This window comes from Ruegeria sp. C8 (assembly GCF_056537565.1).
Map to the genome: position 1 here is coordinate 1 of NZ_JBQFRV010000018.1, position 57,377 is coordinate 57,377.

The 57,377-nt window shown below is 53.3% G+C and carries 54 protein-coding genes and 4 pseudogenes (1 of these 58 running past the window's edge); 39 read left to right on the plus strand and 19 right to left on the minus strand.

From position 1 onward, the window contains the following. Positions 1-274: 274 nt before the first annotated feature. Complete coding sequence (locus ACR0KL_RS19115; protein WP_170681749.1) at positions 275-2,152, minus strand: adenylate/guanylate cyclase domain-containing protein; 1,878 nt, start codon at positions 2,150-2,152, stop codon at positions 275-277. 1,238 nt (positions 2,153-3,390) lie between these two features. Here ACR0KL_RS19115 and ACR0KL_RS19120 point away from each other — a divergent pair. Next, on the plus strand, positions 3,391-3,669 hold the full coding sequence (locus ACR0KL_RS19120; protein ID WP_170474689.1) for a hypothetical protein: 279 nt from the start codon (positions 3,391-3,393) through the stop codon (positions 3,667-3,669). Positions 3,670-3,726: 57 nt separating this feature from the next. Beyond that, positions 3,727-4,434 (plus strand): annotated as a pseudogene (locus ACR0KL_RS19125) (IS6 family transposase). 125 nt (positions 4,435-4,559) lie between these two features. On the opposite strand, the gene ACR0KL_RS19130 reads toward ACR0KL_RS19125, so the two are convergent. Beyond that, positions 4,560-5,306 carry an IclR family transcriptional regulator gene (locus ACR0KL_RS19130; protein WP_170768549.1) on the minus strand — a complete coding sequence of 249 codons (747 nt, stop codon included), beginning with the start codon at positions 5,304-5,306 and terminating at the stop codon, positions 4,560-4,562. Positions 5,307-5,522: 216 nt separating this feature from the next. Between ACR0KL_RS19130 and ACR0KL_RS19135 the strand changes: the two genes are divergently transcribed. From ACR0KL_RS19135 to ACR0KL_RS19190, 12 genes and pseudogenes are all read left to right on the plus strand, one after another. Then, entirely contained in the window at positions 5,523-6,359 is an 837-nt protein-coding gene (locus tag ACR0KL_RS19135) for a cyclase family protein (protein ID WP_425083499.1), read from the plus strand. A gap of 61 nt (positions 6,360-6,420) precedes the next feature. Then, complete coding sequence (locus ACR0KL_RS19140; protein WP_170681660.1) at positions 6,421-6,765, plus strand: cupin domain-containing protein; 345 nt, start codon at positions 6,421-6,423, stop codon at positions 6,763-6,765. Positions 6,766-6,776: 11 nt separating this feature from the next. After that, entirely contained in the window at positions 6,777-7,562 is a 786-nt protein-coding gene (locus tag ACR0KL_RS19145; RefSeq protein WP_170681658.1) for an SDR family oxidoreductase, read from the plus strand. 3 nt (positions 7,563-7,565) lie between these two features. After that, positions 7,566-8,489: a 3-hydroxyacyl-CoA dehydrogenase family protein gene (locus tag ACR0KL_RS19150; protein ID WP_170681656.1), complete on the plus strand. Its 924-nt coding sequence runs from the start codon at positions 7,566-7,568 to the stop codon at positions 8,487-8,489. Between the two features lie 43 nt (positions 8,490-8,532). Next, positions 8,533-9,813 carry an ABC transporter substrate-binding protein gene (locus tag ACR0KL_RS19155; protein ID WP_170681654.1) on the plus strand — a complete coding sequence of 427 codons (1,281 nt, stop codon included), beginning with the start codon at positions 8,533-8,535 and terminating at the stop codon, positions 9,811-9,813. 50 nt (positions 9,814-9,863) lie between these two features. Then, complete coding sequence (locus ACR0KL_RS19160) at positions 9,864-10,592, plus strand: ABC transporter ATP-binding protein (protein WP_480777396.1); 729 nt, start codon at positions 9,864-9,866, stop codon at positions 10,590-10,592. Next, complete coding sequence (locus ACR0KL_RS19165; RefSeq protein ID WP_170681650.1) at positions 10,585-11,292, plus strand: branched-chain amino acid ABC transporter ATP-binding protein; 708 nt, start codon at positions 10,585-10,587, stop codon at positions 11,290-11,292. The genes ACR0KL_RS19160 and ACR0KL_RS19165 overlap by 8 nt, the downstream gene beginning before the upstream one ends. Before the next feature lies 1 nt (position 11,293). Next, on the plus strand, positions 11,294-12,157 hold the full coding sequence (locus ACR0KL_RS19170) for a branched-chain amino acid ABC transporter permease (protein ID WP_480777397.1): 864 nt from the start codon (positions 11,294-11,296) through the stop codon (positions 12,155-12,157). Beyond that, positions 12,154-13,182 carry a branched-chain amino acid ABC transporter permease gene (locus ACR0KL_RS19175; RefSeq protein ID WP_480777398.1) on the plus strand — a complete coding sequence of 343 codons (1,029 nt, stop codon included), beginning with the start codon at positions 12,154-12,156 and terminating at the stop codon, positions 13,180-13,182. The genes ACR0KL_RS19170 and ACR0KL_RS19175 overlap by 4 nt, the downstream gene beginning before the upstream one ends. A gap of 4 nt (positions 13,183-13,186) precedes the next feature. Continuing rightward, a complete protein-coding gene (kce, locus tag ACR0KL_RS19180) occupies positions 13,187-14,125 on the plus strand; it encodes a 3,5-dioxohexanoate:acetyl-CoA acetone transferase (RefSeq protein WP_170681643.1) in 939 nt (312 codons plus the stop codon). A 73-nt stretch (positions 14,126-14,198) separates the two neighbouring features. Beyond that, positions 14,199-15,143, plus strand: coding sequence for a YHYH protein (locus tag ACR0KL_RS19185; RefSeq protein ID WP_170681641.1), 945 nt, complete (start codon positions 14,199-14,201; stop codon positions 15,141-15,143). 100 nt (positions 15,144-15,243) lie between these two features. After that, a pseudogene (locus ACR0KL_RS19190) lies at positions 15,244-15,950 on the plus strand (IS6 family transposase). Between the two features lie 204 nt (positions 15,951-16,154). On the opposite strand, the gene ACR0KL_RS19195 reads toward ACR0KL_RS19190, so the two are convergent. Continuing rightward, the gene (locus tag ACR0KL_RS19195) at positions 16,155-16,838 is read right to left on the minus strand and encodes a GntR family transcriptional regulator (protein ID WP_170642894.1); all 684 of its coding nucleotides are present in this window, start codon (positions 16,836-16,838) and stop codon (positions 16,155-16,157) included. 304 nt (positions 16,839-17,142) lie between these two features. Here ACR0KL_RS19195 and ACR0KL_RS19200 point away from each other — a divergent pair, with 304 nt between their 5' ends. The 8 genes from ACR0KL_RS19200 to ACR0KL_RS19235 all read left to right on the plus strand — a co-directional run bounded on the left by ACR0KL_RS19200 (position 17,143) and on the right by ACR0KL_RS19235 (position 23,407). After that, complete coding sequence (locus ACR0KL_RS19200) at positions 17,143-18,114, plus strand: TRAP transporter substrate-binding protein (protein WP_170376061.1); 972 nt, start codon at positions 17,143-17,145, stop codon at positions 18,112-18,114. 80 nt (positions 18,115-18,194) lie between these two features. Further along, positions 18,195-18,728, plus strand: a complete 534-nt coding sequence (locus tag ACR0KL_RS19205) for a TRAP transporter small permease (RefSeq protein WP_170474681.1) — start codon at positions 18,195-18,197, stop codon at positions 18,726-18,728. A 2-nt stretch (positions 18,729-18,730) separates the two neighbouring features. After that, positions 18,731-20,017, plus strand: coding sequence for a TRAP transporter large permease (locus ACR0KL_RS19210; RefSeq protein WP_170375920.1), 1,287 nt, complete (start codon positions 18,731-18,733; stop codon positions 20,015-20,017). Positions 20,018-20,035: 18 nt separating this feature from the next. After that, positions 20,036-20,470 (plus strand): heme-binding protein, encoded by a 435-nt coding sequence (locus tag ACR0KL_RS19215; protein ID WP_170474677.1) that lies wholly within the window; start codon positions 20,036-20,038, stop codon positions 20,468-20,470. A 9-nt stretch (positions 20,471-20,479) separates the two neighbouring features. After that, complete coding sequence (locus ACR0KL_RS19220; protein ID WP_480777399.1) at positions 20,480-21,361, plus strand: NAD(P)-dependent oxidoreductase; 882 nt, start codon at positions 20,480-20,482, stop codon at positions 21,359-21,361. A gap of 56 nt (positions 21,362-21,417) precedes the next feature. Further along, positions 21,418-22,161 (plus strand): glucose 1-dehydrogenase, encoded by a 744-nt coding sequence (locus ACR0KL_RS19225; protein WP_170474672.1) that lies wholly within the window; start codon positions 21,418-21,420, stop codon positions 22,159-22,161. A gap of 17 nt (positions 22,162-22,178) precedes the next feature. Then, on the plus strand, positions 22,179-22,490 hold the full coding sequence (locus ACR0KL_RS19230) for a cupin domain-containing protein (RefSeq protein WP_170474669.1): 312 nt from the start codon (positions 22,179-22,181) through the stop codon (positions 22,488-22,490). A 5-nt stretch (positions 22,491-22,495) separates the two neighbouring features. Beyond that, positions 22,496-23,407, plus strand: coding sequence for a sugar kinase (locus ACR0KL_RS19235; protein WP_170474666.1), 912 nt, complete (start codon positions 22,496-22,498; stop codon positions 23,405-23,407). Positions 23,408-23,530: 123 nt separating this feature from the next. Here the strand turns inward: ACR0KL_RS19235 and ACR0KL_RS19240 are convergent, their stop codons facing one another. From ACR0KL_RS19240 to ACR0KL_RS19250, 3 genes are all read right to left on the minus strand, one after another. Beyond that, positions 23,531-23,896 (minus strand): GNAT family N-acetyltransferase, encoded by a 366-nt coding sequence (locus tag ACR0KL_RS19240; protein ID WP_170474663.1) that lies wholly within the window; start codon positions 23,894-23,896, stop codon positions 23,531-23,533. A 402-nt stretch (positions 23,897-24,298) separates the two neighbouring features. Further along, positions 24,299-24,526: a DUF1127 domain-containing protein gene (locus ACR0KL_RS19245; RefSeq protein WP_170642888.1), complete on the minus strand. Its 228-nt coding sequence runs from the start codon at positions 24,524-24,526 to the stop codon at positions 24,299-24,301. Then, complete coding sequence (locus tag ACR0KL_RS19250) at positions 24,516-24,740, minus strand: DUF1127 domain-containing protein (protein ID WP_170375908.1); 225 nt, start codon at positions 24,738-24,740, stop codon at positions 24,516-24,518. Before ACR0KL_RS19250 ends, ACR0KL_RS19245 begins: the two co-directional genes overlap by 11 nt. A gap of 130 nt (positions 24,741-24,870) precedes the next feature. Here ACR0KL_RS19250 and ACR0KL_RS19255 point away from each other — a divergent pair, with 130 nt between their 5' ends. Beyond that, positions 24,871-25,764 (plus strand): LysR family transcriptional regulator, encoded by an 894-nt coding sequence (locus tag ACR0KL_RS19255; protein WP_170662727.1) that lies wholly within the window; start codon positions 24,871-24,873, stop codon positions 25,762-25,764. Between the two features lie 286 nt (positions 25,765-26,050). On the opposite strand, the gene yghX is transcribed toward ACR0KL_RS19255, so the two are convergent. Together yghX and ACR0KL_RS19265 are read right to left on the minus strand one after the other, a co-directional pair. Further along, the gene (gene yghX, locus ACR0KL_RS19260; protein WP_170681639.1) at positions 26,051-26,938 is read right to left on the minus strand and encodes a YghX family hydrolase; all 888 of its coding nucleotides are present in this window, start codon (positions 26,936-26,938) and stop codon (positions 26,051-26,053) included. A gap of 90 nt (positions 26,939-27,028) precedes the next feature. Then, a complete protein-coding gene (locus tag ACR0KL_RS19265; RefSeq protein WP_170681637.1) occupies positions 27,029-28,192 on the minus strand; it encodes an aminotransferase class V-fold PLP-dependent enzyme in 1,164 nt (387 codons plus the stop codon). A 132-nt stretch (positions 28,193-28,324) separates the two neighbouring features. Between ACR0KL_RS19265 and ACR0KL_RS19270 the strand changes: the two genes are divergently transcribed. Further along, a complete protein-coding gene (locus tag ACR0KL_RS19270; RefSeq protein ID WP_480777400.1) occupies positions 28,325-31,201 on the plus strand; it encodes an FAD-binding and (Fe-S)-binding domain-containing protein in 2,877 nt (958 codons plus the stop codon). A gap of 9 nt (positions 31,202-31,210) precedes the next feature. Next, complete coding sequence (locus ACR0KL_RS19275) at positions 31,211-31,888, plus strand: GntR family transcriptional regulator (protein WP_170681633.1); 678 nt, start codon at positions 31,211-31,213, stop codon at positions 31,886-31,888. A 42-nt stretch (positions 31,889-31,930) separates the two neighbouring features. Here the strand turns inward: ACR0KL_RS19275 and ACR0KL_RS19280 are convergent, their stop codons facing one another. From ACR0KL_RS19280 to ACR0KL_RS19300, 5 genes are read right to left on the minus strand one after another with little or no spacing between them, the layout of a single operon-like run. Beyond that, complete coding sequence (locus ACR0KL_RS19280; protein WP_170681631.1) at positions 31,931-33,007, minus strand: Ldh family oxidoreductase; 1,077 nt, start codon at positions 33,005-33,007, stop codon at positions 31,931-31,933. Continuing rightward, entirely contained in the window at positions 32,997-33,869 is an 873-nt protein-coding gene (locus ACR0KL_RS19285) for an ABC transporter permease (protein ID WP_170375895.1), read from the minus strand. Before ACR0KL_RS19285 ends, ACR0KL_RS19280 begins: the two co-directional genes overlap by 11 nt. After that, entirely contained in the window at positions 33,866-34,675 is an 810-nt protein-coding gene (locus ACR0KL_RS19290; RefSeq protein WP_170467807.1) for an ABC transporter ATP-binding protein, read from the minus strand. Before ACR0KL_RS19290 ends, ACR0KL_RS19285 begins: the two co-directional genes overlap by 4 nt. After that, positions 34,672-35,700 (minus strand): ABC transporter substrate-binding protein, encoded by a 1,029-nt coding sequence (locus ACR0KL_RS19295; protein WP_170681627.1) that lies wholly within the window; start codon positions 35,698-35,700, stop codon positions 34,672-34,674. Before ACR0KL_RS19295 ends, ACR0KL_RS19290 begins: the two co-directional genes overlap by 4 nt. Positions 35,701-35,758: 58 nt before the next feature. Beyond that, positions 35,759-36,673, minus strand: coding sequence for a fumarylacetoacetate hydrolase family protein (locus tag ACR0KL_RS19300; protein WP_170681625.1), 915 nt, complete (start codon positions 36,671-36,673; stop codon positions 35,759-35,761). 141 nt (positions 36,674-36,814) lie between these two features. Here ACR0KL_RS19300 and ACR0KL_RS19305 point away from each other — a divergent pair, with 141 nt between their 5' ends. The 4 genes from ACR0KL_RS19305 (at position 36,815) to ACR0KL_RS19320 (ending at position 40,951) form a co-directional block, all read left to right on the plus strand. Continuing rightward, positions 36,815-37,495 carry a FadR/GntR family transcriptional regulator gene (locus ACR0KL_RS19305; protein WP_170467803.1) on the plus strand — a complete coding sequence of 227 codons (681 nt, stop codon included), beginning with the start codon at positions 36,815-36,817 and terminating at the stop codon, positions 37,493-37,495. A 194-nt stretch (positions 37,496-37,689) separates the two neighbouring features. Beyond that, positions 37,690-38,373 (plus strand): fumarylacetoacetate hydrolase family protein, encoded by a 684-nt coding sequence (locus ACR0KL_RS19310; protein WP_170681623.1) that lies wholly within the window; start codon positions 37,690-37,692, stop codon positions 38,371-38,373. 60 nt (positions 38,374-38,433) lie between these two features. Further along, positions 38,434-39,969: an acyl--CoA ligase gene (locus ACR0KL_RS19315; protein ID WP_170681621.1), complete on the plus strand. Its 1,536-nt coding sequence runs from the start codon at positions 38,434-38,436 to the stop codon at positions 39,967-39,969. A gap of 4 nt (positions 39,970-39,973) precedes the next feature. Further along, complete coding sequence (locus tag ACR0KL_RS19320; RefSeq protein ID WP_170681620.1) at positions 39,974-40,951, plus strand: 2-dehydropantoate 2-reductase; 978 nt, start codon at positions 39,974-39,976, stop codon at positions 40,949-40,951. A gap of 132 nt (positions 40,952-41,083) precedes the next feature. Here the strand turns inward: ACR0KL_RS19320 and ACR0KL_RS19325 are convergent. Next, positions 41,084-41,305, minus strand: a pseudogene (locus ACR0KL_RS19325) (IS3 family transposase); the annotation flags it as partial. A 58-nt stretch (positions 41,306-41,363) separates the two neighbouring features. Here ACR0KL_RS19325 and ACR0KL_RS19330 point away from each other — a divergent pair. From ACR0KL_RS19330 to ACR0KL_RS19355, 6 genes and pseudogenes are all read left to right on the plus strand, one after another. Beyond that, positions 41,364-42,071, plus strand: a complete 708-nt coding sequence (locus tag ACR0KL_RS19330) for an IS6 family transposase (RefSeq protein WP_170559768.1) — start codon at positions 41,364-41,366, stop codon at positions 42,069-42,071. Positions 42,072-42,145: 74 nt separating this feature from the next. Then, a pseudogene (terL, locus tag ACR0KL_RS19335) lies at positions 42,146-42,565 on the plus strand (phage terminase large subunit); the annotation flags it as partial. 570 nt (positions 42,566-43,135) lie between these two features. Next, positions 43,136-44,176: an ABC transporter substrate-binding protein gene (locus tag ACR0KL_RS19340; RefSeq protein WP_371415275.1), complete on the plus strand. Its 1,041-nt coding sequence runs from the start codon at positions 43,136-43,138 to the stop codon at positions 44,174-44,176. 90 nt (positions 44,177-44,266) lie between these two features. Next, positions 44,267-46,393 carry an ABC transporter permease gene (locus tag ACR0KL_RS19345; RefSeq protein WP_480555598.1) on the plus strand — a complete coding sequence of 709 codons (2,127 nt, stop codon included), beginning with the start codon at positions 44,267-44,269 and terminating at the stop codon, positions 46,391-46,393. Next, the gene (locus ACR0KL_RS19350; protein ID WP_480777401.1) at positions 46,390-47,463 is read left to right on the plus strand and encodes an ABC transporter ATP-binding protein; all 1,074 of its coding nucleotides are present in this window, start codon (positions 46,390-46,392) and stop codon (positions 47,461-47,463) included. The genes ACR0KL_RS19345 and ACR0KL_RS19350 overlap by 4 nt, the downstream gene beginning before the upstream one ends. Positions 47,464-47,465: 2 nt before the next feature. Further along, entirely contained in the window at positions 47,466-48,032 is a 567-nt protein-coding gene (locus ACR0KL_RS19355; RefSeq protein ID WP_170660750.1) for a histidine phosphatase family protein, read from the plus strand. A gap of 6 nt (positions 48,033-48,038) precedes the next feature. Here ACR0KL_RS19355 and ACR0KL_RS19360 read toward each other — a convergent pair whose 3' ends face one another. Beyond that, positions 48,039-48,806: an inositol monophosphatase family protein gene (locus ACR0KL_RS19360; RefSeq protein WP_480581980.1), complete on the minus strand. Its 768-nt coding sequence runs from the start codon at positions 48,804-48,806 to the stop codon at positions 48,039-48,041. 395 nt (positions 48,807-49,201) lie between these two features. On the opposite strand from ACR0KL_RS19360, the gene ACR0KL_RS19365 reads away from it, so the two are divergent. Continuing rightward, positions 49,202-49,909, plus strand: coding sequence for an IS6 family transposase (locus ACR0KL_RS19365; protein ID WP_170681608.1), 708 nt, complete (start codon positions 49,202-49,204; stop codon positions 49,907-49,909). Between the two features lie 64 nt (positions 49,910-49,973). On the opposite strand, the gene ACR0KL_RS19370 is transcribed toward ACR0KL_RS19365, so the two are convergent. The 4 genes from ACR0KL_RS19370 to ACR0KL_RS19385 all read right to left on the minus strand — a co-directional run bounded on the left by ACR0KL_RS19370 (position 49,974) and on the right by ACR0KL_RS19385 (position 54,068). Then, positions 49,974-50,921 (minus strand): DMT family transporter, encoded by a 948-nt coding sequence (locus ACR0KL_RS19370; protein ID WP_480777402.1) that lies wholly within the window; start codon positions 50,919-50,921, stop codon positions 49,974-49,976. A 288-nt stretch (positions 50,922-51,209) separates the two neighbouring features. Beyond that, positions 51,210-52,475 carry a flavin monoamine oxidase family protein gene (locus tag ACR0KL_RS19375; RefSeq protein ID WP_170463992.1) on the minus strand — a complete coding sequence of 422 codons (1,266 nt, stop codon included), beginning with the start codon at positions 52,473-52,475 and terminating at the stop codon, positions 51,210-51,212. Positions 52,476-52,602: 127 nt separating this feature from the next. Continuing rightward, on the minus strand, positions 52,603-52,866 hold the full coding sequence (locus ACR0KL_RS19380) for a hypothetical protein (protein WP_256367988.1): 264 nt from the start codon (positions 52,864-52,866) through the stop codon (positions 52,603-52,605). After that, positions 52,863-54,068, minus strand: a complete 1,206-nt coding sequence (locus ACR0KL_RS19385) for an aromatic ring-hydroxylating oxygenase subunit alpha (protein ID WP_170352661.1) — start codon at positions 54,066-54,068, stop codon at positions 52,863-52,865. Before ACR0KL_RS19385 ends, ACR0KL_RS19380 begins: the two co-directional genes overlap by 4 nt. Before the next feature lie 468 nt (positions 54,069-54,536). Between ACR0KL_RS19385 and ACR0KL_RS19390 the strand changes: the two genes are divergently transcribed. From ACR0KL_RS19390 to ACR0KL_RS19400, 3 genes are all read left to right on the plus strand, one after another. Next, positions 54,537-55,646, plus strand: a complete 1,110-nt coding sequence (locus ACR0KL_RS19390) for an extracellular solute-binding protein (RefSeq protein WP_170352662.1) — start codon at positions 54,537-54,539, stop codon at positions 55,644-55,646. A gap of 88 nt (positions 55,647-55,734) precedes the next feature. Next, a complete protein-coding gene (locus ACR0KL_RS19395; RefSeq protein WP_170425545.1) occupies positions 55,735-56,877 on the plus strand; it encodes an ABC transporter ATP-binding protein in 1,143 nt (380 codons plus the stop codon). A gap of 50 nt (positions 56,878-56,927) precedes the next feature. Then, positions 56,928-57,377 carry the start of an ABC transporter permease subunit gene (locus tag ACR0KL_RS19400; RefSeq protein ID WP_480554667.1) on the plus strand. The gene runs 459 nt beyond the window's last position, so 450 of the gene's 909 nt are visible here — the first part of the coding sequence; it begins with the start codon at positions 56,928-56,930; its stop codon lies off the right edge, out of view.

The following is a 57,377-nucleotide window of genomic DNA, read 5'->3' on the forward strand; positions in this document are numbered from 1 at the left end:
CCTATCTTCGAGGAATTCTACAAATTCGATGAGGTGTGGCCGCAGAATTCGTTGGAACGTTTGGAGACTGCTTTATCCTGACGGATCAGTCTTTGAAGCTGAATGGCGGCGTTTGTCCGCAAATAGGCGTTTGCAAAGCCCGACGAGCAAGGCCCGTTTTGGGCTGAAAACACTACAAAGCCACAGCCGCAAATCGCAGGATTAAAGTTTGTCGCGATAGTTGTGGGTGTCTGAGTCTGGTAGCGACATCCGCAAAGCAAACTCGAAAAATCGTTCATTCTTTGGTATCAGGCACACCCAATTTTTGCAGATCTTCTACCCACCGATTGAGATACGCCTCACTCTCGAATGGCGCATTCATCGCCTCTTGGATAGTGAATTCGGGATTGGCCGCTAGAAACTCATCGATAATAGTCTGCGCATCACTGGGAAGACCAAGGCGTAAAAGAATTGGCGCGTAGGTGCGTTTCAAGCCGTCGGGTATTTCGTTCATTTGTTCAACGGAAGCCTTTGCATCTTCATACTCCTCGGTGAAGTACTGAGCCCAACCCAGATTCCAAAGATACCAGTCTTGGTGATGTGGGTTCAGCCGGATCGCCAGTTTCATGCGCTCAACGGCTTCAGGCGCCTTGCCGCCATAGACGAGAGGGTCGATGGAATCTGCCAGAACGGATGCCGAATTTGGATTCAGAGCAATTGCTTTGTCGTAAAGCGAAGCAGCCCGCTCAAGGTTACCGCTTTGAGTGGTTGCATTGGCTAAGACCCAATGACCTTTGAAATTGAAGGGTTCCAGTTCAATGGCTTTCCGCGCCATCTCAAACGCGCGCTCCAGTGATTCCTCGCGCGTTAAAGAGTTCGTCCACCCCCAACGATACCCGTTAATATGTGCCCAAGCGTTTTCGACATACGCCCCGGCATAGTTCGGATCGAGAGCAATGGCTTTTGCGCTAAGCTCTTCCGCCCTTATGTTTCCTTCTTTTGTGAAGGTAAACCACTCCTCCTGCGCGCGTTTGCGCAATTCGTAAGCGCCAAGACTATCAGTAGGCTGATGCTTAAGACGGCTGTACTCTGCCAAATCGATATTCGTGGAGAGAAGCGAAGCTATGGTTCGCGTTATCTCATCCTGTACTGAAAATATGTCCTGTAGGTCTCGGTCATAGCTGTCTGCCCAGATATTCTGGCCCGTCGTCGCATCAATGAGTTGGGACGTCACGCGCAAACGCTCACCGGCAATTTGAACGCTCCCCTCAACAATATAGCGAACACCCAATTCTTCTGACACTTTCTGTATATCTGCCGGAGTGTCCTTATATGAAAATGTCGAATTTCGGGCGACTACGAAGAAGTCTGAAAAACGGGACAAGGCGGTCAAGATGTTCTCACTCAGTCCGTCGCTGAGGTAATCTTGGCTTGGGTCGTTGTTGAGATTGTCGAACGCCATGACCGCGATGGAGGGTTTGCCAGACAGGGCTGCGGCTTGTTCATCCGTGTCCGGGGATTGCACCACGGACCAAGGTTGAAGCCATGCCGCGACTACTAACGCCAGTACAATTGCGGTGCAACTAACCGTGGTTAGGCGATTTTTCCAAGGCTTGTTCGTAAGTGGCACGATAGGAGAAACGATGGCTTTCGCCTTTTTATCCATTGCAAGGCAGTAGATGTGAACGGGTTCGGAGATATTCTTGACCTCTCGCATCCCCAAATCTTCGATGGTGAGATCGAGCTTGGTATGGACCTGTTCGAAAACGCTAGCCGACATGTAAATGCCATCCGGGACAGCCAGGCTTTCAATGCGTGCGGCGACATTTACACCATCCCCGTGAATGTCATCCTGATCGACGACAATGTCGCCAACATTGAGACCGATCCGGTATCGCACCTGCGAATCTTGCGGCAGGTCCGCATTAGCGACGCTTACATAGTGTTGCATGTCCAACGCACACCGAACGGCCTCAACTGCACTTGCAAACTCAAGAAGCAAGCCGTCGCCCATCAATTTGACGATGCGCCCATGTCGCGAAGCGACAATTGGTTCAAAAAACTGCTCGCGATGGGATTTGACCCTTGCAAGCGTGCCGGCTTCGTCATTTCGAATAAGACGGCTATAGCCAACCACATCGGCGGCAAGTATCGCTGCTAGACGTCTTTCCAAAGACTGAACTCCCACAGTGGGCACCACGCTAAACGCAAAATTGCTTCTAGGCCAGATGCGCTAACCGAACACACATTTCCAAAAAGAGCGATTGTTAAGTCTAGATAAGGCATCAGCCTTGAAGCTGTGCCTGACTGCGAAGTGCAGTAGCTCATAAAATGTCCGCTTGGGGCTGCGACCCGCCAACCATGCAAACCGCAGAGAACGGCAATACTGAGCCCAAACCGGCAGATTTCTGCACCTATTTCGACTGTCCGCTTCCGGACTGCCGCCCAGGATAAAGAAACAGACTATCTCGATAATGCGGATAACGGCATCAAAGTTGGCCTGACAAAGTGGCAACGCTATTGGAGTGCTTTAGTCAATGCAGAGACCAGCGCGTTCGGATCTTCCTCCATGCGGGGGAGTAGTACTGTTCTCACGACGTCGTTCAATGCCCTATCCGCTCGGGCAGCGGCTGGGTCATCGTGATCGACGAAGACTTCGAATGCTTCAGTGGCGGCTAAGACTGCGCCCGGCACATGCGCCACGCCCTGTAGCAATGCGCTAATGCCCAAATGTTCCACTTGGTTGCTATTAGTAGGGGGGCCGACGAACGCGGGATTGAACCCGTCAACTCCCCAAACCTGGCTCGCGGTTAGGCCTTCGCCCGTTGCATATTGATGGATGTGCGGCACACTAAAGTGGCCGATGTAGCCGTGGCTCCACAGGGGGCGGTGCGTTAAGGGATTGTACCTGCTTGTGCCTGATAACAGAGCTTGCCAGATCAACAGAGTGGCCTGTCCCTCTGTCTTGGCATGGCGTTCACGCTCTGCTCGCGCACTCTCTGGCAGCGTTTCGACATAGTTACGGGAAAGCGGCAGCAGCGCCAAGCGACCCGGATTAGGCGCAGTGCAACCAAGATGGCACAGAACTATTCAGAGGGTTGGTACTTTGCCGATTGCGACGATCTTTTACTCGAGTGAAAACGAGTGGACGCGAAGTACTACAAGGAAGTGTTGTTGCAAGATCTCAGCGTGTAAATGCAAACGTGTTTGTTTCCAATGCGGCAAGGAAAGTTATTGAATGCATCGCAAAACGCTGTTTCGAGAACCGCAGACGAAACGAGCCAATAGTTGTTCCATCGCAAAGTGCCTACTGATTAAGAATAAATAATGTTCGCGTAATCGTTACCAAAGCTTCGAGCACCAAGTCCATTGTACTTCATGTCACTGGGTTAAAAGGGTATTTTAGTAACAATGGTTTATGAAATCGGTGTAGACATGGCGCTCTCGGCCATGAAGGTATCTTCGGTTGTAAGTGAAAGAGATGACCAACTCTACGCAATGGGAGTCTGTGAGGCGATGGGACTTACACCTCGTGAGGCCGCCTTAGTAATTTTGGCTAAAGAGAGTGAATTTGTTAAGCCCAGAGAAACGGAAATATGCATCAAAAAATGGGCACGCGAAGGAAGTCTGAATCCGACAGAACCCGCGGTCGCCAGTGCCCTTTCGAGGCTCGGCTATAACGAGATTTAGGTTCTTGTCAGAAGGGCTTTGCTTGAGCGGGGTGGGGGTGTTGCCTAGCGTCTGGGAATGACCAAACCTGCCTCTTTCAAGTACTTCAAAACCAGTCCCGAGATCATCCGCCTTGCGGTGATGCTGTACATCCGTTTCCCGCTCTCGCTTCGGAATGTCGAAGACTTGTTGCACGAGCGAGGCATCGATGTGAGTCACGAAACTGTTCGGTATTGGTGAAATAGGTTTGGCCCAGTGTTTGCTGCTGAATTCCGAAGAAAGCGTGTTCAGCAGCTGAGCGCATTCTCCAAATGGAAGTGGTACGTGGACTAGCTTTTCGTGAAGTTGAGTGGCAAGAGACACTACCTCTCGCGGGCTGTTTATCACGAAGGCGATGTATTGGAAGCCGTTGTTACCAAACGCCGAAACAATGCTGCAGTACTGAAATTCCTCAAGAAGTAGATGAAATGACACGGTAAAGCGAAAACCGTCGTCACGGATCGCCTCGCATCGTACAAGGCCGCTCTCAGAGAGCTTTGCGCTACCAAAAAACAAAGGACGGGTAGGTGGCTCAACAACGGAGTCGAGAATTCACACCTTCCTTTCCGACGACTCGGACGCGCGATGCAACGTTTCAAACAGATGCGAAGTTTGCAGAAGTTTGCCGCCGTCCATTCCTCAGTATACAACCACTTCAAACAGGAAAAATCGCTGACCCGCAGAGATACATTCAAGCTAACACGCACCGCCGCTCTTGCCGAGTGGCGTCAACTTTGTTCCGAATAGGTACGCAATTTACGCGGCAAACAAAGACTGGTTCGAATTCATCTGACAGCACCTTCGCGTCTATTACAGCCACAAAAGCTTGACCCGTCCCGAGCCTAAATCGAGCCACAGTCGTTTTCATGTATTCAATGGAAGGTTTGATGAATACTTGAGGATGTTTCCAGCAGAGCTCTTTCGATGCTTTCTTTTTGTCGCGCAAATCGCGTCGTTGGCACTGGAATTGAGATCGCGTGCAGGTCTCCGACCCAGTCGACGAAAGAAAACCCGATCGCCGACACGCCGGCGGAATGCTCGTCCAAATCATAGGCAAGGCCCTGTTCGCGGACCGTATTCAGTTCGGAAAGGAACTCATCCAAATTCCTTTGTATACCATTCCGTTCCCATTCGTTTTGAATGAGCTTTGTCGCATCTTCTTCATCGAGTTGAGCGAGACAAGCTTTCCCATTTGCAGTGGTGGTCAGTGGAAAAACCTCGCCCACTTGCGAAACGGTCGTCAACCGATAGACACCTGGGACCTGATCTAAGAAAACCATGCCGATTCCGCGCATGACGGCGAGGTCTGTGGTTTCCCCGGTCTTTTGGGTCAGTTCTGTCAAAAGCAGCCGGCAGTGTTCGACGATGCTGTACTGCGCGGCACCCGCGAGAGCGCTTAGTTCGGGGCCGAGCCTCAAGCCACCTCCATTTGCATCTGCTATGACAAGTTTTTCTTCAGCAAGTGCACTTGTGATTCTCTGTACCGTAGAGCGGGGCAGGTCAACACGCTCGGCGATTTTCCCCAAGCTCATTCCGGATTGGTTTTCTTTTAGAACACGCAAAATAGAGGCTGCTCTGGAAATGACCTGAATGCCACCTTTATCCGGTTTTTCAGACATTTAACCTACCCCATTCTGTCTTGGCATCGTAGCTTTGGATGCCTGGCGATTTTTTAGTGTTGTATCACAATGCGGTGCAAGTCAACCGTATAGTGAGTTTTAAGTTGACCGTAATGCGGTGCGCGTGCATCATCATACGGGACAGGTGGGGAGGCCACCCAGACAACTGAAAAGCGAACACCGCCGCGTTGCCGGCGAACAAAGGAGATATGCCCAATGGTCGAAATCCGCGGCATTGAGTTTCAGTCAAACACCGACAATGACATGGGGCTCGAGTTTTACAACCTTAGCCACAGATACGGGTTCCAGTGCCCGAACTGGCCCTATTTCAAAGACGTCCAAATCGACCGAAAGCACTATATGGCCAAGTCCGGCGTGTTGTCTCAGACGATTACCACAACGATGCATGTGACAACGCACATCGATGCTCCAGCGCATGTCGTTCAGGGAACGCCGTTCATCGACGAAGTTCCGCTGCCGCATTTCTTCGGTTCGGGATTGGTCGTCTCGGTTCCCAAGAAGAAGTGGGAGCAAATCACAGGAGATGATCTGGAGAAGGCTTGCGGGCACGCAATCCGCACGGGCGACGTTCTGATCATCAACACTGGTTGGCATAAGCAGTACGAAGACGGTGACTACTTTGCTTATTGCCCGGGGCTTGTTCCTTCCGCTGCCGAGTGGATGATCGAAAAAGGTGTGAAAGTCGTTGGCCACGACACCCAGGCAAACGATCACCCTCTGGCAACGGCCATTGGCCCGCAGCGTAACGGTCCAATTTTGCCACACCTTGAAAAAGAATATCTTGAATGGTCAGGGGGGACACCGTGGGAGGTTGATTTCCCCGAGTGGGAACCAGTGCACAACATGCTGTTCTCCAAAGGTATTCTCGGTATTGAAAATGTCGGTGGGGATCTGGATGCGGTGACAGGCAAGCGCTGCACATTCGCCTTCTTCCCATGGAATTGGGACCGAGGCGACGGCTGCATCATCCGACTGGTTGCGATGATCGACAAGAACCAGTCCTACCGCATCGAAGCTGGCGAAGAATTCTGAACACTCACGGACCGGTCGCCGGTTCGCCGGCGGCCGCCAATAACCTTGAGCGGAGACGGACATGCATCTGAAGCGCTTTCAAGACGCCCAACCCTACGAAGCACCGAACCATTTTGGGTGTCATGGGCTTCGCTTGCAAGGGTTTGAGGAAGGCGGGCCGACAAATCAGTGGATTGGCTTCAGCCAGTTCCTACCGGGTGGTGGTGCTGGGCCGGACTCCACACCTTTTGAGAAAGTCTACGTCGTCTTGGAGGGTGAGATGACCGTCATCGTTGACGGCACAGAAACCATTCTTGGGCCGATGGATAGTTGCACGATCGTACCGGGCGAAGTGCGCAAAATTGAAAACCGCGCCAACCACACCTGCAAAATGCTGGTGGTCATTCCGTATCCGCCAGAAAGCTGAGGACGAAAAGAATGTCTGATCCACTCAAGATGTTTGACGTAAAAGACAACGTCGCACTGATCACCGGAGCATCCGGCGCGTTTGGCACGGTCGCAGCGCGCGTCTTGGCCGGAGCTGGGTGCAATCTGGTTCTGGCTGCGGGCAATCAGGACGCGCTCAACGAGATCGCCAAAGAGTGCAAGTCGCTTGGTGCGATCGTCGTTGCGGTGAATACGCGCCCGTCCGACGAGGCATCCTGCAGTGCGCTGGTAGAAGAAGCAGTCAATAATTTTGGTAGGCTCGATATTCTCGTTGTCGCGTCCGGTATGAACAAAGTTGCGCCGATCAACGAAATGGCGCCAGAGACCTTCGACGCAGTGATGGACGCCAATGTGAACCAAAGCTGGCTGTTGGCACGCGCGGCGGCGGCGCACATGAAGCAAAGCGAATACGGCAAGATCATTTTCGTCAGTTCCGCGCGCAGCATCCTGGGTCACCCAGCTGGCTACACGGCGTATTGCGCGTCAAAGGCTGCTGTGAATGGGATAACCAAAGCCTTAGGATGTGAGCTAGGTCCAACAGGGATCACCGTCAACGCGATCGCGCCAACGGTATTCCGTTCGCCTTTGACGGCTTGGATGTTCGAAGACACCGACGAAGCGAAGGCAGTGCGTGACGGTTTCCTGACCCGTGTTCCCAAAGGACGACTTGGTGAGCCTGAAGACCTTGCGGGTCCTCTTTTGTTTCTCGCGTCGCGGGCATCTGATTTTTACACCGGGCATATCCTTCATGCCGACGGCGGATACACGGCGGGTTAAAGAATGGCGCGCAAAAAGCAGCAGATAGCGGTAATCGGCGCGGGTCTTATGGGGCACGGTATCGCCCTGACCTTAGCAAAAGCAGGTCAATATGTGGCCATCACAGATCCCGTTGAAGAGGCGCGCGCTACCGTGCCTGACCGCATTCGTGCCAGCATGGCTGCGATGGGGGATGACGAGGTCACAATCACGAAAACCCTCAAGATGATTGAGATTTTTGCGACGACGGAAGGTTCGGTTCGAAACGCCGACGCTGTGTTCGAAGCGGCACCGGAAAAGCTGGAGCTCAAGCAAGCGATTTTTGCTGAGATCGAGGCGCACGCACCAGAGACCTGCATCCTCGCTTCAAATACGTCGGTCATGCCCATCACTCAGATCATGTCTGGATTGCGGCTGAAAAGACGCGCGTTGGGGACGCATTGGTGGAACCCGCCGCATATGATCCCGCTAGTTGAAGTTATCAAGACGGAATGGACAGATCCCAAGATCGCGCAAACCATGTTCGATCTGCTGAAGGACGCAGGAAAAACTCCGGTGATGGTCGAGAAGGACGTGCCCGGTTTTATCGGCAATCGCCTTCAGCATGCGCTGTGGCGCGAAGCGGTCAGTCTGGTGGAAAACGGTATTTGCGATGCGGAAGCCGTTGATACCGTGATCAAGTCCAGCTTTGGGCGGCGATTGGCAGTCCTTGGCCCGTTGGAAAACGCAGATCTGGTTGGTACTGACCTAACACTCGATATCCACGAAAACGTACTACACGATCTTGAGGCGCATAAAGGCCCTTCATCCTACCTCAAGTCGCTTGTCGATGCGGGCAAGCTGGGCATGAAATCAGGCGAAGGTTTCAGGAAATGGGCCGAGGGCGAAGCAGATCAGATTCGCCAACGTGTCGCGAAACATCTGAAAAATCTCGAGAAGACTTTGTAAGATCAATCAAACACTGGCGGGAGGCCGGTGAAGGGAGGACGCAATGACAAAGACTTTTAAGACGGCCACAAGGCGCGGTTTTATTGCCGGGGCTACGGCGGCAATCGCTGCTCCGGCCATCCTCCGGGCAACGCGTGCTTATGCGGCAAACCCGACGCTAAGGATTGGCAATGTCAGCCCGCGTACCGGTCCACTGGCTGGTTTCGCCGAGGCTGATGAATATGTGCTTCAAGCCATTCAGCAGGTCTTTTCGGCCGGGTTGGACAATAACGGAAAGACTTGGAACGTCGAGATCATCTCAAAAGACAGCCAGTCCAACCCCAACCGCGCAGCCGAGGTCGCCGCTGACCTGATCTTGGGCGATGAGGTCGATATCATCGTAGCGGCTTCAACGCCGGACACGGTGAACCCTGTTGCGGATCAGGCAGAGATCAACGAAGTTCCCTGCATCACGACTGATTGCCCTTGGCAGCCCTATTTCTTTGGCCGCAATGGTGTTCCGGGTGAGGGTTTTGAAACGACCTATCACTTCTTCTGGGGTTTGGAAGACGTGATCGCGGCGTTCCTTGATATGTGGGATAAAACGGGTGTCACAAAAACCGTCGGCGGTCTATTCCCCAACGATGCCGACGGTAATGCTTGGGGCGATGCGGAACTGGGCCTGCCTAAACCGCTCGCCGCAGCTGGCTACACGTTGACCGATCCCGGTCGCTATCAGCCTTTGTCCGACGACTTCTCAAACCAGATCGCAGCGTTCAAGGCTGCCGACTGCGAAATCGTCACGGGTAACATGATCCCACCTGATTTCGCTACGTTCTGGAGCCAGGCCGCCCAGCAAGGGTTCAACCCAAAGGTCGTGACCATTGGCAAGGCGCTTCTGTTCCCATCCGTCATTGAATCGCTGGGAGACCGCGGTGACGGGTTGTCGACCGAGGTCTGGTGGTCCCCGCATCATCCGTTCTCGTCCTCACTCACCGGCATTTCCTCGAAAGACCTAGCCGAAGGTTATACCGCAGAGTCCGGTCGCCCCTGGACTCAACCCCTTGGCTTTAAACACGCTCTGTTCGAGGTCGTCGCTGATGTCATCAAACGGGCGGATGATCTGGAAGACCCGTCTTCGATCATTTCGGCAATCACCTCAACCAACCTGAACACAATTGTCGGGCCGGTGAACTGGGGTGATGGGCCGATGAACAACGTCACCAAAACTCCGCTGGTCGGAGGCCAGTGGCAGAAGTCCGGAGACGCCTATGAGCTGCAGATTGTTGCGAACAGCACCGCGCCCGAAGTTCCGATCACGGCCGATATGAAACTGCTGGGCTGACCAGACATTCGGCGCCGATCTTGGTGCCGAACCCTCCATCCGAGAGAAGCATGACGACAATCTTGAGACTCCAAGACCTGAGCAAGGCATTTGGCGCGGTAACTGTCGCCGATGCCATGAGCTATGAGGTCCACAAAGGCGAGGCTCTCGGGGTAATAGGCCCCAACGGCGCTGGCAAAACCTCGATGTTCAATCTGATCACTGGGACGCTCAAATCCAATTCCGGGGTGATAGAATTCAGTGGGCAAAACGTCACCAAATGGAGCGCGGCAAAGCGCAGCCATGCAGGCATCGCGCGTTCTTTTCAGGTCCCGCAGCCGTTTTTGGGCATGACTGTTTTCGAAAACGCGATGATCGCCGCCACGCAATCAGCTGGCATGCACGGACACCAGGCCGAAAACTTTTGTCTGGAGGTTCTGGACCAAACGGAACTGCTGCCCAAGGCAAACGTTCTTGCTGGTAGCCTGACTTTGCTGGAGCGCAAACGCCTGGAACTAACACGTGCGCTTTGCGCCAAGCCCAAACTGCTGTTGCTGGATGAGATTGCAGGTGGTTTGACCGAAGCTGAGTGCAAGTCACTGGTCCAAACCATCAAGGACATCCACGCCGCTGGCGTCACCATCATCTGGATCGAACATGTTGTGCATGCGCTGCTGGCCGTCGTGGATCGTCTGATCGTCATCGACTTTGGCAAAAAAATCGCGGAAGGCGAGCCACAGGCAATTATGGAAAGCGCTGAAGTAAAGGAAATCTATCTGGGGATCGAAGCCGATGCCTGACTCAATTCTTCAGACACGCGGTTTGAACTCCTACTACGGCGATTTCCAAGCGCTCTATGATGTCGAATTGGACGTCGGCGAGGGAGAAGTTCTGGCCATCATTGGTGCGAACGGCGCAGGCAAGACGACCCTGATGCGGTCAATCACCGGGTTGCTGACGAACGGGCGGGATCAGATTCACTACCGTGGTCAGGATATCAGCCGCCTTCGCGCAGACCAAGTTGCAGTACTTGGCCTCGCCATGGTTCCAGAAGGTCGCCAGTTGTTCCCATCGTTGTCAGTCAAGGAAAACCTGATGATCGGGGCTCAAGTTGGTCGCTCAGGCCCTTGGGATCTGAAAGCTGTTTATGATCTGTTTCCGATCCTTGAGGAGCGCAAAGATCAGGCCTCTACATCGCTGTCGGGCGGCCAACAGCAGATGGTCGCCATAGGGCGTGCCCTGATGTCCAATCCAGATCTCATCCTGTTCGACGAAATCAGCCTTGGGCTGGCGCCGATCATCATTAAAGATATCTACGACGCTCTGCCCGGCATCATCGGTGAGGGCATGAGTGCGATCATCGTCGAACAAGACATCACCAAGGCACTGTCGGTCTCTAGCCGGCTCTACTGCCTGCAGGAGGGGCGCGTTTCGCTGGAAAGCGCGTCTGACACCGTTTCGCGCGAAGACATTTCGCGCGCGTATTTCGGGATCGAATAATATGGAATGGCTTAACGCTATCGTGCAGGGAACTTTGCTGGGCGGGCTATACGCGTTGTTTGCCGCAGGTCTTTCGTTGATCTTTGGGGTTATGCGGCTAGTCAATATTGCCCATGGCGATCTAATTGTGTTGGCTGCATATCTTGGGCTGACCGTGACGACCGCGACCGGGATGCACCCGATGGCCGCATTAGTGATTGTCGTTCCCGCTATGGCTCTGATTGGGTATGCCCTTCAACGCGGCCTACTGAACCAAACCCTGGGCGACGATATCCTTCCACCGCTGCTTGTGACCTTCGGGCTGAGTGTAATCATCCAGAACGGGTTGCTGGAGGTCTACACAGCCGACCCGCAAACACTGAATGCTGGTGCTCTGGAAACAGCCAGCGTTGCGGTAGGCGGTGTGACCCTCGGGATCTTGCCGCTGCTGACTTTCGGGATTGCAATCGCCGTGATCTGGGGGCTCCAATGGACCTTTTATCACACTGCTATTGGTCGCGCATTTCGAGCGGTGTCCGACAATCAAGACATTGCCCAGCTCATGGGCCTCAATCGCCGACACATCTTTGGCTTGGCCATGGCGCTGGCCCTCGGCGTGACGGCAATCGCCGGTATTCTGCTTGGCATTCGGACAAGCTTTGATCCCTCGATTGGCGGGGGCCGCCTGATCTTTGGCTTTGAGGCTGTCATTATCGGCGGGCTTGGCAACCTTTGGGGCACTCTCATTGGCGGCGTTATTCTTGGCGTCGCGCAAACCATCGGAGCTAAGATTGATCCGGGCTGGCAAGTACTAGCCGGCCATATTGCCTTCCTTGTTATTCTTGCCGTTCGTCCGAACGGCCTCTTCCCGAGGGTTTCCGGATGAACTTGCAGGACTACAGTGTATCTCGGTCATCAAAAGCAGCGCGCGTTGCAACGATCGTGGCCGCAATCGGTTTGCTTGTTCTGATTGCAGCGCCCTGGTGGGCAGGCCGCGCCGACATGCGCTTGATGGGGGAGCTGTTTCTCTACCTATCCCTTGCCACCCTTTGGAACCTCATGGCGGGCTACGCCGGCCTCGTCTCGGTTGGGCAGCAAGCCTATGTGGGCTTCGGCGGCTATATGCTCTTCGCACTTACGATGCTGGGTGGGCTGAACCCCTTGGTTGCTATTGCAGCAGCGGGAGCGCTAGGGGCTTTGATCTCGATCCCGGTTGCTGTTCTGATCTTCAGGCTTCGGGGCGCATATTTTGCCATTGGCACCTGGGTCATCGCAGAGGTCTTTCGACTGAGCTTCGCGCAAATCTCAGCGCTTGGCGGAGGGTCAGGATCTTCGCTGCCCGTTGCCATCGTGAAATCACTGGCATCCGGGCGCGCGATGCGTGAGGCGCTGAGCTATTGGCTGGCACTCGGGGCCGCCGTGCTGGTTGTGACCGCCGTGTATCTCTTCCTGCGTTCGCGCCAAGGTTTGGCATTGACGGCAATTCGGGACAACGAACTGGCCGCCGGTAGCCTTGGCATCGATATCTGGCGAACGAAGTTCATAGTGTACGTCGTCACGTCGGCATTCACGGCGATGATCGGCGCGCTGATCTTCTTGCAAAAGCTGCGCATATCGCCGGATGCGGCGTTCAGCGTCAATGATTGGACTGCCTTCGTCATCTTCATCGTAGTGATCGGCGGCATCGGTACCATCGAAGGACCGATCATCGGCACACTCGTCTTCTTTGCGCTGCGCGAAACGCTGGCCGACCTAGGAACAACTTACCTGATCGTTCTCGGCGTGGTCGCAATTGTCGTCATGCTCAAGGCGCCAAAAGGCATTTGGGGCGTGATCCGTAGCCGCTATGATCTGCAACTTTTCCCGCTGGGCTATCGCGTAAAGCACACCGGACAATCCAAGGAAAACTGAACCTATGGCCCGTCAGAAAAAGACCATCATTACATGTGCTGTAACAGGAGCGATCCACACACCAACCATGTCGGATGCGCTCCCGTACACTTACGACGACATCGCACGGCAGGCGATCGAGGCCGCCGAGGCCGGAGCGTCGATCCTACACCTCCATGCCCGCAACCCTGAGAACGGGTCGCCATCGGTCGATCCGGACGACTTCGCGCCATTCCTGCCCCGTATAAAACAGGCAACGGACGCTGTTGTGAACTTATCGACCGGCGGATCGCTGACATTGTCCATTCAGGACCGGATCAATCCGGCCAAGACTTTCAGCCCCGAGATGTGCTCGATGAATATGGGTTCGATGAACTTCTCGTTTCACCCATTGGCCAACCGGTATGGCGATGATGATTGGAAATTTGATTGGGAGAAAGATTATGTCGCGAACTCCGATCAGAATATCTTTCGCAACACATTCCGGGATATTCGCGAGGCGGCAGAAACGCTCGCGCCGCATGACATCAAGTTCGAACACGAATGCTACGATGTCGGCCACTTGTATAACCTGAAATTCTGCGTGGATATCGGGTTGTTCAAAGCACCTATTTTCATTCAGTTCATCTTTGGAATCCTCGGTGGTATCGGGCCTGAGGTTGACAACCTGATCTTCATGAAACGCACAGCAGATCGCCTGTTTGGTGATGACTACCGCTGGTCCGTTCTCGGAGCCGGCGGTGCGCAGATGTCGCTTGCTACCACTGCAAGTCAGATGGGCGGCAATCTTCGCGTTGGCCTAGAAGACAGCTTGTTCATCTCACGTGGAAAGTTGGCCGAAAGCAACGCTCAGCAAGTCGCTAAAATTCGACGTATTGTAGAAGATCTGGGCACTCAGGTCGCGACCCCAGATGAAGCAAGGGAAATCCTAGACTTAAAGGGAGGAGACCGCGTCGCCTTCTGAAGGTAGGATGACCAAAAACAACTCTCATCATTAACATTTTTTGGAATTTCCGAAAGCCCAAGGAGATTGAGCAATGCGATTGAAAGTATTGATAATCAGTGCGCTTCTGACAGGATTTATGGCCCTGCAGGCTCATGCGCAAAACGTAACCCAAGACATCACCAATCTTTTGTTCAGCAACCGGTCCGGAGACTGCGCGGATTATGCAGGAGTGTACTCCGCTTCGGTGGAAGACGTCACGCGCCAACAACGGTTTAACTCCGAAATCGAAATCTCGGCAGAAAGCCAGCACTGTACCCTCAAGACCAATGGCATTCCTAACCATGATTTCAATGGGCCTACAGCCAACTTCGCTAACAATGTACGCGAATTGCCTGGCACTTTTCGGATTCCCAGAAATCCGGAGAAGGCCAGCAACCAAACCGCGCTGTCGCAACGGAGTTATGATGCCATTTTGTTGAATGGCGTGCCGGTCGATTTGCTTTCGGCTGGGTGTTATCGCCCGAGCGGCCCGCGAGCAGACAAGAACGGCAATGTATTGGCGGGGTGTCGAGACACTGATCCATGGCTGCTTGATCCGCCGTCCTACGATCAGTATTTTGGTGTAGATCTGCACAATGCCCATGCCCAGCCCGATGGCAGGTATCACTACCATTCCAATCCAAATGCACTGTTTTTGGATCACGACCTTGATAAGCCGTCTCCAGTTATTGGTTTTGCAGCTGACGGCTTTCCGATCTACGGGACGATATTCAAAGACAGCAATGGTGCGATAAGACCTGCGATTTCCGGCTACCAACTCAAAACTACGCCTCGGCCTGCGCCGCCTAACGGGCCGGGCGGTACTCCGGACGGCACATATATAAACGACTACGAGTTCACTGGGGCTGGCGATCTAGATAAGTGCAATGGCATGACTGTGGATGGCCAGTACGGATACTATGTCACGACAAGCTACCCGTGGGTACTGAACTGTCTGGTAGGAGAACCTGATCGCTCATTCGAAAAAAGGCGGTAGATTAGTTCGGGTCTTAGGTTTGTCCAACTGCGGTTTGTCCAACGGTCTTGTCAGAAAAACATTGCTCGAGCGGGGCAAGGTGGTTGAGTAGCTTTTTCCGATGACCAGATCTGCCTTTTTCAAATACTTTAAAATAGTCCCGAAATCATTCGCCTTGCTGTGATGCTGTACATCCGTTTCCCGCTCTCGCTTCGGAATGTCGAAGATCTGCTGCATGAGCGAGGCATCGATGTGAGCTCGAAACTGTCCGAAATTGGTGGAACAGGTTTGACCCGAAGTTTGCTGCTGAGATCAGACGGAAGCGGGTGCAAAAACTGCGCGCATTCTCGAAATGGAAGTGGCACCCGGATGAGGTTTTCTTGAAGGTGAATGGCAAGCGGCATTATCTTTCGCGGGCTGTTGGCCATGAAGGCAAGGTGCTGCAAGCCGTTGTGACCAAACGCCGAAACAAGCAGGCGGTATTGAAATTCTTCAAGAAATTGATGAAACAGCCATGGCTGTTCAGAAGAGATCGTAACGGATCGCTTCGCGTCGTGTCGGGCTGCTCTCAGAGAACTAGGCGCTACCGAAAAACAGCAGACGGGCAGGTGGTTCAACAACCGCGTCGAGAACTCGCACCTTCTTTTCCGACGACGCGGACGCGCGATGCAGCGTTTCAGGCGCATGCGAAGTCTACAGAAATTCGCCTCTGTCCATTCCTCCTTGTGCAACCAATTCAACCAGGAAAGATCGCTAGCCAGCCGAGACACCTTCAAGCTGACCCGCTCCGCCACTCTTAGCTTGTGGCGTCAACTTTGTTCCAGATAGGTTCGCTGTTTCCTAGGCACACTGAAACTGGTTCGAATTCGTCTGACGGCACCCAGATCTGTATATTTTCGGAGATTTATGCTGCAAATTCCCTGATCCCCAACAACGAAAAAAAACGCTAAGAATAACGAGCATCCGGCCGGCACGATAGGCACTTTGTCGGCGCCGGATATTGAATGAAGTTAGCGGTACGAGTTTCCGAACTTATTCAAAGTACTCGGGATGGCGTTCATGAATAAACGCGATAGTGTCGTCGAGGCGGGATAAGTGTTTTCTGACTGCGTTTTGCGCTTTTGACAGATCCCGCGAGGCAAGCCCATTTGCGATCTCATAGTGGTCTTCCAAAATGGAATTCGCCTCGCGATCTTTCTCAAGACCAAGCATACAGAGACGATCTACTTTTTGTTTGCATTCCAGCATAACTTCGAACGCTAACGGGTTGCCGCCAAGGACGTAGATTAGTTTGTGAAAATCGTAATCGAGCGCGTGAAAGGCAGATAGATCCCCTTGCGTCAGAGCATTCTCCTGAAGGGCTAAGTTTTCGCTTAGCTTCGCATCCCGATCTGAATCCCAAGTCTCAACCGCCATGTAAACTATTTCAAGTTCGACGGCCCTTCGCACCAAACGAGCAAGCTCTAGGCGATCCATTGAAAAGCCGCGCACCTCGGTTGCTTTTTGAGGTCGGATAAGTAGCAAATCCTCATTTCCAAGCCTGGTGAAGGCGTTGCGAACAGGTTGGCGAGATACGCCGAATCGACGTGCGACTTCCGTCTCGGACAATTTTGTACCGGGAAGAATTTCGAGCGAAACGATCTGATCGTGCAGTGTTTCGTAGACGGCATCAGTGGTTGTTCGGGTTCTAATTCCGTCCACGATTTTTTCTTTCATCCTCTGATTCATAATCCTGCCACCACGATCTGATGGGTGGTTAAGGCACTGTTTTATATATCAAAAAGCCATACTTCGTACGTATTTCAGCAAGGCTTTTTCGGTTAATATCAAAGAGCCTGTAACCATTGAAGTCAAGGCCGTCACATGTTTCAAACGAGTTGTTGACACAACTTGGATACTAGTGTCCTTATGAGTGCAGCAGTGATTCCGGCTCTGGGAGGAAGCAGGAAGTTTTGCGACTTTCATCCTCCAGACGACACCTTTTGGCCTGTTGCTGCTCAGAAAAAACGGGAGGAGACCCATGACTTCTACGAAATCGCTTTTTGCAGCAGTAACCGTTGCACTGATCGCCTCTTCAGCATCGGCTGAAAGCTGGCGCGCTTGGAACATTCACAATGACGGCCACCCCAATACGGCGGCGATGGACAAATTTGCTGAGCTTGTTGACACAGCCACAGATGGTGAAGTCACGGTAGATGTTTTCCACGGCGGCGTTCTTGGCTCGCAGCCCGATGCGCTGGAGCAAGTGCGAATTGGAGCCATCGAGGTTGGCAACTTCAACCTTGGCCCGATTGGTCCGATGGTCAAAGAGGCAAACCTTGTATCGCTTCCATTCATCTTCAAAAGTGTGCCGCACATGTTCCGCGTGATGGAAGGTGAAGCTGGTGCGGTCGTTGCCGAAGCGATGGGTGAGGCTGGAGTTCTTCCCCTTGCATATTTTGATGCTGGAGCCAGGTCATTCTACAGCCAGAAACCAATCAACTCTCCAGCCGATGTGGAAGGCCTGAAGATCCGAGTTATGAACAACGATCTCTACACTTCGATGATTTCGGCTATGGGTGGAAATCCGTCTCCAATGGCTTTTTCGGAAGTACAACAGGCACTGAAAACAGGCGTTGTTGATGGGGCGGAGAACAACTTCCCGTCGTTCAAAAACGTCGGCCATTACGAAGTGACGTCGCACTATTCGCTGTCTGAGCATTTGATCATCCCCGAGTGCATCTGTGTGAATACAGCCAAGTTCAACGCGCTTAGCCCCGAACTACAAGAAGCTGTACGTAGTGCGGCACAAGAAGCGGCTCTGTATCAGCGCGAACTGTGGGCTGTTGGATCTGAGCAAGCGCGCTCTGACGTTGAAGCGGCTGGCATCACAGTCAACGAAATCGCAGACAAGGGTCCCTTCCAGTCCGCGATGGACGTAGTCTATGCCGACTACCTAGCTGCCAACCCAGATATGAAAGCGTTGGTCGAGATGGCTCAGGCCACTGAGTGATTTGCCAAAGCGAATACAGTTAAGCGCGTCCGGTTTCCTTCAAAGAAGCCGGACTCGTAAAACCAAAAAAAGGGGGCGGCATGCAAGTTTCAGGCAAGACATCAGAGTTTCTACGGAGGATGGATTTCTTCCTCGACCTGCTCGCCCGCCTTTGTACCGTGTTGGCCGGCGTCGCCATCGTGACTATGACCGCCATCTTCGCGTGGCTGGTCTTTGGCCGGTACGTCCTCAATGACACGCCCACCTGGGTTGAACAGGTATCACTTTTACTTGTCATGGTTATTGCCTTCCTCGGCGCAGCAGCCGGAGTGCACAACCATACCCACCTCTCTGTTGTTCTTTTTCGGGGCATGATGTCGCCGAAAGTACGAACAGTCTTTGTCTGCATCACAGATATGCTGCTAGCCGGATTTGGCGCGATGATGTTCTGGTATGGGCTTGAATTGACCGAATTCAAATGGGGCACGTTGATCCCGCTTATTCAATGGCCCGAGGGCCTGAGATCCCTGCCTATGACAATTAGCGGAGCATTGGTCCTTCTGTTTTCCATCGGTCATCTGATCCGCCTGTTTCTGGGCGAGGATGCGCGTCAAGACAGTATAGATCAGGGTTAATCATGGGACTTGCAGTTCTTCTCGGGGTCTTTGCCCTTTCCGTCATCATCGGCACTCCGGTCGCCTACGCACTCGGGATTTCTGCCTTGGCTGCGTTTTGGTATGAAGGCTTGCCCTTGTTCGTCGGCTTTCAACGAATAGTCGCAGGAATCAACGTTTTTTCGCTTATGGCGATCCCGTTTTTCATTTTCGCTGGAGAGCTGATGTTTCATGGCGGGATAGCCGTTAGATTGGTCAGGTTCGCGCAAGCTGCTGTGGGTGCCGTGCGCGGCGGGCTTGGCATTGTAAACGTGTTTTCCTCCATGCTTTTTGGCGGGATTTCAGGTTCGGCGATCGCGGACATCTCCGCGCTGGGCTCAATTCTCATCCCCGTTATGAAAGACAAGGGATACGATGCTGACTATGCGGTGAATGTGACAGTGACGTCTTCTATCGCCGGGATCATCATTCCACCCAGTCACAATATGATCATCTTTGCTCTTGCAACGGGTGGTGTGGTGTCAATTTCCAAGCTGTTCTTGGCGGGCGTGGTCCCCGGCATCCTGATGTGCTGTTGCTTGGCAATTGCCGCATATGTGGTCGCAGTAAAGCGCGGCTATCAGGCTGAACGGTTTCCAGGATGGACGGCGCTGGCGTACGCGTTTATTGGCTCCATCCCCGGCTTGCTGACTGCCGTCATTATCGTCGGAGGTGTCCTATCAGGCATCTTTACTGTAACAGAGTCCGGTGCATTCGGGGCTATGTATGCCTTTGTTGTCACGCTGATCGTCTACCGCAGCCTGTCATGGGATGCCTTTAAGACGGCTGTAATTTCCTCAGTGCGCACAACGTCGATGGTCATGATCCTGATCGCCTGTGCCGGGGCCTTCGCGTACATGCTGACCTACAACCGCGTACCAACCAAAACGGTCGAGTTCCTTTTGGGTATAACCGAGAACCCGATCCTGATTTTGCTGATGATCAATGCCGTTCTTTTGCTGCTTGGCATGATTATGGATATGGCAGCTTTGATCCTCATCTGCACGCCGATCTTCTTACCGGTGATGAATATGCTGGGGATTGATCCGCTGCAATTTGGCATGATCCTTCTGGTGAACCTTGGTCTGGGGCTTTGCACGCCTCCGGTCGGGACCTGCCTGTTTGTAGGCTGTGCGGTTGGCCAGTTGCCGATGGAAAAAGCCATTAGAACGATCTGGCCTTTCTACCTTGCGATCTTCGCAGCGCTGATGCTGATCACCTTCGTTCCTGCCATCTCGCTCACACTTCCCACTCTCCTAATCGGCCCATAAAGCCCAAAGGATGCCGCTATGCTGAATATCAAACGATTGGACATTGAAGAGGCGCGACGGCTGATCGCGGTCGCTAGGCTCAAAGCCGAAGATATCGGGGTGCCTATGTGCATCGCTGTTACCGATGAGAGTGGTATACTCATCGCATTTGAGCGAATGGATGGCGCCAAGATTACCAGCGTCAATCTGGCGATCGACAAGGCTTATACCGCATGCGGCATCAAAAAGAGCACGCAAGCCTTGGGTGCAGTCAGTCAACCGGGAATGCCAGCGCATGGCATCTCCTCGGCCTTAGGCGGACGTATGGTGACCGTTGCCGGCGGTCTTCCTGTGCTTGCTGGTTCTGATGTCGTCGGCGGCATTGGTGTTAGCTCAGGCTCGCCTGCGCAAGATCATGACGTCGCCCAAGCTGGGGCCGATGTCTTTTCCAAAATGAAAAACCCAAACGCTTAGGAGGCGCATATGTCGAATCCAAAAATCGGTTTCATTGGCCTAGGCCAAATGGGCAGCAAGATGGTTGAATGCCTCCAAAAAAATGGTTTTGATCTTGTGGTCATGGGCCGCAACAAAACGGCGGTTGCCCAAACCGTTGCGCGCGGAGCGGTCGAGGTGAGCACCCCTAGGGAACTCGCCGCGGCCAGTGATATCGTCATGCTCTGCGTGACAACATCCGACGTGGTCGAAAGCCTGATCTACGGCGAGAATGGTATTCTCGCCGGGATCAAAGAAGGCGCGGTGGTCATAGATTTCGGCACGTCCATTCCAGCGTCAACAAAGAAAATTGGCGCGGACCTTGCGACAAAAGGGGCTGGGATGCTCGACGCGCCGTTGGGGCGTTCACCTTTGCACGCTAAGGACGGTTTGCTGAACATCATGGCAGCGGGCGATATCGAAACGTTTGAAAAGGTCAAACCTGTGCTCGATGTGCAGGGCGAGAACGTGTTCCATCTCGGTGCGCTCGGCGCGGGACATACGACCAAGCTGATCAACAATTTCATGGGTATGACAACAGCGTGTACCATGAGCCAGGCATTTGCAGTTGCAAAACAAGCGGGCATCGATGGCCAGCAGCTTTTTGAGATCATGTCTGCGGGCCCGTCCAATTCTCCATTTATGCAATTTTGCAAGAATTACGCCGTCGATGGCGTAAGTGATCTTGGGTTTTCGATCAGCAATGCCAACAAGGACATCGCCTACTTCGTTCAGATGATTACTGACATTGGAACGCGCTCCGAAATCGCTGAAGGCACTTCCGCAAATCTTCAAACGGCGCTTGATGCAGGGATGGGCGAAGGCAATGTACCCGAAATCTACGACATGTTCGTCAAACGCGGTGCAGCTTAGGCGACCCACAATGGCACACGACAACTTTCAAAGCTGAGCAAAGATGAGGGATGCCCATGAAACTCGCTGGAAAATCGGCAATTGTAACTGGAGCCGGCCGCGATATCGGTGCAGCAGTCGCTCTCAAGCTTGCCTCCGAGGGCGCAAACGTCGCAATAAACTATTTTGCCAGCAGCGCAGGCGCTGAGGACGTTGTGGCCAAAATCAAAGCAAATGGCGGGACCGCAATCGCGCTTCAAGGAGACCTAACGCAGAAAAGCGACGTTGACGCATTGGTGGCGCGATCTCTCGCGGAATTCGGCAGTATTGACGTTTTGGTCAATAACGCGGGCGGTTTGGTTGCCCGCAAAACAGTTGCAGAGTCCTCACTTGAACATTGGAAGTATGTGATGGACTTGAATCTGACCAGCAACTTCATGATGACGAACGCCTGTTTGGCTCATATGAAAAGCGGTGCGATTGTCAACTTGGCAAGCCAAGCTGCTCGCGATGGCGGCGGCCCCGGCTCAGTTCCCTATGCGACCTCAAAGGGCGCGATCATGACGCTGACGCGGGGTTTGGCCAAAGAACTGGGCCCTGATATTAGGGTCAATGGGCTGTGCCCTGGGATGATTGATACCGATTTTCATAATATCCACACACCGGACGCAGGACGTCGCGGCTTTGAAGCCGCTGCGCCAATGAAACGTCAGGGCACCATTGAGGATGTCGCAAACCTTGTCCTATTCCTAGCCTGCGACGACAGTGCTTTCATTACAGGAGCTAATGTCGATCTGAATGGTGGAATGCTTTTCTCATAGTGTAGCGGAGGTACACCTTGCCTAAATTTCCAGTTGTCTCGACAGGAGAGAATGTCACACGGCAAGTTCTCTCTGATCATCCCAATCTCATGGTTGTTGCCTTTCGGTTCAGCAAAGCAGGTGCGATAGGCGCGTTGCACAGCCATCCGCATGTCCAGTCAACATATGTCGAAAGTGGCCGGTTCCGATTCACTTTGGGCGAAAGTGATCAAGAGTTCGGGCCAGGAGACAGTTTTGTCATTCCGTCAGATCAAACCCACGGATGTGTTTGCCTGGAACCAGGAAAGCTCGTGGATAGCTTCACTCCGCGGCGCGACGATTTTTTGTAGAACCCATGCGTATATTAGCAATCGGCGAGTGCATGGCGGAACTTGCTCCCCTGGGTGGTCCAGGGGAGTTCAAGATCGGGTATGCTGGTGATACGTTCAACACGGCTTGGTATTTGGCGAAAATATCACCGAATACAGAGGTCGCTTATTTCACGACAGTTGGTGATGACAAACTGTCTCGCGAAATGCGAGCTTTTATTGACAGAACAGGTATCGATACCTCTCACATTTGCGAAATTTCGGATGGAACCGTGGGTCTCTATATGATCCACCTTACCAACGGCGAACGCAGTTTTTCCTATTGGCGCAACAGCTCTGCAGCCAAACGGCTTGCTGACGACCCAGATGCGCTTGGCCGTGCTATCGAAAAAGCGGATTTGATCTATTACTCAGGAATTACGCTGGGAATTCTTGGTCGTCAATCGCGTGAAATTCTACTTGGTGCTCTCCAAAGGGGTCGCGATGTAGGGAAAACCGTAGCTTTCGATACGAACATCAGACCCAAACTTTGGTCAAGTACCGAAGAAATGAAGCGTTCAATCATGCGCGCTGCTGAGCTCTCGGATATCGTGTTGCCGTCTTTTGACGATGAAAGCGCGTGGTTTAATGACGACTGTCCGACCGCGACTCTTGAACGATATGCAAGACTTGGTGTGGAGCGGGTCGTCGTAAAGAACGGCGAGCATTCTGTGGTTTATCAAGATGGGAATTTTAGAGGGGAGGTGCCTACTAAGCCGGAAACTTCCGCTATTGATACAACAGCCGCTGGTGACAGCTTCAACGCTGGCGTTTTGCTCAGCGTATTGGAGAAAAGTGATTTCCGCGCGGGAATATCGTTGGGCTGCCAATTGGCCAGCTACGTGATCCAAGCCAAAGGAGCGCTAGTTCCTGTCGATGCACTGCGTGTTACAGCTTGAGGCGGTAAATCCCGACTTGTGTTTAAGGTGGAATATGCGCGTCGCACGGCCACTATCTGAAGAAAGGCAACTTTAACACTGAAACAATAAAGGCACTAGAAAAGGTCATTCGCTAAAGTCCAATCAAACGACCGCAATACGCAGTGTGCCATTGGTCGTCATAGTAAAAAGCAGATGTGAGTGTGCCCTAGCTTCAGCGATAATCTCAATGGCAATTGACGCGGGCGTCGGCCAGTTGAGGTGCAAGATTGCTTCAACAATATCCGCGTAGGCTACAAACTGCGCGTTATGTTTCGCCGCAAGATAGCGCATGTGGCGGTTTTCCTTCAGGCACATCATTTGGATAGTCCGGACGCCTCTGTTCTGCGCCATCGCGTACATCTGTTGAATCAAAGCGTCGCCAATCCCAAGGCCTCGGCACTCGGCTTCGACAGAGAATGCAGCCTCTGGCTTTGATGGCCATGAATGAAAGAGGCCGCGCAGTTCCACAAGGCCCCTCAATTGTCCTCAGACAAACGCCCCACAAGCGATACTGTCATACCGAAGGATGTTCTGTGCGTAGCTCAAGACGTAATTGGCGTTGACGACTCCACAAATCCGTGCTCGCCGCGTTTCGATATCTAACTACAGAAAATGATTGCAGATGTCACTTTGATCGCCAGAACGGAGACGACGAACGATCGGGTCTTGTAGTGCTCTCATGACTTTCAGTTTTCGCGTTTCCTGTTTGGCAGGTTGGTATGGGCCAGCATTTTCGGGAGGAGGTGAAAATGCTGGCCCTTTGCGATGGCGCTCCCCGTTGGCTTTTTCGCCGCCGCTTATGCTGGCTTACTCTGGGAGGAGCGAGGACCAGCAAACTTGTGTAATCTTCTGACCTGAAGGCCCACTTCTCTATTCGTCAGCCATTAGTTTTTCGGCATATTCCGGGATCTCAGATCGCGAAATTCCGATCTGAGCGAGTTGGTAGTCACTCATATTCGAAAGCGCAGAGAGCATCCGGGCCATTTTCAGTGCTTTCAAAGCAGCTTTAGTCGTGGATCTGATCCACACCAAGAATGCGATTGATTGGGCGATCGCGTGATCGCGATACGTAGCAGGGGCTTGGGTGTTAACAGCCATAGGCGGCCTCCAACGCAAGATTTTTGATGCTGCTTCTCGAGATACCCAAATCTATTAAGTCACGGTCAGATAACACCGAGAGTTCATAGTAAGTTTCGCGATAAACCCTGCGTTTGGCCTGTGCCTTGCGTATCGTGTCCAGCTTTTGATGAAAGAACGTGCGGCCAGCTTCGAAAACGACATCCAGCGCGCTGTTTGATCGTGTAATTGCCATGATATTGCCTCGTCCGTTGCTGCAATGCAGTATTTATGCTGCAATGCAGAGATAAGGGCATTTGGTAGCGCTCACAACTCGCCATTTTGGCAAAGGCCCCATGCCATATTGGAACAGCAAAGGTCATGACATGGACATTTCTGCGCAAATGCTAATCTTTGCGACGGTTGTCGAGCAGGGCAGTATTTCTGCGGCTGCAAGATCAATGGGGCAAACCCCATCAGCAGTAAGTAAGCAGATCGGGTTACTTGAAGATCAGGTGCACTACCGACTTCTGAATCGTACCAGAACGGGTGTCTCTCCAACGCGGGAAGGCCAAGATTTCTATGAAAAATGCAAAGCGATGGCTGACAAATTCAATGAAGCCAAAGCGATGATCCACAGCTTTGACGGTGTCCCACGCGGAGAACTCAGGATCGCATCCACTGTTGCATTCGGTAAGTCCCAACTGATTCCTGCTCTGCCAGAGTTCATGAAAGAGAACCCTCAGGTTCAAATGTCTTTGGATTTGACCGACCGAGAAATTGATCTTCGGAGTGAAGGCTTCGATGCGGCGATCTGCTTTGCGGAACAACGCAAGAATCCAGATATGGTCATCAGGCGCGTTATGCAGAGTCGAAGGGTACTATGTGCCTCACCTGAATACCTTGCGCGTTGTGGAACACCGTCGAATTTTGCCGAATTGGCTGAGCACAATTGCTTGAGAGTTGCTGGGAGAAGCCAGCGGAACGCTTGGAACAGCATCGAACCGAACGCAGGCGAAAAATTTGAAGCAACGGGCAGCTTTGAGGGGAACAGCACCGATGTCGTCTTTAGAGCCGCTCTGGCTGGTATCGGGATCGCACGGCTGCCCTGCTATATGGCAAACAGGAAGTTTCTCTCCGGCGAACTTGTCCATGTCATGCCGGAGTATGCACCTCCCAGCACGGATATCGTCGTAATGTTTGCCGAAAGGCGGAATCTGGCACCAAAAACGCGCGCGTTTGTGGATTATCTCGCGCGGCGGTTTCGGGATACCGAATAGAACCAAAGGAACGGCTAACCACGCATAAAAGTGATAATACTTTTGACCCGCAGATGAGCTGAACACTTAACGATGGATCGCTTCACCTAAAACCGTTGCGACAGTATCCTTCCATCGTTTCGACACGTTAAAAAAGTTAATAGTAGGCATAGCGGGCCGACACCTTGTCGCAGAATTTCTAACTCCAAAGTTCAAGTTTCCGGGGCTTCCAAGGGCTTGGCCAAGATGGGCCGAGGATTTCAACGAAAGGATATCAACGCATGACTGGCTTGGTAGCTTGTACCAATTAATTCAGATAGGTTTTGAACCAATCAATTGTGCGGTCCCAGGCTAGGTTTGCCATTTCCTCATCATAGCGTGGCGTACTGTCGTTATGAAAACCGTGGTTGGCGTTTTCGTATATATATGCCTCGTATACTTTGTCGTTGGCCTGAAGAGCAGCTTCAAAATCCGGCCACCCTGCGTTGATGCGCTCATCAAGCTCTCCCATTTGAATCAGTAGTGGCGCCTGAATTTTAGCCACATCCTCAGCTGCCGGCTGGCGACCATAGAACGGCACGCCCGCTGCCAATTCCGGATAGGCCACAGCAATTGCGCTGACTACGCCGCCACCGTAGCAGAAACCCACTGCGCCGACCTTTCCAGTACTGTCATCTCGGTTCAGTAGGTATTCAAATCCATTGAAGAAATCGTTCATCAACTCGACCCGGTCCACTGTCTTTTGCAGTTCGCGCCCATCTGCGTCGTTGCCGGGGTATCCTCCCACCGATGTCAGGCCGTCTGGAGCCAGAGCCATAAACCCGGCTTTCGCCAATCTGCGCGCGACATCTTCGATGTACGGGTTAAGGCCGCGGTTTTCGTGGACTACCAGCACCGCGGGCAGGGGCTCTTCAACGCCTGCGGGCCGGACCAGGTAGCCCCGCACGTCACCGGTTCCATTTGGTGAGGGATAGGTGATGTAGTCTGCATGGATATCGGGATCGTTAAATGACACCTGCTGTGCTAGGGCATAGTTCGGACTAAGCATTTTCAGCAACGCGACCGCTGACAAACCGCCAACCGCAAATTTGCTGGCGCGGTCCAGAAATTGGCGTTTAGTGATTTTGCCGTGCGCATAAAAGTCATACAGATCAAGAAGTTCCTGGTCGAAGTCTTTTGCCGTCATACGGGTCATGGTGAAGCTCCTAAAGAGTTTGGTGATCCGGAGGTTTGGTAATTTCCAGTCAATGGGACTCGGTTGCGCTATTGGAGGCTCAGATTGGATTTACGCGGCCTTGAGATGCTCCAAGGCAGCCTGCGTGCCACCTGCTGTATGAGGCACGCCGCTCTTGGCGAGACCCATTTCTACGCCTGACAGTGTGGCCATCAACATCAGGTCGTTGAAATCGCCCAAGTGACCTATGCGGAAAACCTTGTCGGCTACTTTGGACAGGCCATTTCCAAGTGAGATATCATAGTGCTCTAGCGTAGTTGCGCGAAATACATCAGCAGAATGTCCTTCAGGTACTTTAACAGCGGTCAGTACGCCCGACTCCTGACCTTGGCGAGCACACAATACCTCAAGCCCCCATGCTTGCACCGCAGCCCGCGTCGCGGCGCCATGGCGGGAATGCCGTGCGAACACGTTCTCCAGCCCCTCTTCGTGCAACATATCGATGGCCTCATTTAGTCCATAGAGGAGATTGGTACCGGGCGTATAAGGGAAGAACCCTTTCTGGTTGGGTTCGATCATATCATGCCAATCCCAATAACTTCGTGGCATACTCACGGATTTTGAATGTTCCAGTGCACGGTCGCTTACAGCGTTAAAGCTCAGTCCAGGCGGTAGCATCAGTCCTTTTTGCGAACCAGAGACACAGACATCAACGCCCCAGTCGTCGAACCTAAAATCGATCGACCCTAGGCCAGAAATGGAATCAACAATGAGGAGCGCAGGGTGCTTTGCCGCATCTATAGCTCTGCGCACTTCCTCAATCGACGAGACTGACCCAGTAGAAGTTTCATTGTGGACGACGCATACCGCCTTGATCGCGTGCTGACTATCTTCGCGCAGGCGGTCTTCGATCTGATTAGGATCCGCACCGCCACGCCAATCTCCTTCAATCAGTTCTGGCTGCAATCCCAGTTTTCCTGCCAAGTTGCACCACATGAAGGCGAAATGTCCTGTTTCGAACATGAGAACTTTTTCGCCTGGCGACACACTGTTCACAAGTGCTGCTTCCCATGCACCGGTGCCGGATGAGGGGTAAATAAAGACGTTCTTCTTTGTCTTGAAAATGGTTTTTATCCCACTGAGGGCCTTGTTCCCTACTTCAGCAAAATCGGGCCCACGGTGATCAATGGTCTGTGTGCTGATGGCCTTTAGGATGCGCTCTGGCACAGCACTTGGCCCTGGAATCTGTAAAAAGTGCCTGCCCGCCTGACGCATTTGAAACGATCCTTATGCTGGTGCCAAAAGAGTGGTGCTATTAATAATTGCAAAAGTTAATTATGAATTCATTATTCAGTCAATGGGCAAGTAGAGCCTGAATGGGCTTACTGGGAATGGAAGGCGAACCTGATGGTAAAGAATGGATCGTTGTACCGCCGACTGTTGTCTGATGTGCGGGGAGAGGTGATGTCAGATCCGGCGTCGCTTGCTCGGTACTCGACCGATGCCTCAATCTATCAGATGATACCTGACGCTGTTGTGATCCCCCTATCCAAAGAAGATGTGAAAGCCGTGATGTCTGTCGCGCGGGGCGAAGGATTTTCGGTCCTTCCTCGCGGTGGCGGCACGTCGCAATGCGGGCAAACGGTCAATCAGGGTGTTGTGCTGGACAACACAAAATACTTGAATCGTATTCTAGACATAGACGTTGAGAAACGTATTGCGCGCGTTCAGCCAGGTGTTGTGTTGGATCAATTGAACGACGCGTTGAAGAAGCATGGCCTTTGGTTTCCCGTGGATCCCTCAACAGCGTCTCGTTGCACTCTTGGGGGGATGGCAGCAAACAATTCTTCAGGCGGGAAGTCTCTGCGGTACGGGATCATGCGAGATAACGTCCGTGCAATAAACGCAATTCTTGTTGACGGAAGCGAAGCGCGGTTCAGCGCTGAAACGCCCGCGTCTAGCGATTATGCGGATCTTGTTGGCGACATGCGCGCACTTGGGCGTCGTGAGGCGTCTGAAATTGACGCCCGTTTTCCCAAGGTCCAGCGCCGTGTGGGCGGGTACAATATCGACGCGCTCGTCGGCAGCGACATCAACATGTCCCATTTGTTGGTGGGGTCAGAAGGCACGCTGGCTTATTTCACTGAATTGGAATTGAACTTGGCACAGTTACCGGGTGAGAAAGTTACTGGCGTGTGCCATTTCTCGACATTTCGTGCTGCAATGGAGGCCACCCAGCACATCGTGACGCTCAATCCTCAGGCGGTAGAATTGATCGACGAGACAATGATCGCGTTGGGGCGCGATATTCCATTGTTTCGCGACACTATAGAGGCCTTTGTAACAGGCAAACCCGAAGCCCTGCTACTAGTAGAATTCGCCGAGGGCAACGCTGAGGACAATGCCGCAAAACTGGTTAAGCTTTCCCAACTAATCGGAGATCTCGGCTTGTCTTTTACCGGAACGAAAAACCGGTGGGGTGGAGTTGTTTCAATTACAGACGCCAAGCTACAGAATTCTATCGCCGAGTACCGGAAATCCGGCTTGAATGTCATGATGTCGATGAAGGAGGCAGGCAAGCCGATATCCTTCGTTGAAGATTGCGCTGTTCCGTTGACCGACCTCGCCGATTACACCGCGGGCCTAAACGAAATATTCGCCCGGCATGGCACCAAGGGGACATGGTACGCGCACGCCTCCGTCGGGTGCCTACATGTTCGTCCTGTCCTAAATATGCGGCAGGACAAAGACGTCAGCACAATGCGGGCGATTGCCGAAGAAACATTTGATCTGGTTAAGCGATACAAGGGCTCTCATTCAGGTGAACACGGTGACGGGATCGTACGTTCTGAATTTCATGAAAAAATGTTCGGTCAGCGTATTATTTCCGCCTTTGAAGAGGTTAAGAACCGGTTTGACCCAATCGGGATGCTCAATCCTGGAAAGATTGTGCATGCGCCCTCAATGGATGATCGCCGTCTATTCCGCTACAGCCAAAATTATTCAGTCCCGGATTTCGATGCAGCGCTGGATTGGTCAGCTTGGCCGGGTACCGGAGGAGGATTTCAGGGTGCCGTTGAGATGTGCAATAACAACGGTGCGTGCCGCAAGCTAAAGGGCGGAGCTATGTGCCCTTCGTTCCGTGCCACCCGAAACGAGCGTGATTCCACGCGTGGGCGTGCAAACACTTTGCGTTTCGTGATCAGCGGGCAGTTGCCGGGCGGTTTGGAATCCGACGCAATGCTGGACGCGATGAAGTACTGCGTATCCTGTAAGGCGTGCGCTCGGGAGTGCCCGACTGGCGTCGACATGGCGCAAATGAAGATCGAAGTACTGTCAGCGAAACGTAAAAAAGATGGGCTGACACTGGCAGATAAATTGATAGCTTACCTGCCCAGATATGCACCAAAAGCTGCAAAAGTCGCGTGGCTTATGAATATTCGAAACAAAATTGGACCCTTGCGCAAGCTTTTGGAAATCCCGACCGGTATTGCCGCGCGACGTGATCTTCCAGAATGGTCTTCCGTTCCGTTCCGAGATGACGAGGCCCAAGATAGTGATCCGCAGGTTCTTCTGTTTGCAGATGTATTCAACCGTTATTTCGAGCCTGACAATCTGCGCGCCGCAGTCCGGGTCCTGCGTGTGCTAGGGCTGCGTGTCGCCGTAGCACGGGATAACCACACTAAAAGAGTGTTGGATTGCGGGCGTACCTTGTTGGCTGTGGGTTGTGTGGAAGAAGCGCGACACGAGGCTCAGCGCGTGATTGACGCGACACGAGATATGGTTGCCAAAGGCATACCTGTCGTCGGACTTGAACCTTCCTCTATCCTCACTTTTCGGGACGAGTATTTGGCTCTTTGCCCGGGACCGCAAACGGAGATGTTGGCGAAGGCCACACATACAATTGAGGAATTTCTGGCTGAACAGCCGAGATTGCCTTTGAAACCGATAGATCGACCGATCTACGTCCATGGACATTGTCATCAGAAGGCACATGACGTCGTCACGCCTATGCTCAATCTCCTGAAGCGTATTCCAGAGGCGCAGATTAACATGATCGAAAGCAGTTGTTGTGGTATGGCTGGCGCGTTTGGATATGCCCCGGAAACTGTCGATGTCTCGATCGAGATGGCAAAGCTAGAGCTATTTCCAGCTTTGGACGCGGCACCAGTGAATGCAATTGTTGTGGCAGATGGGACATCATGTCGGCACCAAATCACCGAGGGTACCCGACGGCAGCCCATGCATGTCGCTCGCTTGTTGGAAATGGTACTTGATGATTAGGACGTGGTTATGAATCTAACGGATGGCATCAAGCGCACAACACTACATGAAGAACTGGTCGAACGTCTGCGCAACCTGATTGTCGAAGATGTTCTGAAGCCGGGAGAGAAAGTGCCTGAGAGACAGCTCTGCGACTCGTTGGGGGTCTCAAGGACACCATTGCGGGAAGCCCTAAAGGTGCTTGCATCAGAAGGCTTTGTGGTACTCCAAGCCAACCGAGGTGCGCGCGTTGCCAGTGTCACGCGAGAAGAATTGGAGAATACGTTTCCAGTTCTTGCGACGCTTGAGCAACTGGCAGGAGAGTTGTCGTGTCAGAGCATGAACTCCACGGAAATTAAACAGATTGAATGTCGCCACGCCGATATGTTGAAAGCCTATAGGTCACGTGATCGACAGGCGTATTTCAAAGCCAATCAGGACATCCATCAGGCACTGATACGTGGCGCGCGAAACGACATTCTTGAAACCCACCACAAGCTGTTGGCGGCGCGGGTCCGCCGTGCACGTTTTGTGGCCAATCTGTCAGACGAACGCTGGGCGCAGGCAATTCGCGAACATGAAGCTATGATGGAGTTGCTTAAGGCTCGCGATGCAGATGGGCTTGGCAAAACCATGAAGGTACACATGATGAACAAGCTTTCGGCTCTTGTGAAGGCGCTTGAGGCCGAGAATGAGGCGTTTCGCTGACTTCTGTTCCAAAGCGCTTACAAACTTTTCACGGATCGACCGCTAGTCAGTGCTGAGATTTGGAAATGGGGGAGTCAGCCCACAGTCCATGGCTAGTTTGTTGAGATCACGACAAAGAGCGGGGTTAAGCCTTACACCGTCTTTACGACGGGCTTCAGCTGCGGCCGTTTTGCCGTCTCCGGGCAAGCGCACCGGGTCATGACCGGGCAGTGGGGCTGATGCGCGCATTTCGGAAAAGACGCGGGCGGCGTTGGAAGCAAAGTCTTTTTCCATCCCAAACGCTGCCGGATTAAGCGCCATTACGAATTGCCCTGTGTTTGTGGATGAGGTCGTGTCTGAGGTAAAGTTGACCACGTCTGAGCCGAAGGCCGCGCCGTTCAAGACCCCGGCCATTAATCCGATAGCTACAGAAAGACCGAATCCTTTTGGACCGCCGATCGGCAAAAGAAATCCTTCTGACTTGCGGGCAGGGTCCGTCAATGGGTTTCCATCGCGCCCGACCATCCAACCCTCAGGCATAGGCTTACCTTGCTGCAACAGTGTCTTGATCTTGCCCATAGCGGCAACAGTCGTCGCCATATCAAAAACGAATGGATCAGGGCCATCGGCAGGCGCAGAGAAAGCGATAGGATTGGTGCCAAGAAGCAGGTCGCTTCCGCCATAGGGCGGAACGTGGTTCGCACTGCCAACCGCTGCGGCCATGCCAAGCATCCCGGCCTCGGCTTGTGGACGCACGTATAGTGCGAGTGGTCCTGCATGGTTGCCACGTCGAACACCGACCCATCCGATGCCGACCTCTCTCGCCTTTTCTATTGCAAGATCCCGAGCCGCCGACATAGCTAAATGACCAAGTCCGTCATCTCCGTCGATCAAAGCGGTTGCAACAGTCTCATGTTCTACCGTGATTTTTGCCGTAGGATTAGAACCGCCGCCCGCCAACCGGGCAAGGTACTGGCGCAGGCGAAATACACCGTGTGTCCCGTAACCATAGATGTCGGCCTCCACCATCGTCGAGGCCACCTGAACAGCGTCCGCTTTTGGCACACCTCGCGTTTCGAGTGCGCTCGCCACAAACTCACGCAGGGCCTTGCAGTGTATTTTCACAGGTTCAGAAGTCATCTCTGCCGACCTGCTCTTTATGCCAGAACACGAGTTTACGCTGTGTCCAAACCACCGTTGCAAAAACGGCCAGGCCGACGAGGCTGAGATACAGGATCAACGAGAACACCCGAGGTGTATTGAGCTGCGAGGCTGCAACACGTATCAGCTCACCAAATCCCTTTCCGCCGCCCAGGAACTCTCCTGTAATTGCACCTGCCATCACGCCAACTGCACCGATCTTGAGACCGGTGAATATCTGCGGCAGGCCAGTTGGCAGCTTCATCTTGATCAATGTCTGCATCCGGCTCGCGCCCATCGTCTTGAACAACATGCGCGCGTTTTCGTCGGCGGCGTGAAGCCCAGCGGCTGTTCCAACCACAATTGGGAATGTCGCAATAAATGCAGCAAGTGCCACCTTGGATTCAATGCCGAACCCCAGCCACGCCACAAACAGCGGGGCGAACGCGACTTTTGGCATAGTGTCGATGGCCACGAGGTAAGGCATCACTGCTTTTTCGCCAAATGCGGTTTCCCCGACTAGCACGCCCAGCGAAAAACCGATCGCGATCGCCAAGGCAAAGCCATAGATGACCTCCTTGAAAGTGATCCAAAGCGCACCCAGCATGTAACCTCCGGTCAAAAGGTTTTGTCCGACGAAAATCATGTCCCTAAGGGTCTCCATCGGGGTGGGCAGGATGATCGGCGATACAAGCCCCAAGCTTGTCACAATCTGCCAAGTGCCTACGAAAACGACGAAAACAAACGTCATCGCAATCCAACGGGGAACCGAGTCGATAAAGTGAACTTTCTGCTCCCAAACAGTGTCTTCTGCGGGGTCAGCGTCCTTTACGGAAGGCGAGTAGTCCTGAACTTGGCTCACATTTCTTCTCCCTTATCCAGGAGGCTGCGAATGTAGTCTACAATAGCGCCGAACTTAGGAGTCGTCATCATATCGAGCGTGCGCGGGCGAGGCAGGTCGACTTCAACAATTTCAGCAATCCTGCCTGGACGTGGCTTCAACACGACGATTTCATCGGACAAAATCACCGCCTCTTGAATGGAGTGCGTCACAAGAAACGCGGTCGCTTCCTGTTCCCGGCAAATCCGCTGCAACTCCATATTCATCATGTCGCGCGACAGCTCGTCGAGAGCGCTGAACGGTTCGTCCAACAAAAGCACGGCTGGTTCGGTTATCAGCATTCGACAGATCGACGCGCGTTGTGCCATCCCGCCCGACAATTCGTTCGGATATACGTTTTCAAAACCTTTCAAGCCTACGACATCTAAAAGTTCGTGAGCCTTTGCCATGGCTTGTTTGGCTGCTGCCTTTCCATCGCGGATCTCGATCGGCAGAACAATGTTTTCCACAGCTGTTTTCCATGGGAAAAGTGTCGCTTGCTGGAACATCATACCGATATCACGGCGGGTCCCAGTGACCGGCAACCCCTGAAGGATCACACGTCCTTTAGTTGGCGGGATCAGACCCGCCATGATCTTGAGCAGAGTTGACTTGCCGCACCCGCTGGACCCGATGACAGATGTGAAGCTTCCTTTCCGAAGCGTCAGATTAATGTCTTCGAGAGCGACCACTAGATTGCGCGCATAAGTCTTGCTTACGTGTGTCAACTCGTAGACCGGCGTGCCCAAGGGCGCGCCGGAAAACTCATGAGTGACTTCAGCGTTCATTTACTGACAGCCTCGTTGCCAATGGCAGCAAACTCATTGGTCCACGCAGCGCTCAGGTCATCAAGTGGTCCCGGAATTTCGCCGCCTGCGACCAGCGCGTCTTGCCATTCTTGCCAGACTTCGGCGGGATACCATCCCAGACCATTGCTTGGATCCGCCGCTATGGTTTTTGAACGCACGGCATCGAAAAGTGCCGACTGGAACTCCTTGTCTTCGCCTTCCTGCGGATTGCCGTCGGCCAGGTGCTTTAACACGGCTTCGCGGTTGGCATCATCGAGCGCAAAGGCATGGCCACGAGCGAATGCGCGGCTCCAGGCCTCGACCAGTTCTCGATCATTGGCGATTGTGTCAGCCATAGTGGCGATGCCGTTCCCGAAGAAACGCCCAAATTCTGCCGGCGTAATGTCGCGCACTGCCATTCCGCGCTGGTTCAGAATTGCCGTGTCAGCTGTCGATGCGGAATATGCGTCGATTTCACCGTTCAGGAAAGCCGCAGTCGCCGGGCCACCGTCGCCAACAGTCAGGAAAGTGAAGTCTTCACCCTCTTTCATGCCTGCTCCGGTCATCACATTACGTGCAAAGCCGACTTCCGCGCCATCAGCCGTACCCGTTCCGATAACTTTACCTCGAAGCTCTTCGACACTTTGGATGTCAGAGTCTTCTGGCACGGCGATGCCGAAGTTGCTGCGTGCTGCAACGTTGTAGATATGTACTGCGTCCACATCCCGCGATCGCGCTGCAATTAGGGGACCAGGTCCGGGGCGACCGAAATGCGCTTGCCCTGCAGACAAAGCCTGAAGCACGGCTCCTGAACCGTTGATCGCCTCGACGGTCACGTCCAAACCTTCGTCTGCGAAGTAACCTTCTCCAATGGCGACAAAAACAGGAAATGAGTTGATCGCCGATGGGCTCGGTTGCACAAAAGTGATTTTACGCAAGTCCTGCGCAAAACCTTTCGTTCCTATTGCTCCCGCTACCGGAACTGCCGAAAGCAAGGACGCTGTGAAAGTCCTTCTGTTCATCATTTTAGTCTTCCTCCCTTGCATGGTTGGCTTCCAGCAGCTTCAGAGATGCAGGAGCCACTTACACGGCGCGCACGGTATTCCTGAGCGTGCCAATTTCTGAAATTTCACAAACCACCGTGTCCCCGTCTTTCAGGAACTGAGGCGGGTCCATTGCGTATCCGACGCCTGACGGCGTGCCGGTCGCGAGTACGTCCCCCGGTTCTAGGGTCAGGCCTTCTGACAGGGATGCGATCAGCGTCGGAATGTCGAAAATCATGTCCGACGTAGTTCCGTTTTGGCGCTGTTCGCCATTGACGGTTATTCCAATTGACAAAGACTGCGGATCGCTGACCGCATCAGCAGTCACTATCCAGGGACCCAATGGGCAAGACCCATCTAAACCTTTGCCTTTGAAATACTGCCCACCATGTCGGCGTTGGATGTCACGTGCGGTGATGTCGTTGAGGATCGTATAGCCGTATACGTGGTCATATGCGTCAGACTTGGCTATGTTTCGCCCCGGTTTTCCAATCACAACTGCCAGTTCCACTTCGTAGTCGATGGCTTGTGAGACCGATGGGAAAATCAGAATGTTTGCCTCTGGTGCCACAATCGAGGTTGGCGGTTTTGTAAAGAAAACTGGATGCTCTGTTACACCAATTTTTTGATTTTGTGCCCGTTCGCCCTCGGCGATGTGTTCAGCGTAATTTCGCCCTACACAAAACACGTTCTTACTCGGACTGGGAATTGGCGCTAGAAACGGCGCGCCATCCCTAACCAGTGCGTCCTTTAGACTACCTGATTCAGCCGATGAAACGAGGGATCTCAAAACTCCAAGCGTATCTTCTCCACCCGCGATCAATTGCTGCATTGAACCGGCGTTCAGCGTTTTGCCAATCATCTGCGCTGCGCGCAAAATGTCCAACTTGCTGCCATCTTCAAGTATTGCCACGCAAACGGCTTGGCCCTCTACGGAAACAGTTGCTAACCGCACTCGGCACTCCTCCCTCGTGCTTATTTCAAGCCGTAGTCACGGACCCTGTCCTGCGACTCGTTTCTTGCTTTCCTCTTGCCCTTGAGTTTTTTCCGACTTGGCGTTTCAATCAATCAACCAATCACTAAATTGGGTGGAGATATGAGCGCACCAACCGAACTCGCGCACCGTGTACGCGACCTAATTAACAATGCGGGATACAGGCATAACGACAGGCTCCCACCTGAACGTGAGTTGTGTTCAAAACTTGGGACAACTCGCAATCAGTTGCGAAGAGCGTTGGCAGAGCTCGAGGCCCAGGGACTGATCTGGCGTCATGTCGGGCGGGGAACATTTGTTGGTTCCAGGCCGGTTCTCAACCTCACCGACGTAACTTACTTGGGCAATCAAATTAAACCTGAACAGGTTGTGTCGGTACGATTTACGATCGAACCGCAGCTTAGCCGGCTGGCGGCACTCCATTCCACTCGTTCCGACCGTGAGCAAATGAGGCTTTGCGCTGACAAATGTCGCACGGCGGAAGACTGGCGCACCTACGAAGCGTGGGACAACAATTTGCACTACGCCATAGCCCGCTCTACTCGAAACCAACTTTTTCTATACTTTTTCGAAACTTTGAATTCGGTCCGTAGGTCGATTGTTTGGGGGCAACCACGCGAAACCCTTAAGCCCGCTGAAAATTACTCCAGTTTTCGGGAGCATGATGCGATCGTATCCGCCATTGCAAAGGGCGACGCTGAACTTGCTGCCAGTGCCATGGTGGATCACCTGAAATCCGTTTATTCGCGCGTACTACCCAAAAGCATGCAATCTGACGGCTGATGTAGAATACGCGCCCAACCAATTCTACAAATGGTCGGGCTGCAACGAGGTTGGGGCTCTTGCATACTCACCCCAATTTTGGCGATGACTTCATAAGAAGCCGCGTTTGATCGTATCTGGCGTGGCATCGATCGGAAGGTCTCTGGCCGTTTGGAAATCCGATCATTGGCAATTATACGCTGAGGAGGAAAGCGATGTCCGGTCATGTCATTCCCGCGCCGCAGGTGCATACTATACCCGTAGCGGGGGGCGGCACATTCCCAGTGCGTCGCGTTTATTGCATCGGCCGAAACTACGCCGCACATGCAATTGAAATGGGTCATGACCCTAACCGGGAACCTCCGTTTTTCTTTCAGAAGAATCCTAACAATCTGGATTCCTCGGGTGAATTCCCGTACCCACCGCACAGTTCCGACGTGCACCACGAAGCAGAAATGCTCATTGCGCTCAAGTCCGGCGGTACGAATATCTCGGTGGACGATGCATTGGATCATGTCTTTGGATATGGTCTCTCGCTTGATATGACCCGACGCGACCTGCAGGGGCAGATGAAAAAAATGGGCCGTCCTTGGGAAATTGGTAAAGCGTTTGAACGCTCTGCGCCATGCGGGCCTATTCACAAGGCATCAGAAGTTGGGCATCTCGACCATGGTCCAATTACTTTGACGGTGAATGGTGACGTTCGGCAAGAGGGTGATTTGAACCAGATGATCTGGAAGGTCCCAGAGATGATCTCCTACCTGAGCGACTACTTTGAGCTCGCTGCCGGAGACGTCATCCTTTCTGGAACACCTTCTGGCGTTGGCCCTGTGAACCGTGGCGATGTTATGGTTCTGGCCGTCGACAAACTGGGTAGCATAACGGTCAACGTAACTTAGCAAGTACTACAACAAACCCTCTCCGCGAATTAGGCCAATGCTTTTGTGAACGGATCCCGGATGCCCCATCTAGTCGCTGAATTGATTGCTCCCCATTCCGGCACTGCAAATGCTATCGGTGCTCCCGGCCGATCTTGGTTGAACTACCGTGGGCTCCGCGAGCTTTGCGCAAAGGTCAAAGCGGATCTCTACCAGATCGGAGTAGGTCGTGGAGATCGAGTTGCGATCGTTTTGCCCAACGGCCCAGAGATGGCGACGGCTTTCATATCCGTTGCCCAAGTGGCTACGACGGCACCTCTGAACCCTGCCTACACTTATGAAGAGTACGTATTTTACCTAAAGGACCTGCGGGCTAAGGCACTTCTTGTAAGTGAAAACGAAGACGGACCTGCGGTAAAAGCGGCAACGGACCTCGGCATCGCTATATTGCGGGCGTCTTCCGATAGCTTCCAAAAGGCCGGGCAGTTTTCGATTTTGTCCCGCGACCCAATTGGAGTCGCTGATACCTCTGCGCCGCGTGAAGATGATGTTGCCCTGATACTCCACACTTCGGGAACAACGTCGCGCCCAAAGATCGTCCCTCTGACGCAGGCAAATATCTACGCATCTGCGAGAAATGTGGCTTCGTCTTTGAAACTGACAATCGATGATCGTTGTCTAAGCATCATGCCGCTGTTCCATATCCATGGGCTGATCGCAGCAGTCGCGGCTTCTTTAGGCGCCGGATCGCAAATTAGCTGCGCCCCTGGGTTCAACGCTCTAAGCTTTTTTTCGCAGGTCGCTGAAGTTGATCCGACTTGGTATACGGCAGTTCCGACGATGCACCAAGCTATTCTGACCCGAGCTGCACGAAACCAATCAATCATTGATCAATCGCAGTTACGCTTTCTTCGATCTTCCTCTGCTTCGTTGCCCGCACCAGTTATGGAAGAGTTGGTTGCAACATTTAGTGCGCCCGTCATCGAAGCCTACGGCATGACAGAGGCCGCGCACCAAATGTGTTGCAACCCGCTTCCTCCGCAAAAGCAAAAGCCCGGATCTGTTGGAATAGCTGCAGGACCCGAAGTCAGGATTGCACACGAAACGGAAGATGTGTTGATCGCTTCGCGGGATGTCGGAGAAATCGTTATCAGCGGTCCAAACGTGACACCGGGATACGAAAGCAACCCGCAGGCAAATGCAGACAATTTCTTTGAAGCGGATGGAAAGCTTTGGTTTCGTACCGGTGATCAAGGGTCGTTCGACGAAGAGAATTACCTGCGGCTGACCGGACGCCTTAAAGAGCTGATAAATCGCGGTGGAGAAAAAATCAGCCCGCTCGAAGTCGATGCCGTGCTTCTGAGCCACCCGGACGTTGCTCAGGCAGTTTGTTTTGCCGTCCCACACGAAAAACTGGGCGAGGATATCGCGGCGGCGGTGGTACTGTCCGAGGGCGCGGCGATCGCGGGTACAGAGGTCCGGGATTTTGTCGGCGAACGGCTCGCAAAATTCAAGGTGCCGACATCAGTGGTCATTCTCGAAGAGATTCCAAAAGGCGCGACTGGTAAGATACAACGGATTGGGCTGGCCGCTAAACTGGGGCTGACAAGGGCTTAGACACATGAAAGTTTGCATCTTTGGTGCCGGAGCTATCGGAGGTTACGTTGCCGCGAAGCTTGCGCAGACTGACGTCGACGTCAGTGTCATTGCGCGTGGCGCCCATCTGACTGCAATGCAGGAAAATGGGCTGACTCTCCTTGAGGGTGGGCGGGACCCGATCAACGTGCGGGTACGCGCCTCCGGCGATGCCGCCGATCTTGGCCCACAAGATTATGTCTTCATCACGCTAAAAGCGCACTCTGTTCCAGCGGTTGTAGATACAATGCAGCCCCTGATTGGATCCGCGACAACACTAGTAAGTGGTGTGAACGGGGTGCCTTGGTGGTACTTCCACAAACTGGAAGGTCCCTACGAAGGGAAGAGGTTGCGGTCTGTGGACCCGGGTAACGTGCAATGGAATGGTTTCGGGCCAGATCGGGTTCTAGGATGTGTCGTCTACCCAGCCGCAGAAGTCGCTACTCCGGGAACTATCGATCATGTCGAAGGCAATCGTTTTTCTTTGGGCGAGCCTGATGGTTCCAAATCAGACCGCGCTGCCAAGTTTTCGGCGGCACTATCCGCTGCTGGGTTACGTGCGCCCGTGAGACCAAGAATTAGGGACGAAATTTGGCTAAAGCTATGGGGCAATCTGTCGTTCAACCCGATTTCCGCTCTTACCCACTCAACACTTGATGTATTGTGTACTGATCCAGGTACACGGTCTGTGGCGCGCGGAATGATGCTTGAGGCTCAGGAAATCGCCGAGAAACTTGGGATCAGGTTTCCGGTAGATGTTGAAAAACGTATTGACGGCGGGGCGGCAGTTGGCGCCCACAAGACCTCTATGTGGCAGGACTTGGAGTTGAGCCGACCAATGGAAATTGATGCACTGGTCACTTCGGTGCAGGAATTGGGACAACTGATCGGGATCGCAACACCTACAATCGACACTGTTGCATCACTGATAAAACTGCGGGCAAAAGTCGAGGGTCTTTATTAAGCTTCTGCCAGCGATCATCTGGCCTTGTCAGAAGAACTTTGGTTGAGCAGGGCAGGGGGTGTCCGTCATCGAATGATTTGGAACACGAGCGTTTGATTGGTTTTGGTGGATCAGGCTCGCTGTAGTTTCTATCTACGCCGCGTTCTGATGATGCAGCAAGCGGCGTTTCTGGATTGTCTGGTGTTTGATTTCCTTTCTTCGTCTGAGGATTGTTTCGGCTCGACCGAAATAGACATCGGCGGGTGTCAGATTGCTGATGCTCTCGTGGTATCGGTTGTGGTTGTAGTGATCGATGAAGTTGCCGATGGCCTGTTCGAGCGCTCCTGGCGGATAGTAGTTTTCCAGCAGGACACGGGGTCTTGTCAGAAGAACTTTGCTTGAGGCGGGCAGGGTGGTTGCGTAGCTTTTGCCCATGACCAGACCCACGTCTTTCAAATACTTTAAAACCAGTCCCGAGATCATCCGCTTGGCGGTTATGCTGTACATCCGTTTCCCTCTCTCGCTTCGGAATGTCGAAGATCTGTTGCACGAGCGAGGCATCGACGTGAGCCACGAAACTGTCCGATATTGGTGGAACAGGTTCGGGCCGGTGTTTGCTGCGGAGATCCGAAGAAAGCGTGTGCAGCAACTGCGCGCCTTCTCCAAATGGAAGTGGCACGTTGACGAGGTTTTCGTGAAGGTGAATGGCAAGCGGCATTATCTTTGGCGGGCTGTTGATCACGAAGGTGAGGTGCTGGAAGCCGTTGTCACCAAACGCCGAAACAAAGCTGCAGCACTGAAATTCCTTAAGAAATTGATGAAGCGACACGGTTGCGCCGAAGAGATCGTCACAGATCGCTTCGCTTCCTACAAGGCTGCGCTCAGAGAAATGGGCGCGCTTGAAAAACAAAGGACGGGCAGGTGGCTCAACAACCGCGTCGAGAATTCGCACCTGCCGTTTCGACGACGCGAACGCGCGATGCAACGATTCAGGCGCATGCGAAGTTTGCAGAAATTCGCCTCCGTCCATTCCTCGGTCCACAACCACTTCAACCAGGAAAGATCGCTCACCAGCCGGGACACCTTCAAGCTGACACGCGCCGCCGCTCTTAGCGAGTGGCGTCAGCTTTGTTCCGGATAGGTTCGCGGTTTCCGCAGCAAACTGAGACTGGTTCGAATTAGTCTGACAGCACCTTTCGGGCTCGAACGAACTATACTGAGGTGCGCAACGCTGTTCTTCGATTGCGCAAACAGTGGCGCGCGGACCGGGTCTTGATCGAGTCCTCGGCGATGGGTATCCACCTTTTGGATGAATTGAAACGCACCGCTGCAGGTGTTTACATGCCCGTCAACGTGGTCACCGACAAACTGGACCGTTTCATCCCACAGACCGACTGGATAAAATCTGGTAAGTTAGTCATCCCTACGGACAAGCCCTGGTTTGATGAGTTCCGTAGGGAACTGCTGGCGTTTCCGGATGCTGTCAAAGATGATCAGGTAGATGCCCTGACCCAGTTCGCTGAATACATGCGTCGAAGGCAAGGGACGTATCTCGATACAGATCCTTACACCGGCCGCCGCCAAGGCAACTATCGACCCGAACGACCAAGAAGGGAAGATCGCATGCGGTTCTGACGCCAGCGAGGGCGTTTTCCAGCGACCTTGGGCTGGATATCAAGTCTTCGACCTCGAACGTCTGCGATGGAGCGCAAAGCTGCCGTTAGGGCCAACTGCAGCGAAGGTCCGCTCGAGCCCATTGTTGACGTTCGGAGGGTAAATTTCCTCGGTCAAGTAGCGCGATGAGAACGCACTCACTGCGTGAACCCACACATCACAAGTGGGGTCAAAATCGGAAGCTAGCTTTCAACATTCGCGGCAAAATCTGTATGATCGCTAGACCATCTGATTGCCCAGAACACATTCGCCAATTGGCGCAAGTATCAAGCTCCGCGCATTCGAAGGCTATGGGTGAGCTTGCGATCTTCCTTTGAATAATGCTTGCAATGGTGCTTCGTTTGGATCGCACTGATTTTGTCGCTCTGCAAAAATCCTTGCGAAACAAGTGTTAGAGTGGTCAGACTTACATAGTCACAAAGAGGAAAAGCCGTACCGAGACCGGTGAAATAAGAAGATGCCACAATTAAGCGTGGCCGCCCTCACAGGTGACATGACAGTTCCCGGCTCAAAGCTGGAAGCTGGATAGTTATGGGAGGAAAGACTTTGAAAAAATTGACAAACACACTTGCTGGCTCACTGATCGCATTCGCCGCTTCCATGGGTGCTGCGCAAGCCGACAAGCTGACATTCTACTGTTCGGCGCAGGAAGACTGGTGCCAGCTGATGGCGCGCAGTTTCGAGGACGCCACCGGCATTGACGTGAACATGACTCGCAAATCCTCTGGCGAGACTTTTGCGCAAATCCGTGCGGAAAGCTCAAACCCAAAAGGAGATGTCTGGTGGGGCGGCACTGGTGACCCGCACCTTCAAGCCGCCGAAGAAGGTTTAACTATGGAATATGTCTCGCCCATGCGTGACCAGTTGCATGACTGGGCAATTTCACAGGCCGAAAGTGCTGGCAACAAGACCATCGGTATCTATTCGGGTGCGTTGGGCTATGGCTACAACTCTGACCTCCTGGCGGCCAACAACCTGCCTGAACCCGCCTGCTGGAAGGACCTGCTCAAGCCTGAGTATAAAGGGCACGTTCAGATGGCGAACCCGAATTCGTCCGGAACTGCCTACACGACGCTGGCGTCGATGGTGCAGATCTTTGGCGAGGACGAGGGCTTTGAGTTCATGAAAGGCCTTCACGCCAACATAAATCAGTACACCAAATCCGGTTCGGCGCCCATCAAGGCCGCGGGTCGTGGCGAGAACACGATAGGCATTGTCTTCATGCATGACGCTGTCAAGCAGGCGGTATCGGGCTTCCCTGTAAAGGTTGTCGCCCCGTGCGAAGGCACTGGTTACGAGATCGGTTCGATGTCGATCATTGAAGGCGCTCGCAACGAAGAAGAAGCCAAAAAGTTCTACGACTGGGCGTTGAGCGCCGAAGCGCAAAACCTCGCGCTTGAAGTCAATGCCTTCCAGGTTCCGTCCAACAAGGGTGCGCAAACATCTGAAAGCGCCCCGGATATGAGCCAGATCAAGCTGATTGACTACGACTTCAAAAAGTACGGCTCCTCTGATGAACGTAAGCGTCTGCTGCAAAAGTGGGACGAAGACGTTTCGGTTCTGCCGCAGTAAGTGACTGACACTGCGAAAACCAGGACCCACCCGGTATTGATCTTCTGGATCATTGTCGGGTGGGTCGGCTACGTCCTGCTGCCATGGTACATGGTTGAGGATGGCCTTTGGTCATTTGAATGGCTCTTTAACGGCTATCCGTATGACGAAGATTTTGCGCCCGCTCTATTTCTGATCGGGCAGGGTGAAAAGCTCTGGCTTGCACCCTTGCTGATACCGCTGGCATTGCCAATTCTGGTGCTTGGGAAACCTAAATCTGATCCGATCTACGCTAAGATCCTGATACTTGCGGGTGCACTGGGCTTCGGCTGGCTGATTGCGCAAGGCTTCGGGATCGGCATTCGCGGCTTCAACTTCGACTGGCTCAAGGCCCTGTTTGGCGCGCCAAAAATCCGACAGTTCGGCATGGGGTATGGCGCGATGTTCTGTGCGTCGGCCTTCCTGTTCCTGCTCACGCAGGGCATCGCGGCGCGCGGTGCAGTCAACGGCGATGTGTTTGTCGTCAGCGCCATCGGCGGTGTCATTACAATTGTCACCGCCTTCGTGTTCTTTCCAATTGCCAACATGCTGTTTTCGGCCTTTGTGACCGAAGACGGCGCCTATTCGGTATCTGTTTTTGCCTCGAAGTTCTTTGATGATCGTCTCTGGGGATTGGGGTGTTTTTGGGGTGCGAAATGCGGCGCCGCGTGGAACTCCCTCTTTTTGGCCATTCTCGTCGGCCTGATCACCACGGTTCTGGGACTTTGTTTTGCGCTTGTGGTCACCAGGTCAGGGTTTCGGTTCAAGCGTGGGATGCGCGCGCTGACTGTTTTGCCAATAATCACGCCTCCCTTCGTAATCGGGCTGGCCTTGATCCTACTCTTCGGTTTGTCCGGGTCGGTCACAGTCTTTTTCGCTGATCTTTTTGGCGTGCAACCGTCGCGGTGGCTCTATGGAATGCCGGGCGTCCTGATCGCCCAGACGCTGGCCTTCACTCCCATCGCATTTCTGGTGCTGATTGGTGTTGTCGAAGGCGTGTCGCCGTCGATGGAGGAAGCCGCCCAAACGCTGCGCGCCAATAGGTGGCAAACCTTCCGAACGGTGTCGCTGCCCCTGATGAGACCCGGTCTGGCGAATGCATTTCTGCTCGGCTTCATCGAAAGCATGGCCGACTTCGGCAACCCGCTTGTTCTAGGCGGTAATTTTGACGTTCTGTCGACCGAGATATTCTTTGCCATCGTCGGCGCGCAATATGATCAGGGTCGGGCCGCCGTGCTGGCCATGGTACTGCTCTTCTTCACGCTGTCTGCTTTTTACGCACAGCGCGCCTGGCTCGGTACGAAAAGCTACACCACCGTTTCCGGCAAGGGGGACGCCGGGGTGCATCCGCTGATGCCCAATGGGCTGGCAATACCCGTGCTGGCCATCGCGACCATCTGGGCGCTGTTTACAGCGGTTGTGTACGGCATGATCATTTACGGCAGCGTCGTTGAGCTTTGGGGTGTCAACAACACGCTCACCTTCAAACACTATTTCACCGCCTTCTCAGTTCGCTTTGAAGAGGAAGGTATCCGCTGGACGGGTGCCGCATGGGACAGTTTCTGGACCACCATCAGCATTGCGGCCATAGCGGCTCCGCTGACGGCAGCTGTAGGACTGGTGACCGCCTACTTGCTCACGCGCCAAAATTTCTCCGGAAAAAACGCCTTCGAATTCGGAACGATGCTGTCCTTCGCCATTCCCGGTACCGTCATCGGGGTCAGCTACATCCTGGCTTTCAACGTTCCCCCGATTGAAATCACAGGCACTGGTGTGATCCTCGTGATCAGTTTCATTTTCCGCAACATGCCCGTCGGCGTGCGTGCGGGCATTGCATCCATGTCGCAACTGGACAGGTCGCTTGATGAATCCTCGCTGACTCTGGGTGCAAACTCGTGGCAGACGTTCCGACGCGTGATCCTGCCCCTGCTCAAGCCCGCCATCCTAGCGGCACTCGTCTACAGTTTTGTCCGCGCGATGACCGCGATCTCGGCAGTCATTTTTCTGGTATCGGCCGAATACGACATGGCGACCAGCTACATCATCGGGCGCGTCGAGAACAATGACTACGGCCTTGCCATCGCCTATTCCACCACGCTGATCTTCGTGATGCTGGCATCTGTAGGGCTTTTGCAATTCCTCGTGGGCCGCGTGCAGATCGGACGGCGCACCCAGATCGGAGCGGAAAGAACGACATGACGGATACCAACATTGCTAGTAAAGCCGCGCCGGTTCGGTTCGAAGGAGTGTCAAAAGTATTTGGCAAAGATGTCGTGGCCGTCGACAACATCGACCTGCATGTGGAAGCAGGTAAACTGGTGACGCTGCTGGGACCATCGGGCTGCGGCAAAACAACGACGCTGCGCATGATTGCCGGTCTGGAGATGGCCAGCTCGGGCAGGATCGTGATTGGCGATCGCGACGTGACCAAGCTGCCCGCGACCGATCGCGATGTGTCTATGGTGTTTCAGTCTTACGCCCTGTTCCCACATATGAGCGTGCTGGAAAACGTGATGTACGGTTTGACATTCTCCGGCTTTGCTAAGAGCGAGGCCAGATCGCGCGCGCTCAAAGGGTTGGAACTGGTGGGCCTCAAGGGCTTCGACAACCGTTTGCCTAGCGAGCTGTCAGGAGGCCAGCAACAACGTGTCGCAGTCGCCCGCGCGCTGGTGCTGGAACCGCAGGTGCTGCTCTTTGACGAACCCCTTTCGAACCTCGATGCCAAACTGCGCCGACAGGTGCGCGAAGACATTCGCTCCATTCAGCGGGACCTCGGACTGACGGTTGTCTATGTAACCCATGATCAGGAGGAAGCGCTTGCCGTGTCCGACGAGATCGTCGTCATGCGTAACGCCGCCATCGCCCAGATCGGCACACCACGGCAACTCTATGACGCACCAATCGACCGCTTCGTGGCTGACTTCATCGGTGAAGCGAACCTGATCGAGTGCAAAATCGTCGAATTCGATGGCGATCAGGCGACAATCGACATCGAAGGTCACCGCCACAGCTTGCCCTCTCGCGATTTGCCCGTGGGTCCGGCAACGCTGGCGGTGCGTCCGTCCCGCATCCTGATCGGATACGAAACCGGCATCCCGGCAAAAGTCTCCAAAGCTACCTATGTCGGCGTGCGCATGGAATATACGCTGACCGGCGCATTCGGACAGGTGTTTGCCGTGCAGGACGACGTGGATGATCCGTTGCAACCGGGCGCTGACGTCAAAATGGCCTTTGCAGACCGGGGACCGGTTTTGCTGCCGAAGGGCTGACATTGCCGAAACTCGTTATCATTTCGCACCCGGAAGTGGTCGTGAACCCAGAGATCGCAATCACCAACTGGGAACTGAGTGAGGTGGGCCGCACCCGGGCCGAAGCATTTGCAAATGCGCCGATCATGGCCTCGGTCAGCGCCATCTGGTCCAGCACCGAACGCAAGGCAGAACAGACAGCTGCGATCCTGGCCAAACCGCACGGCCTTGAGGTGAAGGTAAACCCGGCGCTGGGCGAAAATGACCGCAGTGCCACCGGTTTCTTGCCACCGCACCAGTTCGAAGCCGCCGCCGATGCATTCTTCGCTGCACCCGATGTGAGCTTTCGCGGCTGGGAAACCGCGACAGATGCTCAGGCCCGGATTGTCGGGGCAGTCACGTCAATCATGGACGCGCACGATGGTGGTGATCTTGCCATCGTAACCCACGGCGCGGTTGGGACGCTGCTGTGGTGTCATCTCTCCGGGGTGCGGATTGATCGCCAGCACGACCAGCCTGGGCAGGGGCATTTCTGGAGCGCTGATTTGGACACGCTGTGCTGCAACCCCGGCTGGCGGGCTATCGCCTGACGCAAATCAGACGTGCCACGCCTTCTCGCAAATTGCTTTGAGATCATCAAAGATCTTTGGCGTACCGGCAATGACACGGCCACCATCGCGGATCATTTCATTCGCGTCCTGTTCTTCGACGACGCCGCCCGCCTCTGTGATCAACAGCTGACCGGCAAGACAGTCCCACGCGTTCATATGCTCTTCGACGTACCCCAACAGCCGGCCTGCTGCGACATAGGCAAGCGACAGCGCGCCGCTTGCATTGCGATGATACATGGCCCCGCGTTCGATGATGGCTGAAATGATTGGTATCACCTTTGCCGCTTCGATGCGGTTCGAATATCCGACCGAGACGGTCCCGCTTGCCATATCGACGCCTGATGCGACCTGCATTGGCTGCCCGTTGAGCGTTGCTCCCGCCCCCCGCATGGCGACATAGGTCTCAGCCACGTTCGGCTCGTGAATGACACCGATTTGTGTTTGTCCCTCTGAAACAACCGCCAGGACGATCGTCCACGCCGGAATGCCGTTTACGAAGTTCGTGGTGCCGTCAATTGGGTCTATTACCCAGTCAAACCCGCTGGACCCTGATTTCGCAGCGTGCTCCTCTCCGAAGATTGCGTCATCGGGATAGGCCTCGGCTATTTTTTCGCGAACATACGTCTCGACATTCCGGTCGGCTTCGCTGACCCAATCCTGAGCACCCTTTGCATCCACCACCAGAGTGTCTCTATTGCCAAAATATTTTATAGCCAATGCACCTGCTTCTTCAGCCAATTTGGTGGCGAACATACTTCGATCAGAGATGCTATGCACTCGACCCTCCTGCCGTTAAATTCTGTTTCTGATTATGAACAATAGGCGGTGCCGGGGGTCAGCACCACTAAGCAACATTGAAACCCGTTTCGTCGGTTTCTTCAGATACATATTACGACAACGAAATGAAGCCCCAAACTAATCGTGGACAGCGGACCTATGCATTTGATGTCTCTTACGTGAAGGCCCGCTTTGAGCGCGTTGTAGCCCAAAGCCGATTAATTTCCGACGGTACAGCTTAAGCCCATAAAACCTTTGACCGACCATAAATCTAGCGACGGTCTTGTCAGAAGAACTTTGCTTGAGCGGGGCAGGATCTTGTCAGAAGAACTTGGGTTGAGCGGGGCAGTGGTGTTGCATAGCTTTTGTCCATGACCAGACCTGCCTCTTTCAAGTACTTCAAAACCAGCCCAGAGATCATCCGCCTTGCGGTGATGCTGTACATCCGTTTCCCGCTCTCGCTTCGAAATGTCGAAGACTTGTTGCACGAGCGAGGCATCGACGTGAGCCACGAAACTGTACGATATTGGTGGAACAGGTTTGGCCCTATTCTTGCTGCTGAGATTCGAAGAAAGCGTGTCCAGCACCTGCGCGCGTTCTCCAAATGGAAGTGGCACGTGGACGAGGTTTTCGTGAAGGTGAATGGCAAGAGACACTACCTCTGGCGGGCCGTTGATCATGAAGGCGAGGTGCTGGAAGCCATTGTCACCAAACGCCGAAACAAAGCTGCGGCACTGAAATTCCTCACGAAATTGATGAAGCGGCACGGTTGCGCCGAAGAGATCGTCACAGATCGCTTCGCCTCATACAGAGCCGCGCTCAGAGAGCTGGGCGCGCTCGAAAAACAACAGACGGGAAGGTGGCTCAACAACCGCGTTGAGAATTCGCACCTGCCGTTCCGACGAAGAGAACGCGCCATGCAACGGTTCAGGCGTATGCGAAGTCTACAGAAATTCGCCTCCGTCCATTCCTCTGTCTACAACCACTTCAACCAGGAAAGATCGCTAGCCAGTCGAGACACCTTCAAGCTGACCCGCGCCGCCGCTCTTAGCGAGTGGCGTCAACTTTGTTCCGGATAGGTTTGCGGTTTCCGCAGCAAACTGAGACTGGTTCGAATTTGTCTACAGCACCGGGCGTATAGCCTTAGATTGGAGGCACGGCACGCACGGCGACCAACTGTCTGGCCGCCACCCTTTCACGATGTATCATATACAGCCCCGCACCGATGATGATGGCAATGCCAAGCAGACTAAGCGTGTTCGGGAAGTCATTGAAGACAAGATAGCCGAACAAGGTCGCGACCGGCAGCTCAAAATACTGCAGCGGTGCCAGCGTGACGGAAGGCGCAAAAGACAGCGCATATGTCATCATCATGTGGCTCACCGTCGCGAAAAAGCCAGCGCCTAAAAGCCACAATAACGCGATGTCTGTCGGCCAAACGGGATCAAACAAATCAGAGCCGGAACCTTGCGCAACAATTAGAGCTGGAATGCAAAACAGGCTGGCGATCAGGCCGGTGTGAAATTGCAGGGTCACAGGGTGCACCCGACGCGACAACCCCCGGGTCAAAAGAATGTAGAAAGCGAAGGCAACTGCTGTGCCAAGCGGAATAATGGCAACCGCGCCGAAAGCTGCGAAACTGGGCTGGATGACGAACAACACCCCGACAAACCCCACAAGCGCCGCTCCGACGCGACGCGGGCCGACGTCTTCACCAAGATAGAACTTGCCGACCAACAAGACGATGAAAGGGGCAACGAACACGATTGCCAGCGCATCGGCAAGGGGCATCACCCGGATTGCGGCAATGAAGCAAAATGTTGCGAACACCAACAGCAATGAGCGGAAAACCAGCACCATCACCTGACCTTTCGCCACGCGCAACGACAGTCCCATTATCCAGATGAAAGGCGCCATCAGCGCGCATTGCACCACAAACCGAGCAGCCGTAATCTGCCCAACTGGCACACTGGTCGACGCGAGTTTCGCAGACACGTCCAGCAAAGGAGCGGTTAGGCAAAACCCCAGCATCAGCGCAACGCCGACAAGGGTGCGATCCGGAGATTGAGGTATGGGTTCAGCAGAAGTCATCGTTTCATTTAGAGATGTCGCCAAATGCGTGTCTGTTCTCAATACGACGACAGGCAAAAGTCCGGCAATCCAAGAGTTCGAGTTGAATTAGATATAGCGCTCGTGGCGAATGTCTCCTCTGAAGGGCCGCACAGCCGCATCAGGTGGCCCGGCCAAAGGGCAGCTAGCTTACCCTGAACTGGTCGCGGAGCATGCGAAAGATGAACTTGGCCTTGTGACTTATAGTCAAAGGTTCATTCGAAATTCTAAGACTGTTCCACTTGCTGGAGCAAGTTGATCGCCAGGTGTTCAGCGTAGCTGCGCCAACACATCTTCCGCGGCCCTTAATCCTTCTAGGTGGGCTCCGCTGACCGAGCATTGTTGGTTAGGATGTGTAGCTTCACCGGCGAAGTGCACCCGCTCAGCATGAGACTGGCGTAAGACAGCGCGTTTGTTGTGGCCTCCCGGCTTGGCTCCAGCGTAAGAACCACGCACATAGGGTTCATTTCGCCAAGCGGTAGCGTGGCCTTTGATGAAGGCTTTTCTGACTGTTGTGCCGAAAAAGCCAACCAATGTTTCGAGCGCGTGCTCTATGGCGCTTTCAGGCCCCGCGTCCTGCAAAAGTCTGGAAAAGCTTCCAGAACTTTCAAAGCTGGTAAGGCCGGTGTTTGAGATGTTGCAAAGAAAACCGCCTCCGCGGGCTACCCCGTTGGCGTCGGGTTCTAAGTGGTACGTCAACCAAGTATCGGGTTGCACTGGCAAAGCTCCGGAGCGGAAAAGGAGGCCAGCGTGATTGTAGTCTCCCATAGTGATGAGCTCGAGCGCTGAGCGTCGGTCGGATTCTAGCGGGGGATCAAAGTGGATGATGTCTTCGGCTAGGACGCCAACGGAAACTGTAACAATTACGGTTCGAGCTTTGATCTTGCCAGTGGCCGTAGTTATCTGCACCCCTTCAGTGAGAGATTTTATTTCTGTGACCGGAGTGGCCAATTTAATTGGCAGCCCCTTTGCAGTGCATGCAATTAGGTGTCCGAAGCCTTCGCGACAAAACCAATCGTCTCCGCCCTCCCAGGCACTGATGTCTCGCAGAGATGTATCCGGCAAATCTCTGGCAATCGACAAGGCAAATGTCATCGCTGCCGTGAACGACCAATGCCCTTTGTTCTGCCAAATGTCTGCCAAGGACCGGTCTGTTGGAATTCCGGTACTTGCTTCAATTTCTGCATCGATGCGCGCCGCTTCAGTGATCGCGCTATGAAGCTCGTCGACTTCGTCCCACAGAACAGCGTCATCCTCCAAGCCATATGTCACCGCGTTGTCTGGGGCTGCATAGAGATCAAGGCCGAGTGCGAGACCTGGAGCTTTCAGAGCGTTTGCATGTTCGGTGTGCATCCAGTGCGCACCCATGTCGAACGGGACGCCAAAGATTTCCGTGTCCGTGTGTGTGCGCCCCCCGACGCGGTTGGATGCCTCGATGCAGACTACTGAGAGTCCCGCGGATTTGAGAGCGTGAGTAGCTGCAATTCCTGCTGCTCCGGCGCCAACGACAACGACGTCAAAGTCGTGAACTTTCAATGCTTTCGCTCCAGAAATGAGATTGGCATGAGAGATGGTTTTCGGAGTGGGTTTGCGCTTTCCTTACATTTTGAGAATTTACAAGGATTTGAGTTATCCAAGGATTTTGTCGTTTGCGCGGAAGCAGTCATTGATTGGTTCTTGAGTTTAGATTGCAAACGAATTCTGGAATTGAAACGCCCTCGTATCCAGCCAGATCGAGCGGATCTTCCGTGTCAAGCTTGCTGCATCTTCGGTAGATTTCCAGCATCTCGGCAGAAAGCTCGCCGCTCTTAAAAAAATACATCGCGGCAGCATATCTTGTGGCGCCAGAGCCAGGTTTTCCGATGGCTGTTACCAGGAACTGCGTTTGAGCTTCTGCTTCCTCCACTTTGAATATACCTTTAGTCACGATTTCGGCTCAGCGGACATCGCATCATTCAACGCGGCAACTTCATCTTCTCCAGGCGCTGATTCAGAGTTGTAGATTGGCAGAATGTTCCTGAGATGGTCATGATGAGAGCGCACGCCGTACTCGAGATCAGAAAGATAGAAGCCTTCAAACGCCTCCGAAGCCATGGCTTCATTGGACCATATCGTGAGCTGAATATCTTCTTCCACTGTCTCTCGATCAATCCGGGCGGCAAGGTAGCGTGCCGCTCTTTGTTGGCGGTCTTCGTTCGGGTTTCGGTATGTCGCGCTCCGTAGAATGGATTTATCCGTCGTGATCGGAAACTCTTGATAAAAGAGGGTCGTCTCAGGTGTGACGGCTATGACCGCATTTGGAAAAATGCCGTAGTAAAGCCAAGTTTTGTGCAAGTGTTCTGGCAGGTGAGGCTGTGGTTTAGTGAATTTCTTGTAGTTGCGAACGGCCCACCTCCGGCCCTTTGTCGGAGTGAATTTTCCGTCAGAACGTGAGATACCATCGACATATGGTTCGTCTGAATAGGTCGAGCCATACAGATCCTGAAGGGCAGGGTGCGCGAGCGGGACATGATACCCTTCGTTGTCGACATCTCTGATCGATTTCCAGTTTACAGGAGTCTCCTCGGTCCAGATTCCGTCCGTCGGGACATGTTCGGCCATTTTGTAGGCAGAGACTTCCTGTTCAATCGGGGCTAGCAGTTCGGCTACTGATGGCTGGGGTCCAGGTTTGAATCGGACGAAGACAAAACCCTGCCAGATTTCCATTTCAATCTCTTTCAGGCCAAACTCGTGCTTGTCTAGATCGGGGAACGACTCCGGACGGGCGGCGCCGCGTAGCGTTCCATCAAGATTGTAAACCCAGCCGTGAAATGGGCAGACTAGAGCGTTTGCACATTTTCCTTGCTCTTTCGAGACCAGCCGAGAACCGCGGTGACGACAAACGTTTAGAAACGCGCGGATGTCCGAGTTGCTGTCCTTCAAGATCAGGGCGCGCTCACCGCACATGTCAAAACATAGAAAATTACCGGGTTCCGGAACATCCGAAACATGGCACGCGATTTGCCAATGCGTTTTGAAAAGTTCGCTCTTCTCAAGTTCAAGAAGGGCATTGCTGTGATAGCACCAACCGGGCAACCCGCGACGGTCCCAATTGGTAGGAATTTCTGTGTTTCTTACTTCGTCGCGCATCGGAACAACCCGCATAGTTTTGGTTTGGTCAGTTTGGGTCTCAGATGGGGACAGTATCCAGGAGTGAAAATTTGGCCTTGCTGGATCCGCCACTCTTCGACTGAGTGTAGGTGTCGCTTAAATTGACTTGCTCGTCAACTTTTTCTGACTGAATGATCATTCAGAAATGTGCTGCTAGTCACGCCTGTGAGGTTTCCTTGGTCGATGGTTTTCGATTTACCTGCTCAAAAATCAGGTGCAAAACCAGTGATACGTAGAGATATGATCAAAATTCATTCAGCCAAGCTTGACAGTGCAGATTTCAGCGGACTACCGTTCTGAATGACCAGTCAGATAAAAACATAGCGACTTGGGGGAATGGGGTGCTTGGTGATCGCGCCCGCAACGCAGGCGCGATCATTCGAGAAGACAGACTAGCAAACAAGGCAAGACAAATTCAGCCACCACTCAGGGAGAGGAAGCGAAGTTATGAACTCAATCAGGAAAATCGCCGGAATTACAGTTATAGCAGCAACTACTACTGCAGTTTCGGGATCGGCTTACGCGCAAGAGCGTGTGTTGAAGGTTACGAATTGGGGAGAATACATCGCTGAAGACACAATCGAGAACTTCGAAAAAGAATACGGTATCAAGGTGATCTATGATCCGTATGACTCTGCCGAAGCAATTGATGCCAAGCTACTCGCGGGAAACAGCGGATATGATGTGGTTAGTCATGCCGGCAGTGATACGGCTCGTCTGATTAAGGCGGGAATTGTTGCACCGTTGGATATGTCGAAGCTGGACAATATCAAGCACATCGACCCGGCAATCATGGAGCAGTTGTCAAGTGAATGGGATCCAGGCAACCAACACTTCATTCCTTATATGTGGGGAACGCACGGCGTCACATACAACGAAGAATTGGTGAAAGAGACGTATCCAGATGCCCCCATAGGCTCGATGGATATGGTTTTCGATCCTGTTCACATGAAAGAGCTGTCCAAGTGTGGAGTTTCATTCCTGGATTCCCCGGGCGACATCATTCCGATGGCTTTAGCGCATATGGGCCTGGATGCGAACTCCACAAACAAGGAAGACTATGAGAAGGTTGGGGAGATGTTGGCGGAAATCAGGCCATACATCAAAACCTTCGATAACTATGCTTATCAACGGATGCCTCAGAAAGAGTTCTGTGTCTCAACCACATGGGGCCCTGACGGTCTCCTTGCCATGTCTGGCGCAGCGGAAGCCGACACTGGTGTAGTGCTAGACTTCTTCCTGCCCGAAGGTGATCGTACAGCGCAGCTGTGGATTGATGGTTGGCTGATCCCGGAAGACGCCGCGAACAAAGAAGACGCTCATCTTTTCCTGAACTATATGATGCGCCCCGAGGTTGCGGCCAATGATAGTAACTTCACCTGGTATGCGACCGCCAACCTGACGGCCAAGCCCATGGTTGATGAGGCTGTAACCTCCAGCCCAGCCGCGTTCCCAACATCGGATCAGGTTGCCAAGATGTACACGACTGCCGTTCTTCCTCCCAAGGTCGAGCGCTTGCAGACACGTACCTGGACTGACTTTAAGGCCGGAAACTAAATCCACTCACACTGGCAAATGAAGTAGCGGACCAGACCGGTTCGCTACTGCATCCCCAGATCCCGACTGGCAGACTAAGAGGCCCAAATTGACTGTTTCCACGGCTGTCAGCCCAGAACCATGGCTCGATCAAAAAGAACAGGAACCTCTGGTCAAAATCAGAGGCGTAACCAAAAAATACGGTGCAGTGACTGCTGTCGATAACGTTGATCTGGATATCTACAAAGGAGAGTTATTCTGCCTTTTAGGCGGATCTGGATGTGGAAAGTCGACACTACTTCGAATGCTTGCTGGGTTTGAGGATTTGAACAGTGGTACAATCACTATCGACGGAGTCGATATGGCCGATGTGCCAGCTTACGAACGTCCGACCAATATGATGTTCCAAAGCTATGCGCTGTTTCCGCATATGACCGTCGAAAAAAACGTGGCTTTCGGGTTGGAGCAAGACCATGTCCCCAAGCTAGACATTGCGGACAGAGTTCACGACATCCTCAAGCTTGTTGAGTTGGAAGATTTCAAAAAGAGAAAACCTAAACAATTGTCCGGTGGGCAACGCCAGCGTGTTGCATTGGCGCGGGCCTTGGTCAAACGTCCCAAGTTGCTGCTCCTGGATGAACCTTTGGCTGCTCTGGACAAAAAACTGCGTAAGCAAACGCAGTTTGAGCTTGCCAACATTCAGGACAAGGTCGGCGTCACGTTCATCGTCGTGACTCACGATCAGGAAGAAGCAATGACCCTGTCTTCGCGAATGGCCGTTATGGACGCGGGTCGCTTCAAACAGATTGGAACTCCGACAGAGATCTACGAGTTTCCAGAATCCCGCTTTGTGGCTGACTTTATCGGATCAGCAAATATTTTTGAGGGCAGGGTGACCGAGGATGGGGCCGACCATGTTCGGGTCGAAACCGAGTTTTGCGAAGTTTATATTGATCACGGTCATTCTGTTAAGGCTGGCAGCAAGATTTGGGTTGCGCTGAGGCCCGAGAAAATTCGACTTGAGAAATCTGATACAATTGCTGAGGGCGCGAACCAGACAGCGGCCGTTATCGACGATGTTGGGTATTTGGGAGAGACATCGATCTACAAAGTAAGGCTTCCCAATGGCGAAATCTTCGACGTCACTCAGCCCAACCAGTCTCGTCCGACGCATGCTGCGCAACGATTAACCTGGGAAGACAAGGTGAATATCAGCTGGGATCCGTCTAGCGCCATGTTGCTCCACTCATGACGGATTTTACCGAGGATATGTCCGAACCGCCGCAGGTTGAACGACAACCCATGATCCGTTTAGTGATGCGGCGTATCCAGAGCAGATGGCGTCAGATCGTCACCGTCATACCGTTCTTCTGGTTGCTTGTATTCTTTCTGGCACCATTCTTCATTGTCGCAAAGATAAGCTTAGCTGAACTGGCGATTGCGAGCCCGCCATTCACAAGTTTAATTGAGTGGACAGGCGACGGGATCATGACAATCCGCCTGGTCTTCGACAATTTTGTCTACATCTGGGAAGACAGCCTGTACTTTGACACTTACGTAAATTCACTCAAGATTTCAGTAACGTGTACGTTCTTGTGCCTCTTGTTTGGCTACCCTATTGCCTATGCAATTGTACGATCGGGGCCGGTCGCGAAGCCGCTCTTGTTGTTTGCAATCATTCTTCCGTTTTGGACGTCTTTCTTGTTGCGGGTCTATTCGTGGATGGGCCTGCTTGCGGATCAAGGCACGATC

Coding starts and splice junctions, on each gene's coding strand:
- ACR0KL_RS19120 (WP_170474689.1), top strand. CDS start 3,391: ATGGTTTATGAAATCGGTGTAGACATGGCGCTCTCGGCCATGAAGGTA.
- ACR0KL_RS19130 (WP_170768549.1), bottom strand. CDS start 5,306: ATGTCTGAAAAACCGGATAAAGGTGGCATTCAGGTCATTTCCAGAGCA.
- ACR0KL_RS19135 (WP_425083499.1), top strand. CDS start 5,523: ATGGTCGAAATCCGCGGCATTGAGTTTCAGTCAAACACCGACAATGAC.
- ACR0KL_RS19140 (WP_170681660.1), top strand. CDS start 6,421: ATGCATCTGAAGCGCTTTCAAGACGCCCAACCCTACGAAGCACCGAAC.
- ACR0KL_RS19145 (WP_170681658.1), top strand. CDS start 6,777: ATGTCTGATCCACTCAAGATGTTTGACGTAAAAGACAACGTCGCACTG.
- ACR0KL_RS19150 (WP_170681656.1), top strand. CDS start 7,566: ATGGCGCGCAAAAAGCAGCAGATAGCGGTAATCGGCGCGGGTCTTATG.
- ACR0KL_RS19155 (WP_170681654.1), top strand. CDS start 8,533: ATGACAAAGACTTTTAAGACGGCCACAAGGCGCGGTTTTATTGCCGGG.
- ACR0KL_RS19160 (WP_480777396.1), top strand. CDS start 9,864: ATGACGACAATCTTGAGACTCCAAGACCTGAGCAAGGCATTTGGCGCG.
- ACR0KL_RS19165 (WP_170681650.1), top strand. CDS start 10,585: ATGCCTGACTCAATTCTTCAGACACGCGGTTTGAACTCCTACTACGGC.
- ACR0KL_RS19170 (WP_480777397.1), top strand. CDS start 11,294: ATGGAATGGCTTAACGCTATCGTGCAGGGAACTTTGCTGGGCGGGCTA.
- ACR0KL_RS19175 (WP_480777398.1), top strand. CDS start 12,154: ATGAACTTGCAGGACTACAGTGTATCTCGGTCATCAAAAGCAGCGCGC.
- kce (WP_170681643.1), top strand. CDS start 13,187: ATGGCCCGTCAGAAAAAGACCATCATTACATGTGCTGTAACAGGAGCG.
- ACR0KL_RS19185 (WP_170681641.1), top strand. CDS start 14,199: ATGCGATTGAAAGTATTGATAATCAGTGCGCTTCTGACAGGATTTATG.
- ACR0KL_RS19195 (WP_170642894.1), bottom strand. CDS start 16,838: ATGAAAGAAAAAATCGTGGACGGAATTAGAACCCGAACAACCACTGAT.
- ACR0KL_RS19200 (WP_170376061.1), top strand. CDS start 17,143: ATGACTTCTACGAAATCGCTTTTTGCAGCAGTAACCGTTGCACTGATC.
- ACR0KL_RS19205 (WP_170474681.1), top strand. CDS start 18,195: ATGCAAGTTTCAGGCAAGACATCAGAGTTTCTACGGAGGATGGATTTC.
- ACR0KL_RS19210 (WP_170375920.1), top strand. CDS start 18,731: ATGGGACTTGCAGTTCTTCTCGGGGTCTTTGCCCTTTCCGTCATCATC.
- ACR0KL_RS19215 (WP_170474677.1), top strand. CDS start 20,036: ATGCTGAATATCAAACGATTGGACATTGAAGAGGCGCGACGGCTGATC.
- ACR0KL_RS19220 (WP_480777399.1), top strand. CDS start 20,480: ATGTCGAATCCAAAAATCGGTTTCATTGGCCTAGGCCAAATGGGCAGC.
- ACR0KL_RS19225 (WP_170474672.1), top strand. CDS start 21,418: ATGAAACTCGCTGGAAAATCGGCAATTGTAACTGGAGCCGGCCGCGAT.
- ACR0KL_RS19235 (WP_170474666.1), top strand. CDS start 22,496: ATGCGTATATTAGCAATCGGCGAGTGCATGGCGGAACTTGCTCCCCTG.
- ACR0KL_RS19245 (WP_170642888.1), bottom strand. CDS start 24,526: ATGGCTGTTAACACCCAAGCCCCTGCTACGTATCGCGATCACGCGATC.
- ACR0KL_RS19250 (WP_170375908.1), bottom strand. CDS start 24,740: ATGGCAATTACACGATCAAACAGCGCGCTGGATGTCGTTTTCGAAGCT.
- ACR0KL_RS19255 (WP_170662727.1), top strand. CDS start 24,871: ATGGACATTTCTGCGCAAATGCTAATCTTTGCGACGGTTGTCGAGCAG.
- yghX (WP_170681639.1), bottom strand. CDS start 26,938: ATGACCCGTATGACGGCAAAAGACTTCGACCAGGAACTTCTTGATCTG.
- ACR0KL_RS19265 (WP_170681637.1), bottom strand. CDS start 28,192: ATGCGTCAGGCGGGCAGGCACTTTTTACAGATTCCAGGGCCAAGTGCT.
- ACR0KL_RS19270 (WP_480777400.1), top strand. CDS start 28,325: ATGGTAAAGAATGGATCGTTGTACCGCCGACTGTTGTCTGATGTGCGG.
- ACR0KL_RS19275 (WP_170681633.1), top strand. CDS start 31,211: ATGAATCTAACGGATGGCATCAAGCGCACAACACTACATGAAGAACTG.
- ACR0KL_RS19280 (WP_170681631.1), bottom strand. CDS start 33,007: ATGACTTCTGAACCTGTGAAAATACACTGCAAGGCCCTGCGTGAGTTT.
- ACR0KL_RS19290 (WP_170467807.1), bottom strand. CDS start 34,675: ATGAACGCTGAAGTCACTCATGAGTTTTCCGGCGCGCCCTTGGGCACG.
- ACR0KL_RS19295 (WP_170681627.1), bottom strand. CDS start 35,700: ATGATGAACAGAAGGACTTTCACAGCGTCCTTGCTTTCGGCAGTTCCG.
- ACR0KL_RS19305 (WP_170467803.1), top strand. CDS start 36,815: ATGAGCGCACCAACCGAACTCGCGCACCGTGTACGCGACCTAATTAAC.
- ACR0KL_RS19310 (WP_170681623.1), top strand. CDS start 37,690: ATGTCCGGTCATGTCATTCCCGCGCCGCAGGTGCATACTATACCCGTA.
- ACR0KL_RS19315 (WP_170681621.1), top strand. CDS start 38,434: ATGCCCCATCTAGTCGCTGAATTGATTGCTCCCCATTCCGGCACTGCA.
- ACR0KL_RS19320 (WP_170681620.1), top strand. CDS start 39,974: ATGAAAGTTTGCATCTTTGGTGCCGGAGCTATCGGAGGTTACGTTGCC.
- ACR0KL_RS19330 (WP_170559768.1), top strand. CDS start 41,364: ATGACCAGACCCACGTCTTTCAAATACTTTAAAACCAGTCCCGAGATC.
- ACR0KL_RS19340 (WP_371415275.1), top strand. CDS start 43,136: ATGGGAGGAAAGACTTTGAAAAAATTGACAAACACACTTGCTGGCTCA.
- ACR0KL_RS19345 (WP_480555598.1), top strand. CDS start 44,267: ATGGTTGAGGATGGCCTTTGGTCATTTGAATGGCTCTTTAACGGCTAT.
- ACR0KL_RS19350 (WP_480777401.1), top strand. CDS start 46,390: ATGACGGATACCAACATTGCTAGTAAAGCCGCGCCGGTTCGGTTCGAA.
- ACR0KL_RS19360 (WP_480581980.1), bottom strand. CDS start 48,806: ATGTTCGCCACCAAATTGGCTGAAGAAGCAGGTGCATTGGCTATAAAA.
- ACR0KL_RS19365 (WP_170681608.1), top strand. CDS start 49,202: ATGACCAGACCTGCCTCTTTCAAGTACTTCAAAACCAGCCCAGAGATC.
- ACR0KL_RS19370 (WP_480777402.1), bottom strand. CDS start 50,921: ATGACTTCTGCTGAACCCATACCTCAATCTCCGGATCGCACCCTTGTC.
- ACR0KL_RS19385 (WP_170352661.1), bottom strand. CDS start 54,068: ATGCGCGACGAAGTAAGAAACACAGAAATTCCTACCAATTGGGACCGT.
- ACR0KL_RS19390 (WP_170352662.1), top strand. CDS start 54,537: ATGAACTCAATCAGGAAAATCGCCGGAATTACAGTTATAGCAGCAACT.